The organism is Shouchella phoenicis (assembly GCF_047238345.1).
Taxonomy (GTDB): domain Bacteria; phylum Bacillota; class Bacilli; order Bacillales; family Bacillaceae_D; genus Shouchella.
Window position 1 is genome coordinate 1,601,140 of record NZ_JBDFMQ010000001.1, and the last position, 57,671, is coordinate 1,658,810.

A 57,671-nucleotide genomic window follows, 5' to 3' on the forward strand; every position below is an offset into this window, starting at 1 on the left:
TCGTTTGGCAATGTTTCCTTCAATGCCACAATTCTCTTTCCAAGCAATCTCTTTTAAATAGTTCATGCAGATAGTACCAAACCCTCTACAAGGTTCGCCTTTTATATCGTCAATAAAAAGAGTATGATTCTCTTGATATTCTGCTTCTAGTACGAAATCCCACGTTCCTTGATAGGGGTGGCTACACTGGTTAATCATAACTTGAAAGGTATCATTTGATTGTGCTTTTGATACAATGACCCATTCTTCATCATCGATTTGTTCAATGCCAATTACTTCTTTTTTTTCTTCTTTTGCTATCTCTCGAACCTGCTGTTGCATTCGAAGCATCTGTAGATCACGTCTATCTGCCTTTGGTAGAGTTGAGGTTGTCATATGATCACTCCTTCTCATCCTTAGGAAATCCGCCACTTATTATAGAAGAAGTGTGCTCAATTTGCAATGGAAATGAATGTAAGGAACGTGCGACCTAATGTTCCATACAAAAAAAGACAAGCAAGTCGATAAAACATGCTTGTCTGAACAAGGTTACGCGGTATTCGTTGAGGAACGTTCAAACGTTGACACATCAGGTAAACCGTCAATTGTACATTCTATTTCCGAAAGGGTTTTGGAGAGGTACGTTAATTCTTTTCCTGCTAATAATTTCTTTTTCACCCGATTAAAGCGCGGGTCTAGCTGATCAAGTTGGTCGTACAACGAATCAATGGATGTATACATCTGAATTAAAGGTAAAGCGGTTTTCTCCCCTACACCTGGACAACCGGGAATATTGTCGCTTGTGTCCCCAAGTAGTGCTTTTACATCAACCCATTGATCGGGTCTAATTTGATAAGCTTCTGTAAATTGTGTAGCGCCCATGACGATTTCTTTTTTCTTAACAGAAAGAATCTGCGACGTTTGCGCACTTAACAATTGAAACAAATCTTTGTCATTGGAATAAATATATGCAGGTGCCTCTGGAAAAACCTTTTCCCAATTCTTGCTGATCGCACCCATTAGATCATCAGCTTCATAAGGGGGGTGCGCGATTTGGGCTACGTTCGTATGAGATAAATGGCGTTTAAGCAGTTCGTACTGCTCAATTAAAAGTTCTGGTAGCTCATTTCTGGTTTGCTTGTAGGGCTCATAAAGATGTCGTCTGAACGTGTCTTCTCGCGGAATGTCCCAAGTAACCACACAATGTGTTACGTTGTATTGCCGTTTTAGTTGTTCGAGCTTTCTTAGAAAGCCATTCATTCCGTTTACAGCCACACCGTCTTCGTTCTTTTCAAGGGATTCAACTGGACGATTGTAACTCGTTGCAAAATATGAACGGCTCAATAAATTGAATCCGTCAATAATTAATAAAGTGTTTTCCATTAGTTCGTTGTGCTCGCTTTTAATGGATACGTCCAGAAATGTTCATTGGTTAAACGAGTAACTGCTTCTGCATTTCCTTCATGATAGGCTTTCTCTAAACTTGGTAGCGTCCAAGCAAGTTGAGACGCGTGCGCTCGTAAGGTATCAAGTTTAATCTGAGCATAAGGTGAAACGTCATTAACAACATCAGCAACGCCAATTTCTGCTTCATGTCCGTTAGAAAAAGCAATTGCATGAAAGACCGGTTGGTTTTCAACTGGTAACGATTCTAATGCTGTCACAACAGCTTCTCCTGTTGCATCATGGTCTGGATGAACCGCATAGCCAGGATAAAATGAGATTACAAGAGAAGGTTGAAGTTCATCAATGAGCGCAAGAATCTCGTTTTTAAGTTTACCAGGCGCTTCAAATTCGATAGTTTTATCACGATAGCCAAGCATTCGCAAGTCGTTTATTCCCATTTCAATTGCCGCTTGTTGTAATTCTTGTTTCCGAATATCAGGTAGAGCTTCTCTAGTAGTAAAAGGCGGGTTCCCGAGATTACGACCCATTTCTCCAAGCGTAAGACAAGCATACGTTACAGGAACATCATTCTGAACGTAATGGGCGATTGTGCCAGAGACTCCAAATGCTTCATCATCTGGATGTGGAAAGATCACTAACACATGTTTTTGTTTTTTCATCGTGTTCACTCCTTACTAATTTTACCGAAATGGGGTTTTGGAAATTTCCATTGCAATGGCAAGTTTTCCATCCTGTCCATGACCAGCTAATAAGAGCCGACCGTCTTCATCTATTTCAAAGTGTGTCAACCCTTCTCCATAGACCCAGCCGATCTCAAGCTTTAAGCCGACTCGAAAGGGGCCATCGCCAGCGATTTTTCCATTTTCATACGTAATGTTTGCGTTTCTTATATAAGCACTAGCTGAAAAGAAAGATTCATCAAAATGAGAAGCATAAGCTCCGTTTGTCGTCTCTAAGTGTAGATAGACTTCTGTATTCGCAAATTCATCGATATGCTGTTGAACAATGTCTTTCGTAATTGGTTCCATACGTTGCCTCCAGATTATAATTACAGCGTTTTGCTAGCTTCTATTATAATGGGAAGCACGCCTTGTATCAATGAAGGTGACTTGAGGGTGGGAGTCGAATACGTGAACAGAGAATTAATCTAAATGAAATGATATAATAAGTAAATGAATGTTTTGTAGGAGGCAAGGAGCAATATGTTAAAAGAGGTCGCAAAACAAGCAGAACTACTTATGAAAGTTCTTGATTATACACGTGTGGGTGTGTTAATTACAGATCCTGATATAGAAGATAATCCGATTGTTTATGTTAGCGAAGGGTTTACGAAAATGACGGGCTACACAAAAAAAGAAGTACTTGGTACAAATTGCCGCTTTTTACAAGGGGAAGAAACAGAACGGGGAAAAATTGACTTATTGCGAGAGGCGATCAAAAAAGTAGAGCCTGTATCGATTGAAGTGGCGAACTATACAAAAGATGGGACGCTTTTCTGGAACGAACTAACCGTTGACCCAGTTTATTTAGAAGACCAAAAAAAGCTTTATTTTGTAGGTGTTCAAAAAGACATCACTGAACAAGTTAGAGCAAAAAAAGAATATGAGCGTTCTGTTCAACGGATTCAATCAATTTCGACACCGATCGTTCCCTTAATTGACGGGCTAGCCGTCCTCCCATTAATTGGAGAGATGAATAAGGAACGTTTTGATAAAATGTTTGAAAAAGTTACGGAAGAAACGGTGCGATTAGCAACTAAAAAACTATTGATTGATTTGTCAGGTTTAACGGATTACGATGCCTTTGTCGTTTCAGGGATTTTCCAATTACGTGATGTTCTAAAGCTTATCGGAACAGAGCTTGTTGTATGTGGAATGGCACCTGATTTAGCCATTCAATCTGTATTAGCAGGAGGAAATGAGATGGATTCAATTCAAACCGCTAGTTCGGTTAAGCAAATTTTAAAAGAAACGTTTGAAAAGCGTGAGTAAAGAGTTTGATGACTATGATGAGGAACCGCCATTAAGTGATTTTGAAGAGGAGGAACCAAAAAAAGAGAAGAAATGGCGTAAAAGACTCATACGTATTGTTTCAATCATCGTTGCATGTGCACTTGTGTTTCAAACAAGCTCGTTTTTATTTGAACATTTTAACTTAAACGCACTGCAATTTATGCGGGACAGTGAAGAGCTATTTGAAGAAGAGGAAATAGAAGCTTGGCGAGAAAGTGTTGTCGCTGTGCAAACGATATCAGGGCATGGAACAGGTTTTTTTGTGCATGAAGATGGAGCAATTCTTACGAATGAACACGTGGTGAGTGGACAGACAAATGTTAGAATTATTACATCTGCTGGAGATGTATTTATGGCTGATGTGGAAAAGCATGATGTTGATAAAGATTTAGCATTATTAAATGTAAGTGACCATGATGAAACCTTTTCTTCATTACCCTTATCTGAATCATCAGCAACTCTGCATGAATCAGTCATTGTCATTGGTCATCCACATACGCACTCGTTTATCGCAAACGAGGGTGAGGTGTCTGACGAACGTAACCCTTATCAAGTCTTAACCATTACGAATGACGTCTATCCTGGTCATAGTGGTTCTCCCGTTCTTTCTCGCTCAGGAGAAGTTATCGGTGTGATTTATGCACGGTCTTTAAATGAGCAAAGCGAAGGACTTGCTGTACCAATCGAACAAGTCCGGAATTTTCTTGACATTTAAGGTTTGGTTACGAAATCAGAGCCTTTGTTGTCCGCAATTTCTTTGGCTCGTTTTTCTGCTTCTTTTTTCGTTTTATAAACATGGCTTGCTTGTTTTGCCCCTTCAGCTTTTACAGCCCAACCATCGTCTCGTTTAACAACGAGTTGTGTTGCGTCATTTAAGCGAGGGGAGGATTGTTTCTCACGGTTTTTACTCGGTTTCATATGGCCATCCTGATAAAATTTCTTGATTTCCGCTTCGGACGCTTGATTAAACCATTTTTTTGCTTGTGAAGTGGCAATTGGAAGTGCATCAGATTCTTGATAGCCATCGTCGACCATTGCGTTTGCGATTTCGATTGCTTTTTTTCGCAAAGCTGGTTCAAAATTTTTGAAAGTTGCTGGGTAATCACTCATATTCCAACTCATTTGGTTACACTCCTTTTTATTGTAAATAGCCGAATGACGTCTAGATGAAACATGATTAAGACAAGGAAGGAACGGGAATAGTAAAGTAAGTCGAAAGTAAAAGAGGTGCATAAAGATGAGTGAGAAAGAAAATAAAAAAACAGGTGAAGAGGAAATAAAAGATCTATTTGACAAGTCTCTCGAACAAGGGACTGCTGAAGAAGATAAAGAAAAGAAAGAGGAAAAAAAGGACAAGAATGAAAATAAATAAACAGTAAATGTATGAGGGCGTGAGCATGATTTGGTTATGCTTGCGCCTTCTTATGTTTTCATAAGTGAACGAACGATAGAGGAGTGAACCAACGTGGAGTTATTGCAGGCAGAAACCCCTTTAGAACGAGAACAAATGTTAAAACGTTTAGTGACAAATTTTGATGAAGTTGGCTGGCGTCACGATCGTACGCAAACAGTTCCAATTGAAAACATTGAGGTATTAAGAAAAAGCGGGTATGCTGGATTGGCTGTCGGAGAGGCCTATGGCGGTGCTGGAATTTCTTTACACGAGCTTCTTACCTTACAAGAGTTAATCGCAAGAGAAGATGGTCCAACTGCTTTAAGTATCGGTTGGCATATGGGAACAATGTATCAAGAGCGTACTGAAAAAAACTGGTCAGAAGATAATCGTGAAACCATTCTTCATGATGTTGTAAAAAAAGGCTTTCTTCTTAATACAGCCGCAACGGAGAAAGCTACAGGAAGCCCAACAAGAGGGGGGCAGTTTCAAACAACTGCGCAAATAAAGAATCATCAATGGGTATTGAATGGGGAAAAAACATTTTATACCTTAGTGGAAGAACTTGATTACTATTTAGTTCTTGCAACAATAGAAGAAGATGCTTCAACAGGTATGTTCCTCGTTGAAAAGGGGGCTGCTGGAGTTGAGATTGATCGTACATGGGACATGGTTTCAATGGGTTCGACAGGCAGTCACGATCTAATCTTAAGAAACGTAACGGTACCAGAACAAGCGTTGCTTAAAATTCAAGAAAAAGGAAGCCCGCAAGCTTGGCTTTTACATATCCCGGCATGTTATCTTGGAATTGGCTATGCTGCGATTCAAGAAGCTTCACGTTATGCAAAAGAATACGCACCGAATAGTTTAGGGAAACCAATCGCTACCATTCCAGCTGTTCGGCAAAAGCTGGGTGAAGCATACTTACTTTATCAACAAAGTCATACAGTACTATATGGCATTGCCAAGCAGTGGGATGGAAGTTCAAACGAAGAACGCGCTTTAATGCGGTTGCCACTAATGATGGCAAAACATGCAGTCGTTCAGAAAGCCATGCAAATGGTTGATTTAGCAATGAAAGTCGTTGGAGCGCAAAGTTTATCTCATCAATCTCCTTTATCAAGGTATTATCGCAATGTCCGTGCCGGTTTGCATAATCCACCGATGGATGATCAGACTGTTGAGGTGGCTGCTGCAGCGCTATTAAATGAGTAAAGGAGTGTCCGCTATGTATGTAGTCCATTCTACATTTAAAGCGCCAGATGAAAAAGCAGATGAAGTCATTCAAATCTATCAAAACCGATCAAAAAAGGTAGACCAAGCACAGGGGTTTGTCTCATTTAGACTCTTACAACACCATAAACGAGCAGGTGAATTAACAGTCGAGCTTCAATTTGAAACGAAAGAAGCCTATTTGAATTGGGTAAGGAGCCAAGAGTTTAAAGAGATCCATGATTTGGAGAAAAAATACCCAGACCAAGAACTGGCGGGAATTATTCCGACTGTTCGGCAATTCGAGGTGATTATTAGTGAATGAACCATTACCAGATTATTACGCGCCAATTGTAAAAGCGATCGCGCAATCGATCTATGAAGATTTTCCAAATTTAAACGAGCGATATGGGGAGAAAGGCTGGAAGCATACATTAGAAGACAATGAACATCATTTTCGTCATCTTGAAGCTGCGTATGCAATTAAAGATCAACAAGTTTTTATCGATTATGCCATTTGGCTTAACGGGATCTTGACAAAACACGGGATGACAACGTATTTAATCATTGATAACTTTGAACGAATTCCACCGGTTATTTATGGGCAATTGGAAAAAGACAAAGAAGCGAGCTTTAATCAATATGTTGAAGCGGCAATTGATGCGCTTAAGCAAACTGAAGAATATTCCAAAAGTGAACGGATTCCATTTCGTCCATAAAAAAAGCGGTTCTACTTAGACCGCTTTTTTATTTGATTTAATAGGTCAATTGTTTTTGTTCAAGTGCCCGTGCGAGGGTTGCGTGGATAGGAATATCGGAAAAAGAAATACCTAGCTGTACAGCTGTTTGTGCAATTTCTGGTCGTAAACCTGATAAAGAAGTTTGAACACCAATCAGACGAAGACCTTTTATTAGTTGAAAGATTTGTTGGGCAACCATTGTGTCAATGACTGGAACCCCCGATAAATCGATAAATAATGTGTCGATGAATTGCTCTGAACAATGTTGGAGCGTATGATCAAACATCATTTTTGCGCGGTGCGTATCAATTTCTCCAACTACTGGTAATAAGGCTGTGTGAGGAGCTAATTGAATAATCGGAGAGCTAAGTTCATTGATCATTTGCTTTTGTGCATTTAATGTGTAGTCCGCTTGTTTTTTATTCTGTTTTGAATAAGCTAAAATGACTTCATTTACACCTTGTACAATCATTTTGTTCCATTTTGTTAAATCAGTAATCGTAATTGTATCGTCGTCAACAGATTCTACATAAGTCGAAATTTCATCTAAATATTGTTGTTGAGTTCGAAAAAATTCATTTATGATGTTGCTAAAAGGTGTGCTTATATGAGCGTGGTCATTTGCAATTGATTCAATCCATTCAGCAAAAACTTCGTCTTGTAGTCCGTTTTTTACCGGATTAAATAATTCACAAAATAAAACGTGAAATGAATGATTTTGTTGTTTTAATTTTTCAATTTGGTCAGGGTTTGTACTACTGTAGACCCCTTCTTGGGACTTGTCTAAGGACTTGTACCATTCTTCCGTAAGTTCCATTGTTTTTGATTTCAGAAACGTATAAAGTCCAATGTTTGACAAAGGTAAGCCTCCTAAAGATAAAAGAATGAATTCTAATCTCAATACCCATCTCATAAACGTTCTAAACATAAAAATAAAAAACTTGCCGACCATTCAAGCGATAGAGTCGACAAGCTTCATAATGTTTTTTGAAAAACCGTGCAATTATTTTAGAGCGGCAAAGGTTGTATCATAAGTATGTGAGGTGTGCGTGGTTACACATGCGCAACCCATGTATACATAAAAGGAAGAAAACGGTTAAACTGGGTTATAGGTTTGATACATTTTTCTTAAAACCAGCGTGATCCACTAATCGACTCAACTCCATAAACCACTGCTTGTCCTTAGTGAGCAGCGCTAGTTCTTGAAGTGCGCGAATGTCCGCTTCTTTTAATCTTGCTTTGCTCGTTTGCAAGTCATTTTCATTTGCTAATAAAGGTTGTTTTCCATTTAATACACGTTGTTTCGTATAGAATTGATACATGGTTTTAATCGGCTCATTTGAAGAGTTAGACGCAATGACTTTGGCTTCACTAATCCATCCTAGTATACTTGTTCGACCAGCTTTATAAATCACCCATTCTCCATTTCCGAACATTCGATCAACTCCTTTAAACCATCGTATTCAGCTTACGAAGCGAATATGTATGCGAAAAGAAAAAAGTCGAGCGGTTTTTCCACTCGACTGATACGATTTAAAGCCCACCTGCACCAATTGTGCAAATTTCCGAAAGTCTAAACGAACGTGTGCGCACACCATCAAAAATGATGACTGAACCTGTTGTTGTGTCAAAGCCAAGGTACGTGCCGCTCACTGTTGTTGTTGTCGTTGTTGTTGTAAAACTAATGGTCGTGTTACCTGGTAACCCTAACACTGTATTTGCGAGGGAAACAAGTGATTGACAGCTAGCGTCTCTAGGAATTGGGAAAAAGGGGAAACGACAAATGCGCTGACATTCACAGTCACAATCATTACGTTTTTTATCTTCTTTGTAATAAGACAAACATACCACCACCTTTATTTAGAGTGTACTTTAGAGTATTCAAAACGTAATCATTCAGGTTGGATATTTGAACACGTAGAAACGCCTTTTTTTACAAATAATTTCATTTACCGTATTTTTACAAAGAACAAAAACGAAGCAAAACAGGATAACGATTACAAAAAGCGGTTACAATGAAAAACAAGTGAACCCTATGATTTACAGGCTTTAAATGTAGATTATTAAAAGATAAACTGGTATTATGAAAGACGACTAACCTTCGTACAAGGCTAGAAATTGAGAAGAGTTGTGAACGAGAAAGAGGGTATACTCATGAATGATAGAAAGCAGTCCGAGGCTGTTTTTGTAATATTTGGGTCAACTGGAGATCTTGCAAAACGAAAATTGTTTCCTTCACTTTACAATTTATATTTAAAAGGTTCTTTGACGGAAAAGTTTGCGGTAATTGGATTAGGGAGAAGAGAATGGGACGATGAGAAGCTAAAAACGGTTGTTCGGGAAGCAATAACAGAAGCGGGCCAACAAATGGACCGTGAAGAACAGATCGATTCATTTCTTGCTCATTTCTCGTATCTGTCATTTGATGTTACAAATAAGCATTCTTACGAAGAGTTAAAAGAAGAAATGGAGAGCAAGGAAGAGCGGTTTCATTTATCCGGAAACCGTGTGTTTTACATGGCCATGGCGCCGGAATTTTTCGGACAAATCGCGCAGTCCATACATAGTCACGGTTTGAAAGAAACGAATGGTTGGACGAGGCTGGTTATTGAAAAACCATTCGGTACAGATCTTCAAACAGCAAAAGTGCTAAATAATGAAATTCGAGAAGCTTTTGCAGAGGATGAGATTTATCGAATTGACCATTATTTAGGGAAAGAAATGGTCCAAAATATTCAGGTCATTCGTTTTGCGAATGCGATGTTTGCACCTTTATGGAATAATCGTCATATCTCAAACATCCAAGTAACCTCTAGTGAGAAACTAGGTGTTGAAGGAAGAGGCGGCTACTATGAAAAGTCAGGTGCTCTTCGGGATATGGTACAAAATCATATTTTACAAATGGTTTCGTTACTTGCAATGGATGTGCCGTTACAGCTAACAACCGATGAAATTCGTAGCGAAAAAATTAAAGTTTTACGCGCGCTCCGCTTAATTGATCAACAGAACGTCAACGATACTGTTGTTCGTGCTCAATATGATGAAGGAACGATTAACCGCACGGAGGTTCCTGGCTATATACAAGAAGAGAATGTAGACCCAAATTCGAATACAGAAACTTATGTAGCAGCAAAACTAATGATTGATAATCATGTTTGGGCAGGTGTTCCGTTCTATATTCGCACAGGAAAGCGTATGGCGGTGAAATCAACAAAAGTCGTGGTGGAGTTTAAAGAAATGCCACTAAACCTTTATGCGAAAGAACATAAGGCGACCGGTCCGAACCTTCTTATTATCCATATTCAACCGGACGAGGGCATTACGATTGTGTTGAACGGGAAAAAGATTGGATCGGCAGACACAACCCCTGTACATTTGGAATACCGCCACGACAGTGAAGACCGAATTAATACACCTGAAGCATATGAACGCTTATTATACGATTGTATTATGGGGGATGCGACTAATTTCGCGCATTGGGACGAAGTTAGTCTATCTTGGTCATTGGTTGATGCCATTTCAAACGCATGGAAAGAAACAGACCAAAAACCGTTAACGTACAAAGCGGGAACAATGGGACCAAAAGAAGCAGATAAACTGCTTGCGATCGATGGTCATTCTTGGTGGCCAGTTGAACATATGTAAGGAATTAACTTAGCGAAACGTTGCAAACAGAATAAGAAAAGAGTCGTCCTAGAGGACGACTCTTTTTTCTCTTATACCCAGTTGGTATGAAAAATGCCTTCTTTATCTACACGCTTGTACGTATGTGCGCCGAAATAATCGCGCTGTGCTTGTAAAAGGTTTGCAGGTAACCGCTCGCTACGATAGCTGTCGTAGTATGAGATGGCACTTGAGAAACAAGGAACGGGCACGCCATGTTCCACTGCGAGTGAAACAATCTTACGTAATGATTGTTGATAAGATGAAGCAATGTTTTCGAAATAAGGGTCAAGCAGTAAATTTTTTAGATTTGGGTTTTGTGCAAAAGCATCCGTAATCTTATGAAGGAACGCGGCACGAATAATGCAGCCACCTCGGAAAATACGCGCAACTTCACCGTATTGGATCGACCAGTTCTGTTCGTCGGACATGGCTTTTAGCTGAGCAAATCCTTGTGCATAAGACAACACTTTGCTGAAAAAGAGCGCTTTGCGAATTTCTTCAATGAGCTCTTCTTTATTTTCAGATAAAGAAGCTGGTTTTGGTCCAGTTAACACTTTACTTGCTTCTATTCTTTCATCCTTTATCGCCGATAAAAAGCGGGCGAACACGGACTCTGTAATAATAGAAAGAGGGACACCTAAGTCAAGTGCGCTTTTGCTTGTCCACTTTCCTGTTCCTTTTTGCCCAGCGGAATCAAGAATGACGTCTACTAATGCTTGTCCAGTTTCTTCATCTCGCTTCGTGAAAATATCTGCTGTAATCTCGATTAGATAACTATCAAGTTCACCATCATTCCACTCTTTAAACGTATGATGAAGATCTTCGTTGTCCAAGCCGACAATTTCTTTCAATAGTGCATAGGATTCAGAAATAAGCTGCATATCGCCATATTCAATCCCGTTATGCACCATTTTGACATAGTGACCAGCGCCATCAGGTCCAATATAAGTGGTACAAGGTTCACCATTTACTTTTGCTGATATATCTTCAAATAAAGGACGAACAAGCTCGTACGCTTCTTTTTGTCCCCCTGGCATAATCGATGGACCTTTGAGAGCGCCTTCTTCGCCGCCAGATACACCAGCACCGATAAAGTGAACACCGTGCGCCTCTACATGCGCGGAACGACGAATGGTATCGGTATAGTACGTATTGCCACCGTCAATCAGTATATCTTTCTCGTCAAGAAGAGGAAGGAGTGAATCGATCACAGAATCGGTTACTTCTCCAGCTTGAACCATCAACATAATCTTTCTTGGTGTCTCTAGTGAATCAATCAGTTCCTGTAAAGAGTACGTACCCACTAGGTTTTTATTTTCTTCAAGAGCAATAATTTGTTTCACTCGCTCTGCAGATACATCATATAAAGATACGCTATATCCTTTACTTTCAAAGTTAAGAGCTAAACTTCTCCCCATAACCCCAACACCAATAATTCCGATATTTTGCTTCGTCATTGCGTACGTCCTTTCTCTATTGCTTACAAGCATCAAGCATCTTTGTCTTTATAAAAAAGAACACTCGAACATTCGCTTTGAACATACCATATGAAAGCGATTTCGAGCAAGCCGAGAATTGTAAGTTGCCTATTTTATTGCTTTGATGAGAATATGACCAATTTTATCTTTATAGTGTGCCATCAATGACTGGTGTTGATGCATCTTTTCGTAGTAGGAGGGAGCGATGTTAGAAGAAGGTTGCATATCATTTCCTTTATCTGTTTCGTCAAGTTGCAACGTTGCCGCCGTGAACATCTCCATGACAACGATATGATGAAACCCTGCATTTGCCAGTGCTTCTTGCCATTCCTTTGCATGAAGAAGCTTTGAAAACCCATATTGTGTTTTAAGTGTTTCTTGTTCATTTGTCGATAAGGGTGAAAAACAAACAAATTCGTTTAAATAAATGCTGCCGTTCTGTTTTAAAACGCGATGAATTTCGCTTAAACCTTCTTGAATGGAAGCAAAGCTTAGTACCGATTCGGATAAGGCGTAATTCGTGGTTGAATCATTTAAAGGAATGGCTTCAACCAATGCTTGTCGTAAATCAACAGAAAGATATTGTGATTCAAAACGCTCCTGTGCTTTTTTAAACATAAGGGGATGTGGTTCTAACGCCGTTACCTGACAATCATATAATTGTTTAATATAAGCGGCGGTTTGTCCGGTACCACACCCACAATCTAAAACAACGGAATCTTCATCAAGCTCCATACCCATAATCATCTCAGTAGATTTTTTGAATCCTCCTGGGTGCGCACTTCCAATTCCGAATGTGGCAAGCATATCCGTGTATTTTTCCATAAAAACCACCTCCCATTTTTTTATATCGTATGAACGTGTTGACGTTATGTGCCTACTATTCCTGTCTCAATGTTACGGTTTCATTACAAAAAGATTAAATAGATTGTAATTAGTATTATCCTAGGACAACAACGAGTAGGTATGAAACAGATTACGAGAAGGAGGCGCTCTTGTTTATATGATGTTCGTAAAGAATGGTTGCCACCAAAATAAAAGATTTTGTGGGACTGACGCAAAAAACGTAATTAAGGAGAGGGTAAATATGAAATATATGTTTGGTTTTGTTGCAACGTTGCTTTTAGGCGTTTTGTTTTTTCTACCAACTCATACATATGCGCAAGCAGCTACTAGTATTGAAGTAAATGACGAGAGTGAAAGAGTAGAGTGGCTACAACAACAATTAGTGGATCAAGGCTTTTTAAAAGAAGAGAAACGGACGTCAGTTTTTGATGAAGATACCGTAGATGCAGTGGCTGCTTATCAAAAAGCTCACGGCTTAAGCGTTGATGGAATTCCTGGCAAGCAAACATTAGGTGCGTTAGAAGTGTTAAAAGAGGGAAGTGAGGGCTCTCTCGTAAAAGCGCTACAAGCACGATTGTATGAACTAAAGTATTATCAAGATTCTGTTGACGGGCATTACGGTCAAAGTACGAAGCAAGCAGTAACGGCTTTCCAACAAGCAAATCAACTTCTTGTCGATGGGGTAGCTGGCCCAGAAACCCACGCACATCTATACTACAATCAAAATAAAGTAGCACACGTTGTGACAGAAGTGAAACCACAAGAACAACAGCCAAAAAGTGAGCCGAGCACGGAAAAAGAGGTTGTAGCTCATGCTGAACCAAAAGTAGAGGAACCAAAGGCTACGGAACAGGCGGAAGAAGCTGCAAGTGATACAGAGGAGCAGCAACAACAGACGACTGAAGAAAGTGTTACAGAAGAAACAACAACAGAGGAAGAAGTAGTTTCAACAACAACGGAACCTTCTGGTCAAACAATGAAAATGGAAGCAACGGCGTATACAGCGTATTGTAACGGTTGCTCAGGTGTCACTAGAACCGGAATTGATTTACGAGCAAATCCAAATCAAAAAGTAGTTGCGGTAGATCCAAATGTCATTCCGTTAGGTAGTCGAGTATATGTTGAAGGCTACGGAGAAGCAATTGCAGGCGATACAGGTGGCGCAATTAAAGGGCATAAAATTGATTTATTTGTGCAAACAAAGGATGAAGCGTATACGTTTGGACGTCAACAAGTTCAAGTTACTGTATTAGATTAAAACAAAAAGGCTGGGACAATCGGTCGTTCGATTGTTCCAGCTTTTTTATGCGTCTTGTTTAGCAGGTTCGATGTGAACGGTTGTATGCGGAATATCATGTTCATCATAAAGAGCTTGTTCAATGGAGTCGGCAATGTCATGGCTTTTTTTGACCGTCATCGAAGGCTGGACGGCAATGGTGACATCAGCATAAACGGTAGAACCGACCTGCCTTGCTTTTAATGCAAGAACGTCTTCGATTCCTTCGATTGCTAGAACCGTTGATATGAAAGGACTTAACGCCTCATCATTAAACCCATCAGTTAACGAATGACTCGCATCTTTGAAAATAGACCACGCTGTATAACAAATGATTAGACCGATAATAAATGCAGTTAGGGAATCAATCCATCCTAAGTGAAAATGAGAACCGATGATCCCTATGACTACACCAACACTTACAAGAGCATCATTTTTATTATCTTGTGAAGCAGCCATTAAAGCTTGACTATTGATTTTTTTGGCTAGTTTGCGGTTGTAACGATAGACGAGCAACATCACAATCGCACTAAAGCCAGCAACCCATGCGGTAATTAAACTAGGAGCTTCAACAGTCTCACGATTAAATAAGCTGGTGCCTGCATTAATTAATACTTGAATTCCGATAACTGCCATAATAAACGACGCTAATAATGCTGCGATATGTTCCGCTCTAAAATGTCCGTAAGGGTGATCATCATCAGGTGGTTTTTGAGAAATTCGTAACCCTACGAGTACTGCCACAGAAACGATGATGTCTGCTGCATTGTTATAGCCGTCTGCAATTAATGCTTGCGATAGAAAAATATAGCCGATCACTAACTTTAAACTAGCTAAAAAAAGATACGTTCCAATGCTTAGCCAAGCACCACTTTCACCTTTTCTTAATTCTTCGTATCGTCTCATATCGTTTCCTTTCTCTTATGGAATTTATAAAAGCATTATGCATCAGTCGATTTCACAATGGCTGATCATGATTTTTTTACGAATAATAACAGCAATATCGTTTTTAACATTCGCCATTATTAATGGGGTGCGATTCAAAACTCAGCTATTTCGGGTAATCGCACCGACATCCACACATACGTACTGTTCCTGGGGCAGTCGTCACCAACTTCAAAGATTGTTATCATGAATGTTTTATCTGGTTCCATTCATTGTTGTTCGTGATACGCCCTTTCGAAAAACAATACTGACATCCATACATTCACCTAATTTTTAAACTGTTTGAAAATAAAAATTCATGTTATAGTAATAGAAATAAATTTTTCATTTACATTAGATTCATTAATGCCGAACAATGATGAGTGCGAAAAAATGATTTTCTCGTTCGGACGTAAATGATAAAAGAGTTTTATTTTTTTAGTATGGACAACACGTACACATTTTATTAGGAGTTAGAAAGGAAGCTTTTTTATGACAGAACATACGCTAGAAATTATGAAATGTACTCACGAAAAGCAAAAACCTGATGACGATTCACTTCTATTTGGGACGGTCTTCACCGATCACATGTTTATCATGGATTACTCCGAAGATAAAGGCTGGTACAGTCCACGAATTATTCCTTATCAACCTTTAACATTAGATCCTGCTGCAATGGTTTTTCATTATGGTCAAACGGTTTTTGAAGGGTTAAAAGCATATCGTTCTAAAAAAGATGATGCGATTCATTTGTTCCGACCAGATATGAACATTAAGCGATTAAATCGTTCGAGTGAACGGTTGAATATCCCGGCGATTGATGAGGATCAAGTGTTGAAATATTTAAAAGAACTGTTAACGATTGATAAAAATTGGATTCCAAAAAAAGACGGCACCTCGCTCTATATTCGCCCTTTTATTATTTCTACAGAAACTAATTTAAGTGTTGCGCCATCACAATCTTACAAATTAATGATTATTTTATCGCCTGTTGGTGCCTATTACAAAGAAGGTATGGCGCCTGTTAGTATATTAGTTGAAGAACGTTATACACGTGCAGCGCCAGGTGGAACTGGTACGGCGAAAACAGCTGGTAACTATTGTTCAGCTTATAAAGCATAAGCTAGAGCGACAGCGAAAGAAAAAGCTCAAGTTCTGTGGCTTGATGCAAGTGAAAAGACGTATATTGAAGAAGTAGGCAGTATGAATGTCTTCTTTAAAGTGAATGGTGAAGTTGTAACACCGAAATTGAATGACAGTATTCTGCCAGGGGTTACACGGGATAGCGTAATTCAAGTGCTTAAAGAATGGGGAATTCCGGTTCAAGAAAAGAAGCTGTCGATTGAAGAGATTTATCAAGCATCTCGAGACGGCATCTTGGAAGAAGCGTTTGGAACAGGGACAGCTGCGGTCATTTCACCAGTTGGACAATTGGAATGGAATGATGAAACAATCGTTATTAATGAAAATAATACAGGCCCGTTAGCACAACGACTTTACGATTATTTAACGAAGTTGTATGTGGGAGAAGAAGAAGATCGTCTGGGCTGGATAGTGAAGGTTGATCACGAATAATCGTTAATAGCGGAGGAATGAATGATAAAAGCAGTATTCTTTGATTTAGATGATACGTTACTTTGGGACAAAAAAAGCATTGCGCTTGCATTTCGGCAGACGTGTCTCCATGCATCTATTGAAAAAAACGTAGACCCAAATCAGTTAGAAGTGTTCGTTCGCCAGGCAGCAAGAACGCTGTATGAAGGGTATGACATATACCCATTTACAGTGAATATTGGCATCAATCCTTTTGAAGGGTTATGGGGAGAATTTCGTGACGAAGGAAGAGAATTTGCAGCATTAAGAGAAGTTGCGCCACATTACCAAAGAGAAGCGTGGTACGAAGGTTTACAAAAGCTTGGTGTATATGATGAGGCTTTTGCGTTGGAACTTGCACATCTCTTTCCGATTGAAAGGCGAAAACATCCAGTTGTTTATGATGATACTTTTTCGACTTTAAATGCGTTAAAAGACAACGTACAGCTTGTTTTAATTACAAATGGCTCACCAGATTTACAAAATACAAAATTAGAACTGACGCCAGAGCTTGTTCCATACTTTGATCACATTCTAATTTCCGGTGCTTTCGGGCAAGGGAAACCAAAGGTACGTATGTTTGAAGAAGCCCTCTCTCGTTTGGAGATTGCTCCTAATGAAACGCTAATGGTCGGGGATAATCTACATACGGATATATTGGGTGCAAACGCAAGCGACATACCATCTGTTTGGTTAAACCGAGACCGAGTGCTGAACAATACTGATAGTAAGCCGACTTTTGAAATTCATTCACTACAAGATTTATTAGAATTAGAAAATTTGAAACAGTCGCTTGCGAATCAATAGAGAGTATGATCTAATTAGTTTGTAGAATAAAATTTAATAGCCACTAGGGGTGCAAAAAGCTGAGAGAGGACTTGTCCTTAACCCTTTACCTGATCTAGATAATGCTAGCGAAGGGAAGTGCGATATGTAAGTTGTAGGTTTGTGTTACACACAACCGGTTTATTTACATACGTCGTTCCATCGTTTAGATGGAGCGTTTTTTTGTTTTCTTGGTGGTGGACTGGAGAAAAAATGATGAAAAGAAAAAAGTTAACGTTGGTGGACATTCTAATTACGGTCATGATTGCAACTGTATTTGCTGTTGTGTATCGCTTATGGAGTCCTATTAGTGATTTAGTTGGTGTCTTTGGTTTGCAGCTTGAACAACTTATTTATGGAATGTGGTTTATTGCAGGAACGCTTGCTGCATTGATCATCCGAAAACCGTTTATTGCACTTATTGCGGAAACTGCAGCCGCATCAGGAGAATTCATTGCAGGTTCTCCCTACGGAGGTATTTTACTTATATATGGAATTGCCCAAGGAATTGGAATGGAGTTTGCATTCGCTCTATTCAGATATAAAGTATTTACAATTTGGACGGCAATGTTAGGTGGTGTATTTGCAAGTTTTGCATCTCTCGGTTTAGATTTTTTATATGCAAATATCGGTCAGCTATCTGCTTGGGTCTTATCGTTACGAATTATTTTCCGAACGGTTGGAGCGATTTTAATAACAGGCGTATTGGCGACAAAACTTGTGCAAGCTTTACAAAAAACAGGTGTGCTGAATGGCATTCAACCAAACGAACATAACGGAAAACCATACTCATGAGTCGACCATACAGCATTCAGTTAAGTAATTTAACCGTTCAAAGTAGGAGCACAAGCCGTACAATCTTAGAGCGTGTATCGTTGGCAGTAAAACCAGGGGAAAACGTGTTAATTCTAGGTCCGAGCGGAGCAGGGAAATCTACGCTGTTACAAGTAATTGCAGGTTTGAGTAATTCTTTAAATGAATTAGACATTGATGTGGAGCATCTACATCTTCCAGCATGTAGTTACGTCTTTCAAGATCCTGATTCACAGTTTTGTATGCCTTATATGGATGAGGAGCTTGGATTTATGCTGGAAAATCAGTCTGTGCCGACATCAGAGATGTCTCCTATTATCAAGCGTATGTTGCGCAAAGTTGGTTTGCCAGATCATCAACCACATACAGCCATTCAAACGCTCTCATTGGGCATGAAGCAGCGGTTAGCCCTTGCATCGGCTATGATTCAGAATGAAGAATGCATGATTTTAGACGAACCGTCTGCTTTATTAGATCCTGATGGAGCAGAAAAGCTTTGGGAAGAAATTGCAAATCAAACAAAAGATAAAACGGTCATCGCTGTTGAACATCGACTGACAGAAGCATTGCCTTACATGGATAGGATCTTATTACTAAATCAAAAAGGTCAACTGATAGCAAATACGAAACCATCGTCTTTTTTTCATCACTATCGAAACGAAATTAAGGCAACAGGTATTTGGTATCCGAGTGCCTGGCACGATTATATTCAACAGAATCAATTATTGACGTCCTTACCGAACAAAGAAAAAACGATGCTGACCCTGACAAATTGGACGCTAATTCGTAAAAAGAAAAGCATGGTTGCCATTAAACAAGCGAAGGTTTACCAAAAAGATTGGATTTGTATAACAGGTGTGAATGGTGCAGGGAAATCATCATTTCTCTACGGTTTAATGAATTTACTGACTCACACTGGGCGATATGACTTAAACGGTCATGCTGTTTCAAACAAAGAAGACGTAACGGATCGAATAAATTTTGTTTTTCAAAATCCTGAATATCAATTTGTCACAACATCGGTTGAGCAAGAACTCATTTATTCGGCAACAACCGATGCGCAAGAAGAGGCAGTGGCATCCATACTTGACCAATTTGGTCTCGCAGAACACCACCAAATGCATCCTTATCGCTTGTCGGTTGGGCAAAAAAGACGGCTAAGTGTAGCGACAGCTTTTGTAAATCAAAAAGCGTTTCTTTTGTTAGATGAACCAACGTTTGGACAAGATGCTAGTCAAACGTTTGCGGTCCTTAATGAAATGGAACGCTTTCGCCAATCAGGAGGAACAATTCTTATGGTCACCCATGATGAAGCGTTAGTCGAGCATTTTGCTACGCAGCAGTGGGTCATCGAAAATGGTCAGCTCGTTTGTAGGGAAAGGAGGCAAGAACGTGGTTTACTCGGTTAATGGAACGTTCCTAATGAAAATGAATCCTTCCGTCAAACTTTTATGCTTACTCGCCATCTTCGGACTCGTTGTGTTTATCCATAATCCAAATGTTCTTTTGTTCATGCTTGCAAGTTTTCTTGTCATGACGGTGTTCTTTTCGGGCCACCCTAAACGGTATGTTAGTCTGTACATCGCCTCGTTTTTATTCCTATTTGTCTCAGCGTCCACCACCATGATTTTTTTCGGTCAAGGGCAGACAACGTGGTTCCAGTGGGGACTTGTTCATATTACAGAAGAAAGTTTTTACACAGGTATTCACCTTGGCTTACGGGCAACATTATTTGCGACTCTTGGCTTATTGTTTCTTTTAACGACAAAGCCCGTTCATTTATTTTATTCTTTGATGCAACAACTACACATGCCTCCAACTTATGCCTATGCTTTTTTGGCCGCTGTAAGAATGCTGCCAATGATGGTAGAAGACTATCAAACGTTACGCTATGCATATCGTATTCGAGGGAAGGGACGAAAACAAAAAGGAAGCCGACTTTACCGCGCGTTTTCCTTTTATGTGATTCCCCTTTTAACACAAGCGATTCGGAGAGCACAACGTTTAGCGATTGCAATGGAAGCGAAACAATTTCAAGAGCATGGTCAGAATAGAACGTACTTTTACACAATGCGTTGTCGACGACTTGATGGACAAATTGTGTTTGTATTAGTAGGATTAATAGTTATCACCTATTCATTAGGACAATGGTTTCCGGTCTTTCCGACATCGGATATTCGCTTGAGTTAGGAGGAAAGGGGTGAACTATGGAAAGTAACAGAATGGGCCAATCTTTTTACGAACAATCGACGTTGGCATTAGCAAAAGCACTTATTGGTAAGTTGTTAGTCCATACGGTAAACGGGAATAAGCTTGTTGCCCGTATTACGGAAACCGAAGCGTATTTAGGCGTGTTGGATCGGGCTTGTCATAGCTATGGAAGAAAGCGGACAAAGCGGACTGAAATCTTATACGGCAAGGCGGGTCACGTATATACGTATACGATGCATACCCATTGCTTGCTAAATATTGTTTCGGAAAGAGTCGGTCAACCAGAAGCGGTTTTAATTCGCGGTGTTGAACCTATATTTGGGATAGAAGTGATGGAAGGGTTGCGTGGGAAATCTGCAGGAGATAAACAGTTTTCGAATGGGCCAGGTAAATTAACAAAAGCAATGGGGGTACCCATGACCGCATATGGTCAAAGTCTGATAACTGGTCCTCTTTTTGTTGCAGATGATGGGCAATCCACTTCGACAGTAATAGCAACGAAACGAATTGGTATTGACAATACAGGTCAAGCAAAGCATTTTCCATTTCGATTTGTTAAAGCAACATAATAAGCAGGCACAGGGGAGCACTAAAGTGACACCTGTGCCTGTTTGTGAACGTTTGAGGGTGAGGACAGTTTTTTGTTAAAGGGTTGTCCGAAGCTCCCATAGCTCTGGAAAAAAATAATCATCTAACACAGATTTTAAGTAGTGAACCCCAGCTGAACCACCGGTACCAGCTTTCATCCCAATAATTCGTTCAACGGTTTTAAGGTGGCGGAAACGCCATTGCTGGTGCCAGTCTTCTAAATCAACAAGTTTTTCAGCTAGTTGGTAAAGGTCCCAATAGCGATTTGAATCTTGATAAACCGTCTGCCAGGCTTCTCGTACAGACGTAGTAGAACAATGGCTTTTCGTTACATCTCGATGTAGAACGCTTTCATCTGTGAACAGTCCAGCACGTGCAAGCGCATGAATGGCCTCATCATATAGTGTCGGTTTATGATAATCCGCTTCAATTTCAGCTAACAATGAAGGGTCTTTCTCATAAATTTTTAAAATATGTGCTGATTTTTTTCCTAAAAGAAATTCTAGTTGCCGATGCTGGTACGATTGAAAACCAGACGCCTGACCTAACGAATCACGGAATTCTACATATTCACTAGGTGTTAACGTTGCTAGCACATCCCAAGCTTGTATAATCTGAGCTTGGGTTTTTGATACGCGAGCGAGCTGCTTAAAAGCAGGTTGAAACTGATCATGTTGCAAAGATTCAATCGCACCACGTATCTCGTGAAGCATTAATTTCATCCAAAGCTCACTGACTTGATGAATAATAATAAATAACATTTCATCATGATGGTCAGACAATCGTTTTTGACTAGTTAAAAGGGGCTCCAGCTGTAAGTAGTCGCTATACGTCATTTTATCTTTAAAATCTGTGTAAACCGATTCATCTTGTTTTGACATTATGAGTAAACCTCCAATGGTTTGATGACTGCGCGAACGGGACTGCCGTCTCCACCCTTAATTCGAAGGGGTAAGGCAATAAATTCATATAAACCAGCTTGAACATGATCAAGCAATAAGTTTTCGATGATGAAAATACCAGCTTGATCAAGGCTGTGGTGTCCATTTAAATCCTTGCTCGTCATTGGATCGACGCTCGGGACGTCCACACCTAACAACTTAACACCGACATCATGTAAGTAGCGCGCACCATCTTCTGTTACATAGGGGTAAATTTCCGGAAATGTTGAATGGTTTGTCTTGTTTTTTGTTTTAATTAACAAACGTTCAACCCCAGTAAGATGATAGTTTTCTAGTAAAGCTCGACTAATGGTTTCAGTATCGATTGCTGAAATCACGGTTGCTTGTCCAATAAATGGATCAAGGGGTAACGCATCAATTTTTGCGCCGTCTTCACGATAATGAAACGGAGCATCAGCATGAGTGCCAGTATGAGTACTTGTTGTGATCTCACCGATATTAACGGAGCCTGTCTCAGACATCGGGGCTGATAACTTATAGGAGAAGGGGGTATCTCCAGGCCAGTGCGCGATGCTGTTATGTAAAGGCATTGTGATGTCAATCCAGCTCATTACGCAATCACTCCTCGTTTGTTTTCATATTGAAGATAGGTTTTATTTTTCATACAGTCTGCTAAAACTTGGACGCATTGATGAACGTCAGTAAATGAATTATATAAGGCAACAGGTGCAATACGAATGCCGTTTGGACTTCGAAAATCAGGAATCACACCATGATCTTTAAGCGCCTTGCAAATACGAGCTGCTTCCGGATGTTCTAATAAAAGGTGGCCACCACGCTGTTCATCCTCGTAAGGTGTACAAATTGTAAATGCTTGAGTCTCTGGTAAATGTTCAATAAGGTCACGTAAATAAGTTGTTAACTGTAATGATTTTTTTCGTACAGCATCCATACCGACATCTGCGAATAAGTCTAACGATCCAATTAACGGAGCCATTGACAACAGGTGAGGCGTCCCTAATTGATAAGCGCCAGCATGTGAACTTTTTGAAAACGTGGAACTCATGTCGAATTGCTTTTGTTTATCTGAGCCAAACCAACCTCTTAAACCAGGTAATCGCTTGTGATGCTTACTATGAACAAATAACCCGCCGACGCTTCCAGGGCCACCATTTAAATGTTTATAGGTGCACCAGAAAGCAAAGTCCACATTCCAATCATGAAGTTGATGGGGGACAGATCCGATCGAGTGACATAGGTCAAAGCCAACGAGGATGCCTTTTTCATGAGCAGCTTTTGTTATTTCTTTGATATTTAGTAGCTGTCCACTTCGGTAAAGAACACTAGATAAAATCACGACAGCAACGTCATCTGTTAACGCAGCTAAAATATCCTCTTCATCTAAGCGATGGCCATTTTTACTTTCAATAAGGCGCAAGCCATCTTCATGGGAAATAGCATGAAGGTCTAAGTGAGACTGAATGGCATACAGGTCCGTTGGGAAGCTTAATTCTTCACTAAGTATCGCAAAACGTTTTGATGAAGGTTGATAGAAAGTAGCAAGCAATTGGTGCAAATTTGTCGTTGTTGAACCTGTAACAATGACTTCATCAGCTGAAGCACCAACTAATGGCGCCATCTTCTCACTTAATGTCTCTGATAATGTAAACCATGGATATGTGCCGTCTGTCCAGCCGTCAATGCCATGTGTCTTCCAATCTTCTACCATTTGCAAAACAGCTTGTTCAGCTGGTTTACTTAACAAGCCAAGTGAATTTCCATCTAAATAGATAACATCCTTCTGTAAATAAAAAGCGGATCGAAGGGATGCTAACGGATCATTCTCGTCTAGTTGAGACGCATAGCTTACAGATGTGTTCAACAAATCACTTCCTAACTAAAAAATTTGTCATTCTACTTAAAAGTATCAAAATCCTTCTGAATTGAACAGGGGGTAGAGAAGAAAAGATCAGTAATCAAAACGCAATAGAGCAAATAAAAACGCGCCAACGGAGGAGATCCGTGTGACGCGTTTTTCATTGTGAAAAGATGATTGTTTAACCGAGTACAGGTTGTACGTGAAGCTGACCATCTTCCATTGTCACATCAATATGAGCAATCGCATCGTGGTCGATTAATAGTTCTGTAATATCATCTTCAATCGTGTCTTGTATGACACGGCGAAGCGGGCGAGCGCCAAAGGTAGGGTGATACCCTTTTTTTGCTAATTCACGTTTTGCTTCATCACTGACATGAATAGTCATGTCTAAATCAGTAAGGCGTCCGCGTAGATCATCAAGCATCACATCAACAATCTCAATTAAGTTGTCTTCTGTCAGCTGATTAAATTCAATTAACGCATCGAATCGGTTTAAAAACTCAGGCTTAAAGTAGTCATTTAAGCTTTCAAGTATGCCGATCGTTTTGCTTTGTTCTGCGCTGAATCCGAGAGAACGAGAGGTTGTGCCAACGCCAGCGTTTGAAGTCATAATAACCATCGTATCTTTGAATGAAACGACGCGTCCTTGACTATCGGTTAAGCGACCATCTTCCATAATTTGGAGGAACATATGCTGCACGTCTGGATGAGCTTTCTCAATTTCGTCCATCAGAATGATGCTGTAAGGATTGCGGCGTACTTGCTCTGTTAATTGACCGCCTTCCTCATGTCCAACATACCCTGGAGGAGATCCTATCAATTTCGAAACAGCGTGTTTCTCCATAAATTCACTCATATCTAGGCGTATCATGTTTTCTTTATTGCCATACACTTCTTCAGCGAGTTGCTTCGTTAATTCCGTTTTCCCAACACCGGTAGGACCAACAAAGAGGAAACTAATCGGACGATTTCCTTGTTTCAATCCAGCTCGACTACGTTTAACCGCTTTGGCTGTTTTAGAAACCGCATCTTCTTGTCCAATTACTTTGCTTGCAAGACGACTATTTAAATCGCGCATTTTTTGCTGTTCGTCTTTTTGCAGCTTTTGAACTGGGATGCCAGTTTGTTTTTCAATAAGTGCCTGAATGTCTTCAATCGTGACCTCAATAGGTGAGAAGCTTGATTCCGTTTCCTTTAATTTTTCACGTAATGTGTTTTCTTCATCTCGCAATTTCGCTGCTTCTTCATATTGTTCGTTTTTAGTAGCTGAATGTTTACGAGACTGAATATCTTGTAATCGTTTTTCAATTGATGTTTTGTCTTCATGTTCAATGGTTAACGATAAGCGGGAACCAACTTCATCAAGAAGATCAATCGCTTTGTCAGGAAGGAATCGATCTTGGATATAGCGGTTCGAAAGGGTAACCGTTGCACGTAATACATCGTCTGTATAGTGCACACCATGATAGCCTTCATATACGGCTTTTAAGCCTTTTAAAATTTCATACGCTTGTTCTTCTGTCGGTTCTTTTACCGTGACCGGTTGGAAACGACGTTCGAGGGCAGCGTCTTTTTCAATTTTACGGTATTCACTTAGTGTCGTTGCGCCGATTAGCTGCATGTTGCCTCTAGCTAAAGCTGGTTTAAGGATATTGCTTGCATCCATGTTGCCTTCACCAGATGCACCTGCGCCAACAAGCATATGCAATTCGTCAATAAAGAGAAGAACATCTTCGCGCTGTGACACTTCATCAATTAATTGCTGCATACGTTCTTCAAACTGTCCTCGGTAGCTTGTACCTGCTACAAGTGAAGCGAAATCAAGTGAGAAGATTTGTTTTCCTAGTAGTTTAGATGGTGCGTTTCCTTGAGCAATACGTAAAGCCAAGCCTTCCGCAATTGCCGTTTTCCCAACCCCAGCTTCACCAATTAGAACAGGGTTGTTTTTAGTTCGACGACTAAGCACCTGAATGACCCGTTCTACTTCTTGGTCACGTCCAATAACAGGGTCAATATCGCCATTGTGCGCGTCGCGGGATAGGTTATGACCAAATTGATTTAAAAAGCTATCTTCATCTTGTTCCTGTTCTTTTGTTTGAGTATAATGTGGCTGCTCATCTTGCTGGCCACCCATAAAAGATCCGAATAATGATTGTGATGGGGCAGCTTTACCGTTTGTTTGTCGGAGCTCTTGAAAACAAGTTTCACATAACATCACGTGTTTTTTATGCTGATTGACAACAACGTTTAACGATACTGCTGCATCATTTGTTTGACAGTGTTGACATTTCATAGTAAGTACCCCCAATAAATTTATTTTGACTTTGACTATATTTGACCATTAAAGGATTAGGAAACAGCTAAACATCATTTGTATAGCTGTTGTATCTAATTACAGTATAGCTGATCAAGTTTGCTTTTTCAACAAATCGTGACTTTTAAGGTCAAAGTTGATCAGTAACTATACTGTACCATTCGACAAAATGATTGTCAACAATTGATCAGAAATAGTCAGAGAACCATGGTTGATTATCTGGAATCAACTGCTCTAAATAACGAATCGTGTCTTCGTTTGCGTCAATTCGCCCAATTTCTTTTAAGTCTTTTGCGCGCTTGTAATTTAATAAAAGTGTAACGAGTGTTTGGATGTCCATCGTTGCATCAACATGTGTGTTGTTCTTATTCCGTTCCACTTTTTGACCATTTTCAAACGTAATCGTAAAAGTATCTTGATTCCACTCTAGCATCGGATCGTGAATACGTAGTGTAAGTGGATGCGTCGATTGGCTATTAAAAGGAAATGCACGGAGAAACTCTTCTACGTCGACAATTCGTGCCATATAGTAAGGCGAGATCTTTTCTTCAATTTCACCATCTTCGAGAAAGAAAGAGAGTGGTTCGTTTTCGAAAATCTTTCCTTTTACATAATAAACCATTGAAAAGTGTGCGCCGATGAAGTTCCATAATCCTCTACGGGCTTCCTCATTGTTGAAAATCATTTCTTTTACATAAAACGTCTCATTCTCCACTTTATAATACATATAGCCAGTTGGCTCTTCTTGTTCGTTGTAATAAACGCAGGCGATGAGATCGTCCCGTTCCCATTTAAAGTGCTCATCCCAAGCAAGTTCATTTCGAATCATGGCGCCGTTTTCTTTTTTGGAAAAGTGATCGTATGCACTGCGAATGTCTTTATCATCAAAAGCGACCCGTTCAATTCGCCCAGGTACATCATATGGTTTAGGGATTTGTGTATCACGAACGGTATAGGTGATGACATCTGAAATAATTTCCCAGCCTTTTTTTCGATAGTAGGGAATGGAGTAAGGGAAAAGATAGGAAATCGTCTGGCCTCTTTCCTTCATGACCGTTAAACTTTGTTTCATAAGATCATTCATCAGTCCAAGACCGGCGTATTCTGGATAGGTTCCCACTCCTGTTACGCCACCCATCTTATAGGCGCGCCCATGTATATTAACGGAGAAGGGATACACGACCATTTGCGAAATTAATTTGTTTTTAGAAAACCATCCAAGGATGGAGCTCTGTTCAAAAATTGGTTTTTTCCATCGTGCCATTTGCGATTCGCCGATTTGAGAAACATCTTGGTTTGTTACTTGGAAAACATAATTAAGTAAATCCAAAGAATCTTGCGAGTGCTCCTTTGTAACAAATCTTAGTTCTAAGTCATCTTTTCGCTTCTGACTCATTTGTTTTCAACCTCTTTCATTAAAAATGACTGATTATCATTCATTTTAGTAAATCATTTAGTCACAGTCAAATCGTTTGATTTGAAACGATCTTATTTAGTGGATAAACTATATGTAGCACGAAAGGTGGAATCTACATGACACAACAAGTGAACGTATCAGCATTGAATTTAGCACCTGTACGAGAAGGAAAAACCGTAAGAGAGGCGCTTCAGCATACAATTCGAAGTGCACAAGCAGCTGAATACTATGGTTATCACCGCTTCTGGGTTGCAGAGCACCACAATATGCACGGTGTTGCGAGCTCAGCCACAGCGGTTCTTATTGGCCAAATCGCACAAGCAACAAAGACAATCCGAGTTGGTTCAGGAGGGATTATGCTTCCAAATCATGCTCCGTTAATTATAGCCGAACAGTTTGGTACGCTGGCTGCCTTGCACCCAAATCGAATTGATTTAGGGTTAGGAAGAGCGCCTGGAACCGATCAATTAACTGCGCAAGCGTTAAGACGAAATGGACAATCTGCTCACGATTTCCCAAGTTTGGTGGAAGAGTTGCGTCATTACTTTACCCCATTATCGGCAAATCCACACGTACGTGCCATTCCTGGTGAAGGAGAAGACGTACCAGTCTGGTTGTTAGGCTCGAGTGGCTATAGTGCGCAAATGGCAGGGGAATTAGGTTTACCATTTGCTTTCGCAGGACATTTCTCACCAAAACAAATTGTTCCAGCGTTAAATCTTTATTATGATACCTTTAAACCGTCCTCGGTTTTAAGCGAACCGTACAGTATGATTGCGGTGAACGGAATTGCTGCTGAAAGTGAAGGGGAAGCACATCAACTGGCAACATCTCTCTACCAACAATTTCTATCCATGATTCGAAATCGACCTGGAAAACTGCAGCCAGCTGTTGAAAATATGGATGAAATCTGGTCTCCTCATGAGGAGCAGCTAGTAATGGAACAATTAAGTGGATCGTTTATTGGTGATGGAAAAACCGTAGCGCAACAGTTAAAAGAGTTTGCTTCTACTTTACGTGTCAATGAAGTAATGATACAAACGACAGTTTACGATGAAGACAAGCAAATTGATTCTTACAAACAGATCATGGATGCATGGCAATAAAGCGTAGACCCTTTAAAACACTAGCCTTTTGTGCTAGTGTTTTTTAATTTCCCAATAAAAACCATCTCTTTTTTTCGCTTATGCGACATATTCATACAGGAAAAGGAAAAGGGGGCTGTTCGCATGCTGTTACTTTACCAAATTCTTGTGTGGCTTAGCGTAAGTGGACTAGCATTTTATGTATTTGCTTCTTGGAAATGGGAAGATGCGACGAAGAGAAAACTTCCTTTTATCAGAAAAATTTGGTACGCGTTATTTACAGCAGGTGCTGCACTTTCATGGACACTTTATCCAACTAGTCTCTTTGAAAATTGGCACTACTATTTAATCGTTGCGTGTTTGTTTGTTATTATTGATGCATTTGTTTTTTTAAGTGCTTACGTACAACGATTTGGCTCAAACCTTTTTACAATCGATACTGGACAGCTTATTGAGACCAATCAGGAAGTACTGCAGCTTCAGGAAAAACGTCTTAAAGCTTTTTTCCGACTTTTAAAAAGTGACACAATTAACGTCTATTATGGTGGCCATGATGCATATATTACAGGTGTGAGAGAAATTCTTTTGAAATTTGCAGAGAAAACCGATATTGAAGCGAACTTGTTCCCCTTCATGACAAAGGCGGAAAAAGACCATCTTCTTTTTCATTTTTCGAACAAGACAGTCGTAAGTGCAACACTTGAAAGACAGGACGTTTATTATGGTGAGAAGGATCGCTTAATTTTTATTCCAGTTATTTTACAAGGCGAGCATCATGTTATAAAGCTTTCATCTGAAGAACGAATTATTGAGTATGACGCGCTGTTATTTGCTTCTCTAGTGGCCATTTATGATTTGCTTTCTTTTAATGAAGAGGATGAGAACAAGGCTCACCAACTCATGTAAAGAAGAATATTCTACACTATATAAACTGTTTAAGTGGGTGATACCGTGAAAAAAACAGCAAAAAAGTCAACAGAGAGCATTTTACCAGCGTTTTTCTCGTCTCCTTTTACAATGAACCTGCAAAAAAAGAACAAAGAAGCGATTCAATTATTCAATAAGTGGAAAAAAGAAGGAAAAGAAGACCGGCGTTCTGTATGATTCGGTGGCTGTGAGGGGATATTAGTTGCTAAATTCGACTAATTTCGATAGGGTATATACTAAGATCTGTTAGAAAGAAGGTCCAGTTGGATGAAACTTAGTATCCTCGATCAAGTACCGCGATCGTCTGAGTCAACAAATGAGATTGCGCTAAAAGAAACAGCTGACTTAGCAGTGGCTGCTGAAAATCTGGGCTATCACCGCTATTGGGTTGCGGAACATCATGATTTAGATGCGCTTTTATCGCCTTCGCCAGAAATTTTGCTTGCTTATATAGGAGCAAAAACACATTCAATTCGTTTAGGGGCAGGGGCGATTTTGCTTCCTCATTATAAACCGTATAAAGTGGCTGAAACGTTTAATATGCTGGCAAATTTATTCCCAGGAAGAATGGATTTAGGATTAGGTCGATCCCCAGGTGCTTCAGCAGAAGCTTCAGAAGCGTTGTCAACGAATTTCATTGAGCAAATTAATCAAATGGATGCAAAAACAGAAGAACTGATGCATTTTATACGTCGTGATTTTCCAGAATCACATCGTTTTTCTTCTCTTAAAGCAGCACCAATTCCATTTGAAAAACCTCAAGTCTTTATGCTAGGAACATCAGAAAAAAGTGCTGCTCTCGCTAGCAAGCACGGACTTAACTATGTCTACGGGCACTTTATGAAAGAAGAAGATAGTGAGACCGTGTTACGTGCGTATCGAAGCCAGTCTAGTAATGGACAAGCCTTTGCTTGTGTCTCAGTACTATGTGCGGACACGCAAGAAGAAGCGGAACGTCTCCATCGTTCTGTTCGAGTGTGGCAAGTCCTTCAATCCATGAATCAACCAATGGGTTGGATTCCAACTAAGAGCGAAGCAGAGTATGTATTAAATCAAATGGATGCAGACACCCGTCAAAAAATTGAAGAAGAAGAAACGAGCACAATTGTTGGCGATAAACAATACGTGAAGAAGCGTCTTGATCATCTAGCTAAAACGTTAGAAGTAGATGAATTTATGGTATTAACACATGCGCCTGAATTACGTGACCGTCTTCATTCCTATCGTTTGCTGTCAGAAATTTATCCACAACTCGTTTCGTTGTAAACATTTGTCTAGTCGGCAAATGTTTTTTTTATGTTCTTTAATAATTTCATTTACCATACTTCTTTTTAAAACTAGGCACATCCCCTAAAAAAATACATACGATACAGTATTAAGAATGAATGAGGTGAGAAGATGGATGTCCATGTTCATGTTCACGAACTCATTGGTAAGACACCGATCGTGGAAATTCGTTCCTTTCCAGTTCCTGAAGGTGTACGGTTATTTGCAAAACTTGAAAGTTATAACCCAGGTGGCAGTATCAAAGATCGTTTAGGTCAACAACTGCTAAAAGAAGCGTTAAAAAACAAGCGCATCACTTCTTCAGGAACCATAATTGAGCCAACGGCAGGGAATACAGGAATTGCCCTCGCGCTTGCCGCAATCGGCACGAACATTAAAGTCATTGCTGTTGTACCAGAAAGCTTTAGTGTAGAGAAACAGCAGCTCATTCGTGGGTTAGGCGCAACGGTAGTAAATACTGCTACCGATAAAGGCATGAAAGGTGCGATTGAAAAGGCAAAGGAATTAGCTGCTTCATTGAAAGATGCTTATTGTCCGTTGCAATTTCAAAACCCAGAAAATCCTTTAACTTATTATAAAACCCTTGGACCAGAGATGTATAAACAAATGGATGGTCAAATTGATGTTTTCATAGCAGGAACAGGATCTTGTGGTACGTTTCAAGGCACAGCAGCTTTTTTAAAAGAACAGAATCAAGCGATTCAAACGGTTGTTGTTCAGCCTGAAGGGTCCATTCTTGATGGTGGGACGATTGGCCCGCATCGGACAGAAGGGATTGGAATGGAGTTTATTCCATCATACGTCATTCCTTCTTTATTTGATCGCATTCATACGATAACGGATTTAGAAGCCTTTTCTTACGTACGTGCGTTAGCGAAGCAAGAAGGCATCTTAGTAGGAAGCTCATCTGGTGCAGTTTTTAAAGCTGGATTAAACGAAGCACAACGGTCAAATCGACCAACAAATATTGTGATGATTTTTGCAGACGGATCTGATCGCTACTTAAGTAAGGGGATTTATGAGGAGGATGAGAATTGAGACAAAAAACGAAGCTGATTCATGGTGGAAAAGGAATTGATCATGCAACAGGTGCGGTAAATCAACCCATTCAACTCTCTAGCACATTTAAGCAAGACCAAATCGGGTTATTTAAATATGAATATGGTCGTACAGGAAACCCTACCCGAGAGGCGGTAGAAAAATTACTAGCTGATATAGAGGAAGGCGAGTACGGCTTTGCGTTTGCGTCAGGTATGGCCGCAATCACTGCTGTTATGAAGCTGCTTTCTCCTGGAGATCACATCATTATTACGGATGATGTGTATGGAGGAACGTATCGTTTTTTTACTAGATTTTTAGAAAAAGAGAAGATTTCCATTTCGTTTGTTGATACAAGTGACATTTTAGCAGTCGAAGAAGCAATCTTACCAGAAACAAAAGCTCTTTTCGTTGAAACGCCAACAAATCCTTTGCTTAAAGTGACAGACCTTAGTAGAATAGGTCAAGTAGCAAATGAACATCAGCTACTGTTTATCATTGATAATACATTCGCCACTCCTTATTTTCAAAATCCGTTGCGGTATGGCGCAGACATTGTGATCCATAGTGCGACGAAATATTTAGGTGGCCATAGTGATGTTATTGCAGGAGCGGTCATTTTAAAAGATGATCAGTTGGCTGCTCAACTTGCGTATATTCAAAACGCAACAGGTGCAATTTTAGGCCCGCATGATTCCTATTTATTAATGAGAGGAATTAAAACACTGGCTGTACGAATGGAAGAGATCGAAACAAACACGAGACAGCTCGTGAAATTCCTGCAAAGTCACCCGAATGTGAAGGATGTGTATTATCCTGGTTTACTCCACCACCCAGGCCATGCGACACATGCCCTTCAATCAAGAGGGTTTGGCGGTATCGTATCTTTTACGACGATCAGTGATGAACTTGCGCTACAGACAGTAGAGCGCACCCATTACTTTACGCTGGCAGAAAGTTTAGGTGCGGTGGAGAGTTTAATTTCCATTCCGGCAAAAATGACCCATGCTTCCATTCCTAAAGAAAGACGTGAAGCACTTGGAATTAAAGATTCACTTATACGTTTGTCTATTGGGTTGGAAGATGTAGAAGATTTAGCAGAAGACTTGGAAATTGCGTTATCGACTTAACCGACTGCTTGTAAGCAGTCTTTTTTACATAGAATGGAGAGTAGTAGAAATGAAGTTTATATCGTGGAATGTGAATGGTATACGTGCTTGTGTAAAAAAGGGCTTTCTTGATTTTTTTCAAGAAGTAGACGCTGATTTCTTTTGTCTACAAGAAATAAAAATGCAGGAAGGACAATTAGAACTAGACTTACCTGGATATGAGCAATATTGGAATTATGCAGAAAGAAAAGGGTATTCTGGAACAGCTATATTCACAAAACATTCCCCGCTTCACGTCCATTATGGTTTAGGTGAGGACTTTCCAGATTTGGAAGGTCGGGTTATCACCCTTGAATACGAGGAATTTTATTTAATGACGATGTATACACCAAATGCAAAACGAGATTTAAGTCGACTTGGGTATCGAATGGAGTGGGAGCAGGAAGTGCGCACTTACATTCAATCGTTACAAGAATCAAAACCTGTTATCTTATGTGGAGATTTAAACGTCGCTCGAGAAGGGATTGATGTTAAAAATGACCGCGCTAATATTGGAAATGCTGGATTTACGGATCAAGAACGTGGCAAGTTCGAGCGTCTGATGACATCAGGTTTTATTGATTCATTTCGCTATTTCTATCCAACTGACGATGAATCTTTTACATGGTGGTCCTATATGGCGAAGGTTCGTGAACGGAATATCGGCTGGCGGATCGACTATTTTCTAGTGGACCAAAATCTTCAATCGAGGTTAGAAGACGCTACCATTTACGCTCACATCTATGGAAGTGATCATTGTCCAGTAGGAATGGAATTAACAACAGGAAGCAAATGCTAGCTTCCTGAAGGTCTGTGCTGTTGGACAATAAAAGCCAAATCTTCGTTTCCAAATAAACCAAGCAGGCTAATGACCGTTTCTGTGGCGATTGGGCTCGACTCCGCTTTCGGAACAGTTAAGGTGAGGGCTTGAGCTAACTCACTATTATTTCCTTGTTGTGGATAGGCCTCTTGATATAATTGAACAGGATCTAAGTCGTTGTTTATACACCATTGTGAAAAGACAAGAATCATCATTTGCTCGTCTTGTTGGTAGCTCTTAATAATAAGGTTGGTTGGATCATTTTGCTCATTCATCGTCGTGAGCCTCCGATCATACATAAGTTGTTTAAAGCTATATTATAGATGTTTAATAGAGATTAAGAAAGCGGTCTACGCAGTTTTTCCTTTTTACGTTATAATAATTAGTGAAAACTAAGCAGAAAGAGAGTGACAGGTTATGGGGCGTAAATGGAACAATATTAAAGAAAAAAAAGCGTCAAAAGATGCGAATACAAGTAAAATTTATGCGAAGTTTGGTCGCGAAATTTATGTGGTTGCGAAGCAAGGAGAACCAGATCCTGAAGCGAACCAAGCATTGAAAGTTGTCCTGGAACGAGCGAAAACATACAATGTTCCAAAAGCAATTATTGAAAGAGCATTAGAAAAAGCAAAAGGTGGGGCGGACGAAAACTACGATCACTTGCGCTATGAAGGTTTTGGGCCGAATGGTTCAATGCTTATTGTTGACGCATTAACGAATAATGTAAATCGAACGGCATCGGATGTGAGAGCGGCTTTTGGGAAAAACGGTGGAAACATGGGTGTGAGTGGATCAGTGTCCTATATGTTTGATCATACAGCTGTGATTGCATTTGAAGGAAAATCTGCGGATGACACGTTGGAATTGTTAATGGAAGCCGATCTCGATGCAAGAGATATCCTTGAAGAAGATGAATTGGTTGTCATTTACGCTGATCCGGATCAACTTCAACCTGTTCAAGAAGCCTTAAAGCAAGCAGGAATTCAATCGTTTAATTTAGTCGAGACCTCGATGTTGCCTCAAACAGAAGTCCATTTAGATGAAGAAAGCGAAACACAACTTGAGAAACTTATTGATGCTCTTGATGATTTAGAAGATGTGCAGCAAGTGTATCATAATGTTGCGTTTACTGAATAAGCTTGATTAGCTGGTCGACACCGTCGATCAGCTTTTCTTTTGAAACGCTCCGCTTCGATCGACGTAGAATAGGAAGAGAGGAGGGAATAATGCTTATTATCTATGGAGTCATCATCGGATTTATAAGTGTATGTATGATTGTTGCAAGTCTGTTGATGTTAAAGTATGACTATTATGATTTTGTTTCAAATTTTGGTATGCGAAAACAAGATGAACAAAGACAGCTACTTGAAAATGGCTGGCCACAAAAACATGCGAAATTAATGGTTGGACTAGGAAGTGTGCTTCTCGTTTTTCTCATCCCTGTTTTACTAGCGATTCAATATGCGATGATCCTTCAATGGCTTGTGTTTATCATTGTTTTATTTGGAGGAACGACTTATCTCTCGCGTTACGAAGTCAAAGAAAAAAGAAAACGTTCCTATTTTTTGAATGGAGGAATTGGATTCGTTTTAATGGTTATTTTTGTAAGTTTCACAGTGAGGGGCATGCAAGCTCACGACCTTCACGTTAAAGAAGATACTTTTGAAATTACCGGTGCCTACGGATCAGAATGGCCAATAGAGGAAGTTGTAGATGTACAAATCATTAAGGAACGACCTTCCATGGTACGGATAAACGGTATTGGAACACCGACGGTTTCAAAAGGCTATCACAGACGAACTAGTGATAATGAGACTGTTCTTTTATTTACGAAAGGCGATGAATCAGACTATTTATATGTTCAGGTTGAAGATCAAGATGTTTACCTAAATGCACCTAGTAATCATGTGTTAGAAAGATGGTATGAAGACTTAACTAGCCGGCGTTAACGCCGACTAGCGGTTAGCGTTTTTAATTCTTGTAAAATGGGCATGTCTTCTAGCTCCTCAGGAGAGACTTGATCCCAAAATATGCCGCTCGGTTTTAAATGAGTACTGTTCGTTTGAATCAGTTCTTTTTCAGTGGCAATATAGTCCATTGTGACGTCATAAGGGTTCATGGGCAGCTCTTCTTCGCGGAGTTGGCAGGAATGTATCGTAGTAAGAACAGGAATATCTTCTTGACCAAGCTCTTTTAAAATGGCGTACTCACGATCGGCATAACCGGCACCTTTGCCTAAGCGACGTCCATCACGATCTACGGTTACAGAGCCCATAACCATTAAATCGATTTGCGGAAGGTCTTTTAAAGAAATAATTTTCCCATACGATTTTATGTGGGTTAAGCTGGCTGCTTTCCGGTACTCATTTGAGGGAACCCACTCTGGTTTAACCTGGATAAAGCCATCTTTTAATCGAGGAGTTGGCACAAATAGTGTTTTCCCATCTGCTAAAATTGCTGCTCGCAGTGGTAATTGAGGAGAATCAGGGTTCACTTTTATTATTTTGGCTTGTTGATAAAGATCGGTTTTTCTTACAATCGCCGCAGCCGCCTCGGCACCTTTAAAGTTGGGTATGCGCCCTTTTATCGGAAACGGGAAACGAGCCACCTTTTCTTCTGTCATTGTCGCCCACGTAAGTTCTCGAATTTCTTGTTTATCCATTGAATTACAACACCTTCTTATTGTCACTCTTTTGAGAAATTGCTATCATAAATGTATACAATAACTACCTTAATAGCAAGGGGACAATCATCTATGAAAATTTACGTCATCCATGAAAATGAAGAATGGAGTGCGCCACTTTTCGAACGCTTGACTCAATTGCAATTGCCTTATGAAAATTGGAACTTATCGACTGGTGCCATCCATTTAAATGAAGCGCCGCCAGAGGGTATATTTTACAATCGTATGAGCGCATCTTCTCATACTCGTGGTCATCGATTTGCACCAGAATTAACGAGTGCCGTGCTTGCATGGCTTGAACGATATGGACGTACGGTTATCAACGATTCCCGAGCATTACGATTGGAACTAAGTAAAGTTGTTCAATACGCTGAACTAGAAAAAGAAGGTGTGAAAACCCCAAAAACCATCGCTGCTGTGGGGAAAGAGCAGCTTTATAAAGCGAGTGAGGCATTTGAAGGTGAAGCGTTTATTACGAAGCACAATCGCGCTGGGAAAGGACTAGGCGTCCAGTTGTTTCAATCTCGGGAGGCGTTACGCGCATACTTAGATAGCAATGCTTTTGAAGAACCTGTTGATGGCATAACGTTACTACAACAATATATTGAATCAGAAGAACCCTTTATTACGCGCTGTGAATTTGTCGGTGGCCGATTTATCTATGCGGTTCGCGTCAATACTTCGGATGGATTTGAACTTTGTCCAGCAGACGCTTGCTCAATTGAAAATTTGTATTGTCCAGTAGGTGAAGAGCCCACATCAAAATTTACGATTGACCCTACATTTTCTGAGCCAGTAATTGAACACTATCAACGTGTTCTTCAAAACAATGGAATTGGCATTGCTGGAATAGAATGTATTAAAGACAAAAACGGGGTTTTATATACGTATGATATTAATACAAATACGAACTACAATTCAGAAGCAGAAGCCAAAGCCAATCAATATGGGATGTTAGAAATTGCCACATTTTTAGGCGAACAACTAGAAAAATTAATGACTGTGAAGGCCGAGTGAGAAGATATGCTCCTTTCAAAGTTGACACTTAAAAAGTGAAGACTTTAGAGGGAGCTTTTTTTTAAAAAAGCGCTTCAGACGGTGATTTCTGCAACAACTAGTGAAGATCTTTGTGCAAAAAACCGTCTGATGCGCTTTATCATTCAAATGTTTAAATGATAAAAGGGTTTGGACTAGTCGGTTACGCCAAGTGCAATTTTGGCATAACGAGACATTTTATCTTTTGACCACGCAGGACTCCAAACAATGTTAACATCTACTTCGCCAATTTCTCCTAACTCTTGAAGGTCAGTAAGAGAGTTCTTAACGTCTGAAACGATTGTTCCTGCAAGCGGACAACCCATGGCTGTTAATGTCATTTCAACTTCTGCATTTAAGTCGTCGTCTAAATGAATGTCATAGATTAGACCTAAATTAACGATATCAATTCCTAGTTCTGGGTCCATCACGTTTTCAAGTTCTCCCATTACGCGTTCTTTCGTATCTTTTATTTCTTGTTCTGTTGGCATAAGGACACCTCCGAAACTCATTTACATTAAGTATACCAACGTTTTTTATTCATTTAAATAAAACTGCTCAAACTTTAATGAAGGGAGCGAATCTTTACGAATCATTCGTTCCAAATGTTTTTTGAATAAGAACATGACCCAAATATGCATGTTTGCTTGAGTGAAGGTGTAAAGAATCCAAGGCAAAGATGGTTGGTACTCATGAATGGCAATGATGCACTCATCTTTATGAGGGATCTTTCTAAACTCGATGCGTCCTCTTCCTGGTTCCGGATTAACCTTCGCGAATGCCCCACCTGTAATATAATAAAGAGCGCGTTGTTCATGGCTGCGTTCTTTTGCATAAGAAAACTCTAGCATCTTTTTATTGAAAAGGTAAATTGACGATCGATGGTCATTTTCTTTTGCGTGTAGAAACGGCTTTCCGATGCTTTCTAGCCATTGTAGATAATAGCGACCTAGCCAATCAGCGCTGTGTTCTTTTGGTAGTGGCACGCGTTGTATCGAACGAACGTCGGCAACTTTCTGCGGTTTTGCAGGAAGTGATTTCTTTTGATTGTTGCCTTTTGCTGCTTCTTCTTCAAGAGCTGCTTGAGCGGCTTCTCGGAACGATGTTTGTCCATAGCTGAGGTCAGGGTGCATCCGGGATGCTTCAGCTACCATTGGGTGAATTAAGCTTTCAATTAATGGATAAACCATTTCTTTCGGCGTTCCGGTCGTAACTGATACCCATAATCGGGACAGTTTTACAGACATAAATGGCACACTAATCATTTTTCGCTTTTTTCCCATAACATCTGCTGTTTCAAGCATAATATCACGATAGGTCATCACTTCAGGACCAGCAACATCAATTGATTTATCGGTGACGTCTTTATTTCCAATTGAGCCATCAAGAGCATGTAGCACGTCAGGTAAAGCAACAGGTTGGGTTTTTTGTCGTGTCCATTTTGGTAATATCATCATCGGCAATCGTTTCACGAGTTTCTTCACAATTGGGAAGGAGGAACCACTTGGTCCTACGATGAGCCCTGCACGAACGGTTGTAACCGGTACAGTGTAAGAATTTAGCACCATCTCAACTTCTCGACGACTTTCTAAATGACGCGACAATTCTTTTTCGTTATCAGGGAGAATGCCACTTAAATAGATAATTTGTTTCACTTGATTCTTTTGAGCTGCTTGAGCAAAGTTATCAGCTAAAATAAAGTCCATATCTTCAAATTTTGCTTGCGTTAATTTTGCAGAAGGCAACATGGAGTGCACAAGGTAAACTGCATAATCAACATCTTTTAATGCGTTTTCTGAATCACTTAATGAAAATAAATCGGCTTGTCGCCAAGTTACATTGTCTGTATTTTCTTTGTTTTCAATGGAACGTGATAATGCGATAATATGGGCCTTGTCCTGCAATTGATTCATCAAGTTCTTACCAATATAGCCACTCGCACCACTAATCGCAATAATAGGTTTTTTTGCCATAGTTGACCCTCCAGACATTTGCTATGTATTGACATACCCTCAGAACTCTATTTTTAATCGGTAAATAACGACGAAATGGTCAGGAAATAGAAGGGATTTACGTTCTTTTGCGGAAATGTGTGAAATAAGAATGAATAAATTAAAAAATATTATTGACGAATTAGGAGAGGTTCGTTACGATTAAGCCTTAATAACTTTATTGCATAAAAGCATAAAAGCGTGAAAGTGATAAAGTGTTTGGGGCAAAAGAGAAGGGAAGAATAGATGATGGAAGAAAAAAAGATTTCATTAGGGTCGGCAATGCTTTTACTTATTGTGATGATGGCGCTAATCGTTACTAGCATGACTCTCTTACAAGCTGAGCCACATATTCCGTTATTATTTTGTATTGTGTTAGTTAGTATAATCGGGATCTTCTTAAATATCAAATGGCATGAACTCGAAAAAGCAATGGTAAAAGGCCTTACAGATGGAACAAAAGCAATTTTGATCTTATCATTAGTCGGCATTGTTATTGCAGTATGGATGATGAGTGGGACTGTCCCAACCATTTTGTTTTATGGTTTGACGATCATCTCTCCTGAGTGGTTTGCGATTAGTGCCTTGCTTATCTGCATGATTGTATCTAGCTTTACAGGGAGTTCTTTTACCACTATTGGCTCTGTTGGTGTAGCGATGATGGGAATTGGGTTAGCTCTAGGGGTTAATCCGGCTATGGCTGCTGGTGCGATCATTTGTGGTGCGTGCTTTGGCGATAAAATGTCGCCTTTATCCGATACAACGAACCTTGCTTCTGGTGCAATCGGCGTAGATTTGTTTACACATATTAAGCATTTAATGTGGACGACCATTCCTAGCTTTCTCATTACGGCGGTTTTATTTTTATTTATTGGTCGGACATATTCGTCAAGCGAGCCGGAAGGAGTTCAGGCAATGCTGGCAACATTAGATGCGTCATTCTCCATTAGCGCATTAACTCTGCTATCACCACTTGTGGTCGTAGTGCTTGCTTTTATGCGTTTTCCAACGATTCCAGCTCTTGCTATTGGAATCGGTACAGGACTTCTAACAGCTGGATTGATTCAAGGTACCTGGACAATTAGCGAATGGTTTACTGTAATTCAAAATGGCTTCTCAACAGAAACTGGAAATGAATCAATCGATGCAATTGTTAATGCTGGTGGCCTACAGTCGATGATGTGGTCGATTTCACTCGTTATTATTGCATTATTGCTCGGAAGTTTAATTCAGCGGGTAGGTTTAATTGATCGACTACTAACGTTTTTCCGCTCATTTCTCAATAACAGAGGAAACGTCATTGGCGCAACGGCTGCATCTTCCATCAGCGTCAACGCACTAACGGGCGAACAATACCTGTCTATTTTATTACCTGGTAAAGCATTTGAGAAGCATTATGAAAGGCTAAACATAGAGAAAAAGAATCTCTCCAGAACACTTGAAGACGCAGGAACACTTGTTAATCCTCTTATACCTTGGGGAGTAAGTGGCGCTTTTTTCGCTTCTACACTGGGTGTAGCGGTTATTGAATACATTCCGTATGCATTTTTCTTATTTTTATCACCAATTTTAACAATTCTTTTTGGCTATTTAGGTATTGGAGTTGGGAAGAAAGCAGCACACTCGTAATAAAAAATCCAAAGCGAATGACCTTTAAATAGTAGGGTCATCGCTTTTTTTATTTATACGATTTGGCGAACGTAAAAAAATACGCTATGCTCGTTGTAGATAGAAGGGGTGACATCATGATTCGTCAATTGTTTGAAGAAGATCAAGTATTTTTTACCTTGATGGAGACAGGGATAAACGATGATTATATCGAAAGAATCTTTCCATCCTTAACGAAAGGAAACCACGTGCTATATGGATTGTTCATTGAGGATCAACTTGTAAGTATGGCTGGTTATACGGTCTTCTCTAATTACTATGCCATGTTAGGTCGTTTACGCAGCGATCGCCGATTTCAAGGAAATGGCTATTCAACAACCTTACTAGCTTTCGTAATTGAAAGAGCGAAAGATGATTCAAATGTTCAATGGATTGGCGCAAACACGGAGCGCGACAACCTTCCTGCTCAAAAAATATTAGCACGATTAAATATGAGGAAAGTAACAACATTATTTAATGCAACAAGAGTCACGGCTCCAAATACTAGCTTCAATGAGTCGATCACATGGAAAGAGATCATTGACATTCAAACAAAACAGGATTTACTTAGTAAAGAATTTGTAGACAAGCATCGAGTGTTTCCATATGAATGCTACTATTCTTTTCCAGCAACACATTCTCTCTTTTTGGAAGCGAATGTAAATGATTGGTGTTTGTTTAAACATCCTACTGAAGATCGCTTCGTCATTTTTAAGTACGATCAAAAGGGGACAGATTATTTACATATGGTGTATCTCTGGGATGATCTTTGGACAGAAGAAGGGTTGTGGGAAGTCGTAGGAAAACAATTTCAGTTGTTTAATAAGATGTTTCCAGAGGGAAAGCTTTGGATCGATTTGTCAGAAACGCAAAAAAGTCTAAAGCCAGATGATGTTACGTTTGACATTCCATCTCCATGGATTTTATTCGAAGTGAAACGTGATTAAGGGATAAATAAAGCAAAAAGACGGTTCATCCTATTTAGGATGAACCGTCTTTTATGGTATTCATATCTTTCTGTTTCTGCTATGAAGAATGGTTTTATTTTGTTAGTGCCAATTCTTTTAGTTTCACATCAAAACGATCGTTGTTCATTACTTTCGTCCATGCTGAGATAAAGTCGTTCACAAATTTTCCTTTATTGTCGTCTTGAGCGTAAACTTCTGAAATCGCTCGAAGAATGGAATTAGAACCGAAGACAAGATCGACACGTGTTGCTGATCGAACAACTTCGCCAGTGCTACGATCACGGCCTTCATACACATCGCCATCAACAACTTTCCACTCGATACCAATATCAAGCAAGTTCGTGAAGAAATCATTTGTTAACGTACCAACTTGATTCGTAAAGACACCGTGGTTGCTACCATCGTGATTTGTACCTAGGACGCGCATACCTCCAACGAGAACGGTCATTTCCGGCGCAGTTAAGTTAAGAAGGTGTGCTTTATCAACGAGCAATTCTTCTTCTGACACAGTGAACTTTTGTTTTTGGAAGTTACGGAATCCATCAGATGATGGTTCTAAAACGTCAAAGTTCTCAATGTCGGTTTGATCTTGTGTCGCATCCCCGCGTCCTGGAGTAAAAGGAACAGATACATCAAAGCCTGCATCTTTTGCGGCTTTTTCAATAGCCGCATTCCCACCAAGAACGATTAAATCGGCAAGACTCACGTTAATCTCTGTCGTTTCATGTAATTTTTCAAGGGTTGTAAGGGTGTTTGTAATTGACTCATTTTGGAAAATTGCCCAGTCTTTTTGCGGGGCAAGACGAATGCGTGCACCATTTGCTCCGCCACGGTTATCTGAACCTCGGAACGTGCTTGCAGATGCCCACGCTGTCGTTACAAGATCCGATACACGAAGGTTCGTATTTAGAATTTCCTCTTTTAATGTAGCGATTTCTTGTTCAGAAAGATCGTAATTACCTGCTGGAATGGGATCTTGCCATACTAATACTTCACTTGGAACTTCTGGTCCTAAATAACGATCACGTGGACCCATGTCACGGTGTAACAATTTAAACCAAGCTCGTGCAAAAGCATCTGCAAATTCTTCAGGGTTTTCATGGAAATGACGCGAAATTTTTTCGTAAGCCGGATCCATGCGAAGTGCCATGTCAGCCGTTGTCATAATCGTTTTTACACGAATAGAGTCATCCTCTGCGTCAGGTGCTAAATCTTTTTCTTCAACATTGACTGGTGTCCACTGGTGAGCACCGGCAGGGCTTTTTGTTAATTCCCATTCATAGCCAAAAAGAAGATCAAAGAAACCGTTATCCCATTGAGTAGGGTTTTGTGTCCAAGCACCTTCAATACCGCTCGTAATGGTGTCGCGGCCTTTTCCGCTACCATGTGTACTTAACCAACCGAGACCTTGTGCTTCAATCGGAGCTGCTTCAGGTTCTGCGCCTACATGCTTGTCTGCTTCGCCTGCGCCATGAGCTTTACCGAATGTGTGGCCACCAGCAACGAGTGCAACCGTTTCTTCATCATTCATTCCCATCCGTCCAAATGTTTCACGAATATCGCGGCCACTTTGAACAGGGTCAGGGTTTCCGTTAGGTCCTTCAGGGTTAACGTAAATCAGGCCCATTTGCACGGCAGCAAGAGGGTTCTCAAGCTCACGATCGCCTGAGTAGCGGTTATCGCCAAGCATTTCTGTCTCGTTCCCCCAATAAATATCTTCTTCAGGGTGCCACACGTCAGGACGACCACCACCGAATCCAAATGTTTTCCCACCCATCGATTCAATAGCGACGTTTCCTGTTAGTAAGAATAAATCTGCCCAAGAAATTTTATTTCCGTACTTTTGTTTAATTGGCCAAAGCAAGCGACGAGCTTTATCGATGTTTGCATTGTCAGCCCAGCTATTTAATGGAGCAAAACGTTGGGCACCAGCTGCGCCACCACCACGACCATCACCAGTACGATATGTACCAGCAGAATGCCAAGCCATACGAATAAACATTGGACCGTAGTGACCATAATCAGCCGGCCACCATTCTTGGCTGTCTGTCATAAGTGCATGTAGATCTTTTTTCAATCCATTATAATCTAAGTTCTTGAATGCCTCAGTATAATCAAAGTCTTCATTCATAGGATTTGATTTTTTGTCATGTTGACGAAGAATGGATAAGTTTAGTTGGTTTGGCCACCATTCACGTTCTGGCGTTCCAGAAACAGTTGTGTTAGTTGAACTACCGTGAAAAAACGGACATTTTCCTCCTGAATGATTCGCTTCAGAAATGATGTTATTGTCAGTCATAATCATTCTCCTTTTTTAAAAGATTAATAGAATAATTGTAATCACCTGAAACCGAATATCAGATGATAATAATTATTATGTAATCATTATAATAAATTTTGCACAACTTGAAAAGGTTTATCTTGTTAGAATGAGAAAGTTTTTGTCGGAGAATTGGAGGGGGTTGAAGAAAATGGTTGTCTGTAAAGGTGTGAACACTATGTAAAACAGGGAGAGAACCCTAAATGGTAATTGATAAAACGTTCTATGTAAGTGAGACTAGCGAAACTCTAAGAAATCCAAGTGTAAACCGATAAGTATAGGGAATAATGAGTAACTGTTTAAACTAGTATAGCAAATTTCTGTAAATGTTAAAACCAAAACGATTTATGTAAGCGATTGATATTAGAAAATAAAAATTTTATTGACAATTAAAAAGAGATCATCTACAATTACGTCATCTTCCTATTGGACAAACGACCTTGTCTTCCTACATACAATTAATACGTCCACTGGAAAAATTAATTAAGGGGGTCATACTTTTGAAAAAATATCTTAAGTATGCAGCAATTTTTGGCGGATTAAGCATGATGCTTGCAGCTTGTAATGGAGGAAGCGAAGAAGGGAGTTCTTCTGGAGGAGATGATGAAGTAACACTTGATTTTTGGTTTTTTACCGGTGAAGATGATCCGGATTCTGAAAATACTATAAACCCAGTTATTGATTCTTTTATTGAAGAAAACCCGAATATTAACGTAAATTTACGCCAGTTGACGTGGGATAATGGGCTTGAACAAATTACAACAGCCTTTGCAGGAAACTCAGTACCTGACGTCATTGAATTAGGGGATACATGGTTTGCTAACTTTGTTGAAGAGGGCGTTCTTGCGAATGTTTCTGAACAAGTTCAACCAATTTACGATAATCATGTGAATTGGGATACGGTTACGTATGAAGATGACGTATACGGCATGCCATGGTTAATGTCTTCTAGAGCGATGTATATTAATACAGATATTTTTGAAGAAGCAGGGCTTGATCCAAACAGTCCGCCGCAAAATTGGGAAGAGATGCTGGAGTATGCAAAACAGATTGAAGAAAATACAGATGCATCTGGCTTTGGTATCCATGCAGGTGAGCCGGAAGCAACATGGCATTATTTTATGGCGACAGCATGGAGTAATGGAGCGGACGTATTAAATGAAGATAACTCGGCAAGTACCATTAACTCACCAGAAATGATTGAAGCGCTAGAATTTTACAAGGAAATGAGTGAATACTCACTTGTCTCACAAAGTGAAGTCATTGATAGTGAATTTCGTGCAGGAAATATCGGCATGTCCTTCTCAGGAGCATGGGGCGTCTTTTCTATACCACGTGACGCGCCAGATTTAAACTTTGATGTTGCGCCAATCCCAGATGGGGCACAAGCGACAGCATCAAGCTTTGCTGGCGGTGAAATTTTAGTTATTCCAGAAGGATCAGAAAATAAAGAGGAAGCCTTTATGTTAATGGAGCATGTGGCGTCCGAAGAACAAGCGATCGATCATATGCAGCGTGTCGGTTCGATGTTTGCGGCTGTCCCTGGCGTAGAAGAGCACGAATTTTTTGATGAAAATCCGCAGCTATCTGTTTTTGCTGGTCAGCTCGAGAGCGCTAAATCGTCTCCTGCCATTACCGAGTGGCAAAGCATAAGTCGCCATGTAGTTGAAGCAGTTGAGCGTACGTTATTAAATGGGGTCGATCCAACAGAATCTTTAAATGACGCTCACGAAAAAATTGAAAACGAGCTTTAATAAGATTAAGTAGAAATCAGCATTCTTATGAACGTTTGCGACAAGTGAAAATCCCTCGTGAAAGCGGGGGATATCCTTTTTAATGTGGAGGTGTGACGGTGTCGACTTGGACAGCGATGAAGCAAAGTAAGATGGCTTATATCTTTTTGCTCCCGTGGTTTTTATTGTTTGCTGTATTTAGCGTATATCCGTTGATTCAATCGTTTATCTATAGCTTTCATGATGTACAAATTTTACGTGGAGAGATGGAGTTTGTCGGGCTAGAAAACTATACGAGTTTGTTTCAGGACCCAGTATTTGGACGAGCGCTACTCAATACATTCATCTATGTTGTGGGCACGATCCCATTTACAGTGTCAATTGCTTTAATTTTAGCGTTAGCTGTTAATCAAAGGATCCCGTTTAAAAATTTCTTTCGAGTTGGGTTTTTCTTGCCGACCGTAACGTCTATTATTGTTGTATCAATGATGTTTAATTTTATGTATTCGCCATCAGGTTTTTTAAATATGATCTTAAACCTCTTTAATTTGCCGACAATGAACTGGCTAATGGATACGAGAACGGCTCTTGCTTCATTAATGGGCCTATCGGTTTGGATGTCGTGTGGGTTTTATATGTTGATTTTTCTAGCTGGATTACAATCAATTCCGAAAGATTTATATGAAGCTGCTACGGTCGATGGGGCGTCGCGGTTTAAACAATTTTGGCATGTGACGATGCCTCATATTCGCCAAATTGCCATTGTTGTCATTGTTATTAACACGATTAATACGTTTCAAGTTTTCCCAGAAGTATATACGCTAACAAGTGGGGGACCGTTAAATGCGACCACAACCATCGTATTCTATTTGTACGAAGAAGCATTTAAACAATTTCAGTTTGGTCCTGCATCTGCAACTGCATATGTTCTGTTTGTGATTATCATGGGCATCTCGCTGCTGATGTTAAAAGTCATGGGCATTAATAAGGGGGTTGGAGACTGATGAATCAACCATCTCACCAGCCAAAAGCGCCGCTCTTAATGAACGATAGCGCGACGCCGTTAGGCCCAAATAAGAAGCCGAAACGAAAATGGTTCGATTATAAGCCTCGGGAAATTGGTTTATTCTTTCTTTTACTCATACCGTTAAGTGTCATGCTCATACCATTCTTATATATGGTGAGTATTTCAATCAAAACCGATGGGGTCGTCTTGCGGACGTTAACAGACATCATTCCAAGAAATCCATCATTTGATAATTACATTACGGTTCTGTCGAACGGAAATTTTGCTCGGTATTTAGGGAATAGTTTATTTGTATCAACATCTATTGTGATTGGAAATGTTTTTTTCTGTACGATGGTCGGCTATACGTTTGCAAAAATGACCTTCCCAGGAAAAAATATGATCTTTATTCTTGTCTTGACGAGTTTTATGATTCCTTTCCAAGTAACAATGATTCCCGTGTTTCAACTTATGCAAAATATCGGTTGGATTGATACGTATCAGGCATTAATTGTTCCTACTCTTGTTACACCATTTGGTATTTTCTTAATGCGGCAATATATTTCGGGCTTGCCGGATGAATTAATTTACGCAGCAAAAGTCGATGGAGCATCAGAGTTTCGAATCGTCTGGCAAATTATTTTTCCGTTAGCTAGACCAATCGTTGCGGTTCTTGTCATTATGACCTTTTTAAATTCGTGGAACGATTTTTTATCGCCGCTTATTTTAACCACTTCACCTGAAATGAGGACAATTCCATTAGGGTTGGCAGAGTTTAGCTTTCTAAATAATACCAACTGGGGTCATTTAATGGCAGCGTCTGTTGTGTCGTTGCTACCTGTGTTTATCATCTTTATTTTCTTCCAGAAACAAATTATATCTGGTTTAGTTTCAGGTGCAATTAAAACGTAAGGTCACAAAGAAAAGAGGGATAGAACGATGGGAATGAGAGTAGAAAAACAGCTGACGATTCATGAAAAAGTAGGGATGCTTTTTTCAATGGGGGCACCTAGCAATGTTGTGGATAATCAGTTTCATCAGCGCTTTGCCGCGTTACCGTTTGGCGGTATGAGCATTTATCCTTACAATATTGAAAGCAAAGAACAGCTCCTTTCATTGTTTAAAGATGTACAAGATTTTAACGAAAAGAAAGGTTACGAAAGCCCTTTTCTAATGGCTTTAGATGAAGAGGGTGGGACATTATCAACGCTTGATCGCTTTTTTCCTTCCGTTCCAGGTAATCGAGCGCTCGGATTAAAACATAATCCACAATTAGCGTATGACAATGGAAAATTGCTTGGTAGTATGATGGCAACATACGGGGTAGCGGTCGATTGGGCTCCTATATTAGATGTAAACACCAATCGAAAAAATTCGGTCATCGGCGTTAGAAGTTATGGTGAAGACCCTACGCTAGTTAGTGATTACGGAGCCAAGTACATACATGGATTGCATGATGCCGGTGTGGCGGCGACAGCGAAACATTTTCCGGGACATGGAGAAACAGAAGCAGACTCACATTTAGGCTCTGTCACATGTAGTTTAAGTGAAAGCGAGATCTTTGAAAAACTTATTCCTCCCTTCGAACGTGCAATTCGAGAAGGGGTTGATGCGATCATGGTGAATCACGTGATTTATGACCAAGTTGAACAATCTAACGGACTCCCAGCAACGATGTCGCATTACTGGATGACCGAAATTCTCCGTGAAAAATTAGGATTCAAAGGGGTAATTTGCACCGATGATATGGAAATGCGTGCCATTAAAGATCATTTTCCAGCGAAAGAAATCGGCGTACTTGCAGTGGAGGCAGGGGTTGACCAATTATTAATCTGCCATTCTCCTGAGCTGCAGCAAGAAGTTTTTGACGGACTTGTTACAGCAGTTGAAACAGGAAGAATAGCTGAAAGCCGAATTGATGAATCAATTAAACGATTGACCCAATTAAAAAAAGCCGTAACGCAATACCGAACAAATGCTACGGTTATACCAGAGAGACAGTGGGCGCAAAACGCTTTACACCTTGCCAAGCAATGCTTGCATTTGGAGCGTGATCCCAAACAATTGCTTCCCCTCGATAAAACAAAGTCGTATGCGCTTATTTTGCCAAAGCTTGAAGCTTTAACACCAGCGGATTCGACAGATGGAAAGGAAGTCCCACTTGCATCTAAACTTGTCAATTTACAAGTAGACACCTTTTCGATATCATTAAAACCAACGGAAAAAGAAATAGCGGAATTAAGGCAACAAGTCGACGATAAAGATGTTGTGATCATCGGTACCATTAACGCCCATTTGTTCACAGAGCAACAAGCGTTAGTACGTCGGTTAAATGATAAAGACTGTATCGTGCTCGTACTACGTGATCCATATGATTGTGATGTGATTCCTGCTGAACAGACGGTTTTACTTATCTGTTCCACTGGTGAATCGAGTATGGAGGCTTTTGCGCTCGAATACAGTTAAGCAGGTAGGGATTGGAGTGGATTCCAGATGCAAGCAAGACAGGGCAATCAAAAATTGTTAAAGCAGTTTAATAAATCCAAGCTATTGAATCTTATTAATCATTATGCGCCGATATCTAGAACGGATTTGGTTCAAAAAACAGGCCTGAGTCCAACGACTGTCTCTTCTTTAATTGAAGAGAGTTTACACGATGGTGTGGTAATCGAAACAGGATCGGTCGGTGAAGGAGTAGGAAGAAAAGCAACACTTTTAGAAATTAATGCACGTGGTGGGTTTGTCATTGGCGTCGACCTTAGTTTTGCAACAGAATTAACGTTGCTTAATCTTCGTGGGGAGTTACTCGTTACCGAAAAAATGGACGAATTAACAGACGTGAATTTATCAGAGTTACCGAATTTATTGAAAAGCTTTTTGAATAAGCAAAAAATTCTTCATGAAGAAGTAAAAGGAATTGGGATCTCGTTACCCGGGATTCTTGATGAAGATCGAAAGAAGATTGTTTTTTCCTATAATTTAAATGTCCGAAACTATCCATTACATGCGCTTGTAGAAGAAGCTTTTCAAGTGCCCATTCACCTCGTTAATGACGTAAATGCTGCTGCTTTTGCAGAGCAGTGCAGTGGCAATGCAGTGGGCAGCCATAGCTTAGTATATACGTTGCTTAGTCGAGGTGTTGGTACAGGGGTAATCTTAAGAAATGAAATTTATGATACCGGTCATACAGGGAATTCGATTACAGCAAGAACGTTCGATCAGGAGCAAACGGTTTTTCATCCATTAAATGTGTATTCGATTTACAACCTTGCAAAAGGGATAAAAGATCGACATCCAGAAACCTTTCATGAAGTAACGGATCATTATGCGATTATTAATCGTTTTTTTCATCTAGCGTTTCAACAAAAGGAAGACCCTTTTTTTACTGAAGCAAAGCGAATGGCTGAAGACATTGTGATTCTCTTAAGTAATTATGCTTTATTGCTTAAACCAGAAAAAGTGTTGGTAAATGGTTGGGTCGCTGAACAACAGTCATTTTTTGCATATATGTTACACGTGCTAGACGAGTTAGAAAAAACAACAACGATTTCGATCTGTTTAGAGAAATCATATTGGAAAGAAAAAGGACCTTCTCTTGGTGCAGCTAGACTCGCGCTACATCATATTTTTAAAGAAATGCAATTTTCATAGACGGACGTGAGGCTAGCGATTTTATGTGAATCGCTAGTCTATTTATATTTGTTTGATAGATTTTCTCATTTTTTAAAGACAAGCATACGAAAAAATGCTATATTCTTTTCATTCTTATATTTTAAGGAATATTAAGAGACATGTCCGAAAATGGTGGTGGAAAGAATGAATGATTTAAGACAAAACAAGAAAATGGGTACACGGATCCTCGATACTGTGGAACGTGTCGGAAACAAATTACCGCATCCGTTTATGTTATTCTTATATTTAGCGATTGCTGTAATTGTATTCTCAGCCATTATTGCAAGTTTAGGCGTTTCGTTTACACATCCAGGCACTGGCGAAGAGACAGCCGTTCGAAGCTTGGTTTCAGCTGAAGGGTTTATGTACATACTTGATTCAATGATTTCCAATTTTATCGGCTTTACGCCACTTGGGCTTGTCTTAACGATGATGCTTGGGATTGGTTTAGCTCAGCAAGTTGGACTAGTTGAAACCTTTATTAAAAGTACGATTTTGAGAGCGCCAACAAAGCTAGTGACGATTGCAATTGTTACGACTGGTATCGTCGGAAATATTGCGTCAGATGCAGCGTACGTTCTGATTCCGCCACTTGGAGCTATGATTTTCTATGCGCTTGGCCGTCATCCACTTGCTGGAATGGCTGCTGGATTTGCAGGTGTAGGGGCAGGTTTCACAGCGAATTTCATTCCTGCGGGGACGGATGTTCTCCTTTCAGGTATTTCGACAGAAGTGGTACAAACGATGGAACCTGGTATGGTTGTCCATATGACCGACAACTATTACTTCATGGTTGCCTCTTCTATTATGCTTATTATCATATGTACAGTTATTACGGAACGAGTCATTGAGCCACGCTTAGGCAAATTTAACCCTAAATATGGTGCGAAAGAGTATGTGGAGCAAGAACTGGATACGGTTGGACCTAAAGAAAGCAAAGCATTACTTATTTCTTTAGCTGCTGGATTCGTGTATTTCGTCATCATTTCGTTTTTTATTGTTCCTGAGAGTGGAATTTTACGAGGTGAAGGTGGGAGTATTGTTCCTTCTCCATTTATTAGTAATATTGTACCAATTATATTATTTTTATTTTTAACTGTATCGATTGCGTACGGTGTTGCTGCTGGTGTCATTAAATCAACCCGCGATGTTCCGGAAATGATGGCCGAAGCGATTAAAAGTATGGCGGGTTATATAGTTTTAATCTTTGCGGCTGCGCAATTTATTGCATACTTTGACTGGAGTAATATCGGTGTATGGATTGCAGTAAGCGGTGCAGAGTTTTTAGAAAGTGTGAACATGACAGGAATGGGTGTTATTGTCGCTTTTATCTTTTTAACGACACTATTAAACTTGTTTATCTTTAGTGGGTCTGCCCAGTGGGCATTAATGGCTCCAGTATTTATACCGTTGTTTATGTTGCTTGACTATCATCCTGCGCTCGTGCAGTTAGCGTACCGGATTGGTGACTCATCAACAAGTGTAATTACACCAATGAATCCATATGTTCCGATGGTTTTAGCGTTTATGAAAAAATACGATTCACGAGCTGGATTTGGCACCTTGTTCTCTATAATGCTCCCCTATACGCTCGTTATTCTAGCATTATGGATTGTTTTATTTTTAATCTGGACAGGATTTGAGTTGCCAATTGGACCTGGCGTAACAGACTACAAAGGCTAATGGAACAAAAAGGGAGAGGGTAACATGTTTTTTAAAGAAGCAACAAGCAATCATGATCACGTCATTAAGTGGAGACGACATCTTCATCAAAACCCTGAATTAAGTCATGAAGAACGACAAACTCAGCAATTTGTATGCGAAACGTTAGATGAAGCAGGCATTGCGTATGAAAAGATGCAGAAAAGCTATGGCGTCATTGGCATGATTAAGGGGGAGCAGCCAGGTAAAATAGTTGCTCTACGCGCAGATATGGATGCGTTGCCGATCGAGGAAAAAAATGACGTGCCTTATCGTTCAACGAAAGAACGAATCATGCATGCATGTGGTCATGATGCACATACAGCGATGCTGCTCGGAGCTGGTGTTGCGCTTCAGAAAAGAAGAAATGAGATTGCTGGGACCGTTCTGCTTTTATTTCAGCCTGCTGAAGAAGATGCACCAATTGGTGGTGCACAGGCAATGATGGAAGATCCAACTTTCTTAGAAAACGAGCCTGATGTGGTCTTTGGTCAACATGTGTGGCCAGACTTACCAGTCGGACAAATAGGCGTTCGAGCAGGGGCAATGATGGGGAATTCCGATCGTTTCTCCATCGTTGTTAATGGAAGAGCAGGCCATGCTAGTATGCCTCACCAAGCAGTTGATGCGATTGTAGTAGCAAATCAACTGATGTCGAGTTTACAAACCATTGTGAGCCGTAACGTTGATCCGCTTGACTCGGCAGTCATTACAGTTGGAAAAATTTCAGGAGGAGACCGCTACAATGTTGTCGCAAGTGAAGTCACCCTTGAAGGAACAGTACGAACGTTTTCGTTAGACGTACGGGAGCAGGTTGAAAAACGCTTAATCCAACTGGCGAATCAAGTAGCAGGAGCAATGGGTGCAAGTGCCACGGTTCATTATCAAAAAGGATATGTTGCAACGCTGAACACTGAAAAATGGGCAGAGCATGTAAAACAGCAAGCGCGCACATTATTTGGAGAGCGCGGGGCTCCTGTCGTGAACCCAAGTTTAGCTGGTGAAGATTTTGGCCGATTTCTACAACACTATCCTGGTGCTTACTTTTGGTTAGGAACCGCCATAAAAGAACGACCTGTTCAAAGTCCACTACATGACTCAACATTTGGCATTGATGAAGAGGCCCTTGTTTACGGCGTCAACATAATGGCAACAACTGCTGTGACGGCATTACAGCAAGTAAATAAAGAGGGGAATTAAAACATGGAGACTCAAATTGATGACTGGATATCAGAACAAGAAGAGACAATTCAAGCGTGGCGTCGCGAGCTGCATCAAATTGCTGAGGTGGGATTTTGCGAATATGAAACAACGCATTACATTATCCAACAACTCGAACCTCTTAATTTCACTCTCCACACTGGTCGTTCGGTAATGGATGATGGGGCACGGTTTGGTGTTCCTCATGCAGATGAATTACGAAAACACGAACAACGGGCGCTCGAACATGGCGTTCCGCATACATTAATGGAGGAAATGAAAGGTGGCTTTACTGGAGTTGTAGCTGTTCTCGAGACCGGAAGACCTGGTAGCCACACGGCCATGAGGTTTGATATTGATGCATTGCCAATAGAAGAGGACACAACGGAAGACCATCTACCTGCTAAAGCAGGATTTCGATCCCATCATGATGGCATGATGCACGCGTGTGGTCACGATGGTCACACAGCAATTGGTCTGGCAATGGCACACTTTTTAGCTACATGGAAAGACCAGTTATCAGGTACGTACACGTTAATTTTTCAGCCAGCTGAAGAAGGAAGCCGAGGAGCGAAGTCGATCGTAGAAAAAGGCTGGCTTGACGGTGTTGATTATTTTCTTAGTGGTCACTTAGGGATTCGGTCCCAGCCTGTAGGGACGCTTGTTTCTGGTGCAACGACTATTTTGGCGACAACAAAAATAGATGCAACATTTACGGGAACAACAGCTCATGCTGGAATGGAACCCCATAAAGGAAAAAATGCAATGCTTGCTGCTTCCACAGCTGTATTAAATTTGCACGGCATTTCTCCTCATAGTGACGGCGAGACGCGTATAAATGTTGGGCGTTTTGAAGCGGGTAATGGTCGTAATATTGTTCCAGGAGACGCAATTTTACAATTAGAAACCCGAGGCGAGTCTACAAATGAAAATGCCTACATGAAAACCGAGGCAATTCGACGGCTAGAGGGCGCTGCACATATGCACGATGTGACTTTAGACTATCAAATTGTTGGTGAAGGACTCGCTGCAGAGACAGACCCTTACTTTATTGAAAAAATTCCAGTAGTCACAAGTTCGAGTCGCTATGTTCAAACTGTAAAAGAAACGATGGCGCTAAACGGATCTGAAGACGTAACCTATATGATGCGTCACGTCCAAGACCAAGGTGGTCTAGCTAGCTATATGATTTTTGGTAGCCAGTTAGCAGCAGGGCATCATCATAAACAGTTTGATTTTGAAGAAGGCGCGCTTTATGTTGCCGTAAGCGCACTTGCACATATCGTTGTTCATAACTAGATTATGTTCGAAAAAAGAGCTTCAAGTGTTAGAAAACATAACGCTAGCTCTTTTTTTACTAAAGTCAATTAAACGGCGACGACTTCTGCGGGAACAGTGCGTGTTCGAAGACAATGGAGCGTTCTTTGCTGAATGGCGGAGGCTGTGTTCTAGCAAAGAAGATATCATGAGCGCAAGGAATCGTGCAGCGCAAACGGATGTCGCCTTTTGCCTGTGTGAAAGCGTACGCAAATTGACTCACGTAAAAATGATAGTTATTCACATATGAAAAGAGGGAAATGATGACGATTAACTTAGGCGTCGTTGGACCGGAAGATTCTGTTGGAACACTTACCAAGGTGGTCGAAGAGTATCCTTCATTCAAAGCGATTCCGATTATTTATGAAAATGTTGAACAAGCTCCTTCCAAAATTAAACAAACTACCCAACAGGTTGATCAATGGCTTTTCACCGGTCAAGCTCCGTACTCACTCTGCACGGAAATGGGTATTGTCTCAAAAGATCAATCTTGGTTTGTTCCTCTTGAGGGTTCAAGCCTATTAGGAACATTTTTAGAGGCATTCTACCACACAGACCAAAAAAAATTAGATGTAAGTTTAGATACGATTTCCCCTCAATATACCGACTGGCTTATTAATGAATTTTCCTTAGCCCATTTAACCATACACCTGTTTGATTATCCTGATTACGTTGAAGAAGAAAAACTGATTGCGTTTCACAAACAAGCATTTCAATCAGGAAAAACTGCTTTGGCATTAACTTGTTTAAGAGGCGTTTACCAGGCACTAATAAAACTTGGGATCCCTTGTTACCGTGTGCAACCAGCGGAGCCAGTAACACGCAATATTTTAGCGCGAATACAAGATCGTATGAACTCTCTTTATTATAAAAAAGCTCAAATCGGCGTTGTTGGAGCGCTTATTCCGTTCTCACAAACGGAACAGAAAGAGATGGTCTATTCCTATAAGCGAAAGCACCAAGAACTAGTTATTAGAAAGAGGCTATTAGAATACGCTGAATCGCTACAAGGATCGTTTATAGAAATTGGGAACGGTTATTTTGAAATTTTTACAACAAGGGGAGAAATTGAAGCGCAAAGCTGGCCTTATGAAGTCATTGATGACGTAAAAACGAGTACAAATCTGACTATTTATTTAGGAATTGGTTACGGTAGGACAGCGCTGGCAGCGTCCAAACATGTTCAAAGTGCGCTCGATTTTAGTAAGCAAGCAAGAGAACAAATGATTGTGCTCGTGGATGAGGAGAACAACGTTTCTGAAGCAAAGCGAAATGAAGAACCATTTCAATATCGCCAAGTTTTTTTAGGAGACCATTCTACAAATGTAGCAGTTGGACCAGCCATCATTGCACGTATTTACGCAAAAGTAGCACAACAAAAGCAATCCTATTTTTCTTCACAAGACGTGGCAATTTGGTTGGAAGGAACCGAGCGACATGCGCGGCGAATTTTATTTGAGTTGGAGAAAGGGAACGTCATTCGTCAAGTCGGAGAAGAGCAATCTGGAAGACGAGGAAGGCCGAGAAGAGTTTATTGTTTCAAAGACAGCTTGTGAGTAAGTTTATTATGCATTGGTTTTAATAAAAGACCAAAATACTTCTTATCTGCCAACGACTTAATAAAACAAGAACCTATTCAGTAATGATAGGTTCTTATTTTTATTAAAAATTTTAATATGATTTATTTGTTAGTTGGTGGGATTTTATATAGATCGAAATTGAGTATTATTGTAAGTAAGACGTGGTAGTAATGTAGCGTGCGTCAGACTTGCTAATACAAGTCTCATTTTCCGAATAGATCGTAATCTTTCTTCTAATACCAAAGATTGTTTTTGCACCAGTTACTGCCTATGAAATAAAGATCTTACTGTCATAGTATCATAATAAAAATATTCTTAACATGAGCAAGCATATTAAAATACTTATGGAAAGGATTCAAATCAGTTGAAAATAAGAGGAAAAGGGATCTTTTACTAGAATGAAAGAGCTGAGGAGGTGTAAGGGTGAGTGAGTAATTGTTATACAATTTAAAGTTTAATAGTTGCGGTCGATTTTTATTCAGAAGAAATGCTATGATAATGCAGTGCTAAAAACAATTGTATGAACAGACCCGCATGAATGAATCTTTGTAGAATCTAGAGGTTGATTCGCTCATTTACAAAGAAATCGCAAAAACTTGCCGGATTTAGGTAGTTTCTTTTGGTACAGGAAGGATGTTAATTCATATGTCAACGCAAATTATTGCAGCCATTATTATTTATTTATTAATTATGGTCATGATTGGCTGGTATGGTTATAAAAAAACGGCTAGTCACTCTGACTACACTCTTGGTGGAAGGGGACTTTCACCGACTGTCGCTGCACTAAGTGCTGGAGCATCAGACATGAGTGGATGGCTTATGCTTGCTTTACCTGGTTCTATGTATTTAACAGGACTCGGTGCTGGTTGGTTAGCGCTCGGACTTATTATTGGCGCTTATTTAAATTGGATTTTCTTAGCCCCTCGGTTAAGAACGTATACGGAAACAGCAAATGACTCTATTACGATTCCATCCTTTTTAGAAAATCGCTTTATTGATTCGACTAAACTTTTACGTATTTTATCTGGGATCATTATT

Annotated in this window: 56 protein-coding genes, 1 pseudogene and 1 riboswitch (2 of these 58 only partly in view); of the genes and pseudogenes, 36 read left to right on the forward strand and 21 right to left on the reverse strand. The window is 40.1% G+C overall.

Annotated features, from left to right (window positions below):
• From ABC361_RS08770 to ABC361_RS08785, 4 genes are all read right to left on the reverse strand, one after another.
• Positions 1 to 375, reverse strand: the 5' portion of a protein-coding gene (locus ABC361_RS08770) for a hypothetical protein (RefSeq protein WP_413073623.1). It extends 108 nt beyond the left edge of the window; the window shows 375 of its 483 coding nt (coding positions 1-375); it begins with the start codon at positions 373 to 375; the stop codon falls past the left edge of the window.
• A gap of 153 nt (positions 376 to 528) precedes the next feature.
• Positions 529 to 1,362 (reverse strand): 5'-3' exonuclease, encoded by an 834-nt coding sequence (locus ABC361_RS08775; protein WP_413073624.1) that lies wholly within the window; start codon positions 1,360 to 1,362, stop codon positions 529 to 531.
• The gene (gene bshB2 / locus ABC361_RS08780) at positions 1,362 to 2,045 is read right to left on the reverse strand and encodes a bacillithiol biosynthesis deacetylase BshB2 (RefSeq protein WP_413073625.1); all 684 of its coding nucleotides are present in this window, start codon (positions 2,043 to 2,045) and stop codon (positions 1,362 to 1,364) included. The genes ABC361_RS08775 and bshB2 overlap by 1 nt, the downstream gene beginning before the upstream one ends.
• A gap of 21 nt (positions 2,046 to 2,066) precedes the next feature.
• Positions 2,067 to 2,414 carry a YojF family protein gene (locus ABC361_RS08785; RefSeq protein WP_413073626.1) on the reverse strand — a complete coding sequence of 116 codons (348 nt, stop codon included), beginning with the start codon at positions 2,412 to 2,414 and terminating at the stop codon, positions 2,067 to 2,069.
• Positions 2,415 to 2,588: 174 nt separating this feature from the next.
• Between ABC361_RS08785 and ytvA the strand changes: the two genes are divergently transcribed.
• Together ytvA and ABC361_RS08795 are read left to right on the forward strand one after the other, a co-directional pair.
• Positions 2,589 to 3,377, forward strand: a complete 789-nt coding sequence (gene ytvA, locus ABC361_RS08790) for a YtvA family blue-light photoreceptor (protein ID WP_413073627.1) — start codon at positions 2,589 to 2,591, stop codon at positions 3,375 to 3,377.
• Positions 3,370 to 4,113, forward strand: coding sequence for a S1 family peptidase (locus ABC361_RS08795; RefSeq protein ID WP_413073628.1), 744 nt, complete (start codon positions 3,370 to 3,372; stop codon positions 4,111 to 4,113). The genes ytvA and ABC361_RS08795 overlap by 8 nt, the downstream gene beginning before the upstream one ends.
• Here the strand turns inward: ABC361_RS08795 and ABC361_RS08800 are convergent.
• Positions 4,110 to 4,520 carry a DUF2188 domain-containing protein gene (locus tag ABC361_RS08800; RefSeq protein ID WP_413073629.1) on the reverse strand — a complete coding sequence of 137 codons (411 nt, stop codon included), beginning with the start codon at positions 4,518 to 4,520 and terminating at the stop codon, positions 4,110 to 4,112. The two genes, ABC361_RS08795 and ABC361_RS08800, sit on opposite strands and share 4 nt — an antisense overlap.
• A gap of 115 nt (positions 4,521 to 4,635) precedes the next feature.
• Between ABC361_RS08800 and ABC361_RS08805 the strand changes: the two genes are divergently transcribed.
• From ABC361_RS08805 to ABC361_RS08820, 4 genes are all read left to right on the forward strand, one after another.
• Positions 4,636 to 4,770, forward strand: coding sequence for a hypothetical protein (locus ABC361_RS08805; protein WP_413073630.1), 135 nt, complete (start codon positions 4,636 to 4,638; stop codon positions 4,768 to 4,770).
• Positions 4,771 to 4,863: 93 nt separating this feature from the next.
• Complete coding sequence (locus tag ABC361_RS08810) at positions 4,864 to 6,006, forward strand: acyl-CoA dehydrogenase family protein (protein ID WP_413073631.1); 1,143 nt, start codon at positions 4,864 to 4,866, stop codon at positions 6,004 to 6,006.
• 13 nt (positions 6,007 to 6,019) lie between these two features.
• Complete coding sequence (locus ABC361_RS08815) at positions 6,020 to 6,328, forward strand: antibiotic biosynthesis monooxygenase family protein (RefSeq protein ID WP_413073632.1); 309 nt, start codon at positions 6,020 to 6,022, stop codon at positions 6,326 to 6,328.
• Positions 6,321 to 6,722, forward strand: a complete 402-nt coding sequence (locus tag ABC361_RS08820; RefSeq protein WP_413073633.1) for a hypothetical protein — start codon at positions 6,321 to 6,323, stop codon at positions 6,720 to 6,722. The genes ABC361_RS08815 and ABC361_RS08820 overlap by 8 nt, the downstream gene beginning before the upstream one ends.
• 37 nt (positions 6,723 to 6,759) lie before the next feature.
• Here ABC361_RS08820 and ABC361_RS08825 read toward each other — a convergent pair whose 3' ends face one another.
• The 3 genes from ABC361_RS08825 to ABC361_RS08835 all read right to left on the reverse strand — a co-directional run bounded on the left by ABC361_RS08825 (position 6,760) and on the right by ABC361_RS08835 (position 8,585).
• On the reverse strand, positions 6,760 to 7,602 hold the full coding sequence (locus ABC361_RS08825) for an STAS domain-containing protein (protein WP_413073634.1): 843 nt from the start codon (positions 7,600 to 7,602) through the stop codon (positions 6,760 to 6,762).
• A gap of 247 nt (positions 7,603 to 7,849) precedes the next feature.
• Complete coding sequence (locus ABC361_RS08830; RefSeq protein ID WP_413073635.1) at positions 7,850 to 8,179, reverse strand: hypothetical protein; 330 nt, start codon at positions 8,177 to 8,179, stop codon at positions 7,850 to 7,852.
• A 97-nt stretch (positions 8,180 to 8,276) separates the two neighbouring features.
• A complete protein-coding gene (locus ABC361_RS08835; protein WP_413073636.1) occupies positions 8,277 to 8,585 on the reverse strand; it encodes a hypothetical protein in 309 nt (102 codons plus the stop codon).
• Positions 8,586 to 8,897: 312 nt separating this feature from the next.
• Here ABC361_RS08835 and zwf point away from each other — a divergent pair, with 312 nt between their 5' ends.
• Positions 8,898 to 10,388 (forward strand): glucose-6-phosphate dehydrogenase, encoded by a 1,491-nt coding sequence (gene zwf, locus ABC361_RS08840; protein WP_413073637.1) that lies wholly within the window; start codon positions 8,898 to 8,900, stop codon positions 10,386 to 10,388.
• A 71-nt stretch (positions 10,389 to 10,459) separates the two neighbouring features.
• Here the strand turns inward: zwf and gndA are convergent, their stop codons facing one another.
• Positions 10,460 to 11,866 carry an NADP-dependent phosphogluconate dehydrogenase gene (gndA, locus tag ABC361_RS08845; protein ID WP_413073638.1) on the reverse strand — a complete coding sequence of 469 codons (1,407 nt, stop codon included), beginning with the start codon at positions 11,864 to 11,866 and terminating at the stop codon, positions 10,460 to 10,462.
• A gap of 129 nt (positions 11,867 to 11,995) precedes the next feature.
• On the reverse strand, positions 11,996 to 12,712 hold the full coding sequence (locus tag ABC361_RS08850; RefSeq protein WP_413073639.1) for a class I SAM-dependent methyltransferase: 717 nt from the start codon (positions 12,710 to 12,712) through the stop codon (positions 11,996 to 11,998).
• Between the two features lie 262 nt (positions 12,713 to 12,974).
• Here ABC361_RS08850 and ABC361_RS08855 point away from each other — a divergent pair, with 262 nt between their 5' ends.
• On the forward strand, positions 12,975 to 13,991 hold the full coding sequence (locus tag ABC361_RS08855; protein ID WP_413073640.1) for a peptidoglycan-binding domain-containing protein: 1,017 nt from the start codon (positions 12,975 to 12,977) through the stop codon (positions 13,989 to 13,991).
• A gap of 45 nt (positions 13,992 to 14,036) precedes the next feature.
• Here the strand turns inward: ABC361_RS08855 and ABC361_RS08860 are convergent, their stop codons facing one another.
• Entirely contained in the window at positions 14,037 to 14,915 is an 879-nt protein-coding gene (locus ABC361_RS08860) for a cation diffusion facilitator family transporter (protein WP_413073641.1), read from the reverse strand.
• A 510-nt stretch (positions 14,916 to 15,425) separates the two neighbouring features.
• Between ABC361_RS08860 and ABC361_RS08865 the strand changes: the two are divergent.
• The 6 genes and pseudogenes from ABC361_RS08865 (at position 15,426) to ABC361_RS08890 (ending at position 20,944) form a co-directional block, all read left to right on the forward strand.
• A pseudogene (locus ABC361_RS08865) lies at positions 15,426 to 16,508 on the forward strand (branched-chain amino acid aminotransferase).
• A 21-nt stretch (positions 16,509 to 16,529) separates the two neighbouring features.
• Positions 16,530 to 17,333 (forward strand): HAD family hydrolase, encoded by an 804-nt coding sequence (locus tag ABC361_RS08870; protein WP_413073642.1) that lies wholly within the window; start codon positions 16,530 to 16,532, stop codon positions 17,331 to 17,333.
• 35 nt (positions 17,334 to 17,368) lie between these two features.
• A riboswitch (TPP riboswitch) is annotated at positions 17,369 to 17,466 on the forward strand.
• 101 nt (positions 17,467 to 17,567) lie between these two features.
• The gene (locus ABC361_RS08875; RefSeq protein ID WP_413073643.1) at positions 17,568 to 18,146 is read left to right on the forward strand and encodes an ECF transporter S component; all 579 of its coding nucleotides are present in this window, start codon (positions 17,568 to 17,570) and stop codon (positions 18,144 to 18,146) included.
• Positions 18,143 to 19,573, forward strand: a complete 1,431-nt coding sequence (locus tag ABC361_RS08880) for an ABC transporter ATP-binding protein (RefSeq protein WP_413073644.1) — start codon at positions 18,143 to 18,145, stop codon at positions 19,571 to 19,573. The genes ABC361_RS08875 and ABC361_RS08880 overlap by 4 nt, the downstream gene beginning before the upstream one ends.
• Positions 19,557 to 20,354: an energy-coupling factor transporter transmembrane component T family protein gene (locus ABC361_RS08885; protein WP_413073645.1), complete on the forward strand. Its 798-nt coding sequence runs from the start codon at positions 19,557 to 19,559 to the stop codon at positions 20,352 to 20,354. The genes ABC361_RS08880 and ABC361_RS08885 overlap by 17 nt, the downstream gene beginning before the upstream one ends.
• A 17-nt stretch (positions 20,355 to 20,371) precedes the next feature.
• Positions 20,372 to 20,944: a DNA-3-methyladenine glycosylase gene (locus ABC361_RS08890; protein ID WP_413073646.1), complete on the forward strand. Its 573-nt coding sequence runs from the start codon at positions 20,372 to 20,374 to the stop codon at positions 20,942 to 20,944.
• A gap of 75 nt (positions 20,945 to 21,019) precedes the next feature.
• Here the strand turns inward: ABC361_RS08890 and kynA are convergent, their stop codons facing one another.
• The 5 genes from kynA to ABC361_RS08915 form a co-directional block, all read right to left on the reverse strand.
• Positions 21,020 to 21,844, reverse strand: a complete 825-nt coding sequence (kynA, locus tag ABC361_RS08895; protein ID WP_413073647.1) for a tryptophan 2,3-dioxygenase — start codon at positions 21,842 to 21,844, stop codon at positions 21,020 to 21,022.
• Complete coding sequence (gene kynB, locus ABC361_RS08900; protein ID WP_413073648.1) at positions 21,844 to 22,476, reverse strand: arylformamidase; 633 nt, start codon at positions 22,474 to 22,476, stop codon at positions 21,844 to 21,846. Before kynB ends, kynA begins: the two co-directional genes overlap by 1 nt.
• On the reverse strand, positions 22,476 to 23,747 hold the full coding sequence (gene kynU, locus ABC361_RS08905) for a kynureninase (protein ID WP_413073649.1): 1,272 nt from the start codon (positions 23,745 to 23,747) through the stop codon (positions 22,476 to 22,478). Before kynU ends, kynB begins: the two co-directional genes overlap by 1 nt.
• Positions 23,748 to 23,922: 175 nt before the next feature.
• Positions 23,923 to 26,037 (reverse strand): ATP-dependent Clp protease ATP-binding subunit, encoded by a 2,115-nt coding sequence (locus ABC361_RS08910; RefSeq protein ID WP_413073650.1) that lies wholly within the window; start codon positions 26,035 to 26,037, stop codon positions 23,923 to 23,925.
• 208 nt (positions 26,038 to 26,245) lie between these two features.
• Positions 26,246 to 27,454: a GNAT family N-acetyltransferase gene (locus ABC361_RS08915; RefSeq protein ID WP_413073651.1), complete on the reverse strand. Its 1,209-nt coding sequence runs from the start codon at positions 27,452 to 27,454 to the stop codon at positions 26,246 to 26,248.
• Positions 27,455 to 27,591: 137 nt separating this feature from the next.
• Here ABC361_RS08915 and ABC361_RS08920 point away from each other — a divergent pair, with 137 nt between their 5' ends.
• The 7 genes from ABC361_RS08920 to ABC361_RS08950 all read left to right on the forward strand — a co-directional run bounded on the left by ABC361_RS08920 (position 27,592) and on the right by ABC361_RS08950 (position 33,759).
• Positions 27,592 to 28,581 (forward strand): LLM class flavin-dependent oxidoreductase, encoded by a 990-nt coding sequence (locus tag ABC361_RS08920; RefSeq protein WP_413073652.1) that lies wholly within the window; start codon positions 27,592 to 27,594, stop codon positions 28,579 to 28,581.
• A 123-nt stretch (positions 28,582 to 28,704) separates the two neighbouring features.
• Positions 28,705 to 29,466, forward strand: coding sequence for a type II toxin-antitoxin system SpoIISA family toxin (locus ABC361_RS08925; protein WP_099300581.1), 762 nt, complete (start codon positions 28,705 to 28,707; stop codon positions 29,464 to 29,466).
• Between the two features lie 45 nt (positions 29,467 to 29,511).
• Positions 29,512 to 29,664, forward strand: coding sequence for a hypothetical protein (locus ABC361_RS08930; RefSeq protein WP_176554209.1), 153 nt, complete (start codon positions 29,512 to 29,514; stop codon positions 29,662 to 29,664).
• 90 nt (positions 29,665 to 29,754) lie between these two features.
• Positions 29,755 to 30,753: an LLM class flavin-dependent oxidoreductase gene (locus ABC361_RS08935; protein WP_413073653.1), complete on the forward strand. Its 999-nt coding sequence runs from the start codon at positions 29,755 to 29,757 to the stop codon at positions 30,751 to 30,753.
• A 132-nt stretch (positions 30,754 to 30,885) separates the two neighbouring features.
• Complete coding sequence (locus ABC361_RS08940) at positions 30,886 to 31,812, forward strand: PLP-dependent cysteine synthase family protein (protein ID WP_413073654.1); 927 nt, start codon at positions 30,886 to 30,888, stop codon at positions 31,810 to 31,812.
• Positions 31,809 to 32,942: a bifunctional cystathionine gamma-lyase/homocysteine desulfhydrase gene (locus ABC361_RS08945; RefSeq protein ID WP_413073655.1), complete on the forward strand. Its 1,134-nt coding sequence runs from the start codon at positions 31,809 to 31,811 to the stop codon at positions 32,940 to 32,942. The genes ABC361_RS08940 and ABC361_RS08945 overlap by 4 nt, the downstream gene beginning before the upstream one ends.
• Positions 32,943 to 32,991: 49 nt before the next feature.
• On the forward strand, positions 32,992 to 33,759 hold the full coding sequence (locus ABC361_RS08950; RefSeq protein ID WP_413073656.1) for an exodeoxyribonuclease III: 768 nt from the start codon (positions 32,992 to 32,994) through the stop codon (positions 33,757 to 33,759).
• Here the strand turns inward: ABC361_RS08950 and ABC361_RS08955 are convergent.
• Entirely contained in the window at positions 33,756 to 34,055 is a 300-nt protein-coding gene (locus ABC361_RS08955; RefSeq protein ID WP_413073657.1) for a hypothetical protein, read from the reverse strand. The genes ABC361_RS08950 and ABC361_RS08955 overlap by 4 nt on opposite strands.
• A 142-nt stretch (positions 34,056 to 34,197) precedes the next feature.
• Between ABC361_RS08955 and ABC361_RS08960 the strand changes: the two genes are divergently transcribed.
• Positions 34,198 to 34,917, forward strand: coding sequence for a YebC/PmpR family DNA-binding transcriptional regulator (locus tag ABC361_RS08960; protein ID WP_255225157.1), 720 nt, complete (start codon positions 34,198 to 34,200; stop codon positions 34,915 to 34,917).
• An 89-nt stretch (positions 34,918 to 35,006) separates the two neighbouring features.
• Positions 35,007 to 35,729, forward strand: coding sequence for a DUF3784 domain-containing protein (locus tag ABC361_RS08965; protein ID WP_255225158.1), 723 nt, complete (start codon positions 35,007 to 35,009; stop codon positions 35,727 to 35,729).
• Here ABC361_RS08965 and ABC361_RS08970 read toward each other — a convergent pair.
• Positions 35,726 to 36,442 (reverse strand): 5-formyltetrahydrofolate cyclo-ligase, encoded by a 717-nt coding sequence (locus ABC361_RS08970; protein ID WP_255225159.1) that lies wholly within the window; start codon positions 36,440 to 36,442, stop codon positions 35,726 to 35,728. The two genes, ABC361_RS08965 and ABC361_RS08970, sit on opposite strands and share 4 nt — an antisense overlap.
• A gap of 93 nt (positions 36,443 to 36,535) precedes the next feature.
• On the opposite strand from ABC361_RS08970, the gene ABC361_RS08975 reads away from it, so the two are divergent.
• Positions 36,536 to 37,480: an ATP-grasp domain-containing protein gene (locus ABC361_RS08975; RefSeq protein ID WP_413073658.1), complete on the forward strand. Its 945-nt coding sequence runs from the start codon at positions 36,536 to 36,538 to the stop codon at positions 37,478 to 37,480.
• Between the two features lie 173 nt (positions 37,481 to 37,653).
• On the opposite strand, the gene ABC361_RS08980 is transcribed toward ABC361_RS08975, so the two are convergent.
• Together ABC361_RS08980 and ABC361_RS08985 are read right to left on the reverse strand one after the other, a co-directional pair.
• Positions 37,654 to 37,989 carry a metal-sulfur cluster assembly factor gene (locus ABC361_RS08980; protein ID WP_413073659.1) on the reverse strand — a complete coding sequence of 112 codons (336 nt, stop codon included), beginning with the start codon at positions 37,987 to 37,989 and terminating at the stop codon, positions 37,654 to 37,656.
• 45 nt (positions 37,990 to 38,034) lie between these two features.
• Positions 38,035 to 39,471 (reverse strand): NAD(P)H-binding protein, encoded by a 1,437-nt coding sequence (locus ABC361_RS08985; RefSeq protein ID WP_413073660.1) that lies wholly within the window; start codon positions 39,469 to 39,471, stop codon positions 38,035 to 38,037.
• 264 nt (positions 39,472 to 39,735) lie between these two features.
• Here ABC361_RS08985 and nhaC point away from each other — a divergent pair, with 264 nt between their 5' ends.
• Both nhaC and ABC361_RS08995 read left to right on the forward strand, forming a co-directional pair.
• Positions 39,736 to 41,118, forward strand: coding sequence for a Na+/H+ antiporter NhaC (gene nhaC, locus ABC361_RS08990; RefSeq protein WP_413073661.1), 1,383 nt, complete (start codon positions 39,736 to 39,738; stop codon positions 41,116 to 41,118).
• Between the two features lie 116 nt (positions 41,119 to 41,234).
• A complete protein-coding gene (locus ABC361_RS08995; protein WP_413073662.1) occupies positions 41,235 to 42,083 on the forward strand; it encodes a GNAT family N-acetyltransferase in 849 nt (282 codons plus the stop codon).
• A gap of 94 nt (positions 42,084 to 42,177) precedes the next feature.
• Here the strand turns inward: ABC361_RS08995 and katG are convergent, their stop codons facing one another.
• The gene (katG, locus tag ABC361_RS09000) at positions 42,178 to 44,403 is read right to left on the reverse strand and encodes a catalase/peroxidase HPI (RefSeq protein WP_413073663.1); all 2,226 of its coding nucleotides are present in this window, start codon (positions 44,401 to 44,403) and stop codon (positions 42,178 to 42,180) included.
• Positions 44,404 to 44,924: 521 nt separating this feature from the next.
• Between katG and ABC361_RS09005 the strand changes: the two genes are divergently transcribed.
• From ABC361_RS09005 to putP, 10 genes are all read left to right on the forward strand, one after another.
• The gene (locus ABC361_RS09005; RefSeq protein WP_413073664.1) at positions 44,925 to 46,178 is read left to right on the forward strand and encodes an extracellular solute-binding protein; all 1,254 of its coding nucleotides are present in this window, start codon (positions 44,925 to 44,927) and stop codon (positions 46,176 to 46,178) included.
• Positions 46,179 to 46,276: 98 nt separating this feature from the next.
• Entirely contained in the window at positions 46,277 to 47,161 is an 885-nt protein-coding gene (locus ABC361_RS09010) for a carbohydrate ABC transporter permease (RefSeq protein WP_099300597.1), read from the forward strand.
• Positions 47,161 to 48,075 carry a carbohydrate ABC transporter permease gene (locus ABC361_RS09015; RefSeq protein WP_413073665.1) on the forward strand — a complete coding sequence of 305 codons (915 nt, stop codon included), beginning with the start codon at positions 47,161 to 47,163 and terminating at the stop codon, positions 48,073 to 48,075. The genes ABC361_RS09010 and ABC361_RS09015 overlap by 1 nt, the downstream gene beginning before the upstream one ends.
• A gap of 27 nt (positions 48,076 to 48,102) precedes the next feature.
• On the forward strand, positions 48,103 to 49,629 hold the full coding sequence (gene nagZ, locus ABC361_RS09020; RefSeq protein WP_413073666.1) for a beta-N-acetylhexosaminidase: 1,527 nt from the start codon (positions 48,103 to 48,105) through the stop codon (positions 49,627 to 49,629).
• Between the two features lie 27 nt (positions 49,630 to 49,656).
• A complete protein-coding gene (locus ABC361_RS09025; RefSeq protein ID WP_413073667.1) occupies positions 49,657 to 50,814 on the forward strand; it encodes an ROK family protein in 1,158 nt (385 codons plus the stop codon).
• Between the two features lie 165 nt (positions 50,815 to 50,979).
• Positions 50,980 to 52,518: an AbgT family transporter gene (locus ABC361_RS09030; RefSeq protein ID WP_413073668.1), complete on the forward strand. Its 1,539-nt coding sequence runs from the start codon at positions 50,980 to 50,982 to the stop codon at positions 52,516 to 52,518.
• Between the two features lie 24 nt (positions 52,519 to 52,542).
• The gene (locus tag ABC361_RS09035) at positions 52,543 to 53,736 is read left to right on the forward strand and encodes a M20 metallopeptidase family protein (protein WP_413073669.1); all 1,194 of its coding nucleotides are present in this window, start codon (positions 52,543 to 52,545) and stop codon (positions 53,734 to 53,736) included.
• 3 nt (positions 53,737 to 53,739) lie between these two features.
• Entirely contained in the window at positions 53,740 to 55,035 is a 1,296-nt protein-coding gene (locus tag ABC361_RS09040; RefSeq protein WP_413073670.1) for an amidohydrolase, read from the forward strand.
• Positions 55,036 to 55,316: 281 nt separating this feature from the next.
• The gene (locus tag ABC361_RS09045) at positions 55,317 to 56,609 is read left to right on the forward strand and encodes a hypothetical protein (RefSeq protein ID WP_413073671.1); all 1,293 of its coding nucleotides are present in this window, start codon (positions 55,317 to 55,319) and stop codon (positions 56,607 to 56,609) included.
• A 669-nt stretch (positions 56,610 to 57,278) separates the two neighbouring features.
• Positions 57,279 to 57,671, forward strand: the 5' end (the start) of a protein-coding gene (putP, locus tag ABC361_RS09050) for a sodium/proline symporter PutP (protein WP_413073672.1). 1,113 nt of this gene lie beyond the right edge of the window; 393 of the gene's 1,506 nt are visible here — the first part of the coding sequence; its start codon is at positions 57,279 to 57,281; its stop codon lies beyond the right edge, outside the window.

What these genes read in the sequence shown, in the direction of transcription:
- ABC361_RS08960 (WP_255225157.1), top strand. Translation starts at nt 34,198, where the DNA reads ATGGGGCGTAAATGGAACAATATTAAAGAAAAAAAAGCGTCAAAAGAT.
- ABC361_RS08830 (WP_413073635.1), bottom strand. Translation starts at nt 8,179, where the DNA reads ATGTTCGGAAATGGAGAATGGGTGATTTATAAAGCTGGTCGAACAAGT.
- katG (WP_413073663.1), bottom strand. Translation starts at nt 44,403, where the DNA reads ATGACTGACAATAACATCATTTCTGAAGCGAATCATTCAGGAGGAAAA.
- ABC361_RS09025 (WP_413073667.1), top strand. Translation starts at nt 49,657, where the DNA reads ATGCAAGCAAGACAGGGCAATCAAAAATTGTTAAAGCAGTTTAATAAA.
- ABC361_RS08920 (WP_413073652.1), top strand. Translation starts at nt 27,592, where the DNA reads ATGACACAACAAGTGAACGTATCAGCATTGAATTTAGCACCTGTACGA.
- kynA (WP_413073647.1), bottom strand. Translation starts at nt 21,844, where the DNA reads ATGTCAAAACAAGATGAATCGGTTTACACAGATTTTAAAGATAAAATG.
- ABC361_RS09040 (WP_413073670.1), top strand. Translation starts at nt 53,740, where the DNA reads ATGGAGACTCAAATTGATGACTGGATATCAGAACAAGAAGAGACAATT.
- nagZ (WP_413073666.1), top strand. Translation starts at nt 48,103, where the DNA reads ATGGGAATGAGAGTAGAAAAACAGCTGACGATTCATGAAAAAGTAGGG.
- ABC361_RS09015 (WP_413073665.1), top strand. Translation starts at nt 47,161, where the DNA reads ATGAATCAACCATCTCACCAGCCAAAAGCGCCGCTCTTAATGAACGAT.
- ABC361_RS08805 (WP_413073630.1), top strand. Translation starts at nt 4,636, where the DNA reads ATGAGTGAGAAAGAAAATAAAAAAACAGGTGAAGAGGAAATAAAAGAT.
- ABC361_RS08950 (WP_413073656.1), top strand. Translation starts at nt 32,992, where the DNA reads ATGAAGTTTATATCGTGGAATGTGAATGGTATACGTGCTTGTGTAAAA.
- ABC361_RS09030 (WP_413073668.1), top strand. Translation starts at nt 50,980, where the DNA reads ATGAATGATTTAAGACAAAACAAGAAAATGGGTACACGGATCCTCGAT.
- ABC361_RS08815 (WP_413073632.1), top strand. Translation starts at nt 6,020, where the DNA reads ATGTATGTAGTCCATTCTACATTTAAAGCGCCAGATGAAAAAGCAGAT.
- ABC361_RS08910 (WP_413073650.1), bottom strand. Translation starts at nt 26,037, where the DNA reads ATGAAATGTCAACACTGTCAAACAAATGATGCAGCAGTATCGTTAAAC.
- ABC361_RS08850 (WP_413073639.1), bottom strand. Translation starts at nt 12,712, where the DNA reads ATGGAAAAATACACGGATATGCTTGCCACATTCGGAATTGGAAGTGCG.
- ABC361_RS08915 (WP_413073651.1), bottom strand. Translation starts at nt 27,454, where the DNA reads ATGAGTCAGAAGCGAAAAGATGACTTAGAACTAAGATTTGTTACAAAG.
- ABC361_RS08980 (WP_413073659.1), bottom strand. Translation starts at nt 37,989, where the DNA reads ATGCCAACAGAACAAGAAATAAAAGATACGAAAGAACGCGTAATGGGA.
- ABC361_RS08965 (WP_255225158.1), top strand. Translation starts at nt 35,007, where the DNA reads ATGCTTATTATCTATGGAGTCATCATCGGATTTATAAGTGTATGTATG.
- ABC361_RS08935 (WP_413073653.1), top strand. Translation starts at nt 29,755, where the DNA reads ATGAAACTTAGTATCCTCGATCAAGTACCGCGATCGTCTGAGTCAACA.
- nhaC (WP_413073661.1), top strand. Translation starts at nt 39,736, where the DNA reads ATGATGGAAGAAAAAAAGATTTCATTAGGGTCGGCAATGCTTTTACTT.
- ytvA (WP_413073627.1), top strand. Translation starts at nt 2,589, where the DNA reads ATGTTAAAAGAGGTCGCAAAACAAGCAGAACTACTTATGAAAGTTCTT.
- ABC361_RS08860 (WP_413073641.1), bottom strand. Translation starts at nt 14,915, where the DNA reads ATGAGACGATACGAAGAATTAAGAAAAGGTGAAAGTGGTGCTTGGCTA.
- ABC361_RS08970 (WP_255225159.1), bottom strand. Translation starts at nt 36,442, where the DNA reads ATGGATAAACAAGAAATTCGAGAACTTACGTGGGCGACAATGACAGAA.
- ABC361_RS08800 (WP_413073629.1), bottom strand. Translation starts at nt 4,520, where the DNA reads ATGAGTTGGAATATGAGTGATTACCCAGCAACTTTCAAAAATTTTGAA.
- ABC361_RS08955 (WP_413073657.1), bottom strand. Translation starts at nt 34,055, where the DNA reads ATGAATGAGCAAAATGATCCAACCAACCTTATTATTAAGAGCTACCAA.
- ABC361_RS09045 (WP_413073671.1), top strand. Translation starts at nt 55,317, where the DNA reads ATGACGATTAACTTAGGCGTCGTTGGACCGGAAGATTCTGTTGGAACA.
- ABC361_RS08855 (WP_413073640.1), top strand. Translation starts at nt 12,975, where the DNA reads ATGAAATATATGTTTGGTTTTGTTGCAACGTTGCTTTTAGGCGTTTTG.
- zwf (WP_413073637.1), top strand. Translation starts at nt 8,898, where the DNA reads ATGAATGATAGAAAGCAGTCCGAGGCTGTTTTTGTAATATTTGGGTCA.
- ABC361_RS08775 (WP_413073624.1), bottom strand. Translation starts at nt 1,362, where the DNA reads ATGGAAAACACTTTATTAATTATTGACGGATTCAATTTATTGAGCCGT.
- gndA (WP_413073638.1), bottom strand. Translation starts at nt 11,866, where the DNA reads ATGACGAAGCAAAATATCGGAATTATTGGTGTTGGGGTTATGGGGAGA.
- ABC361_RS08975 (WP_413073658.1), top strand. Translation starts at nt 36,536, where the DNA reads ATGAAAATTTACGTCATCCATGAAAATGAAGAATGGAGTGCGCCACTT.
- ABC361_RS08995 (WP_413073662.1), top strand. Translation starts at nt 41,235, where the DNA reads ATGATTCGTCAATTGTTTGAAGAAGATCAAGTATTTTTTACCTTGATG.
- ABC361_RS08985 (WP_413073660.1), bottom strand. Translation starts at nt 39,471, where the DNA reads ATGGCAAAAAAACCTATTATTGCGATTAGTGGTGCGAGTGGCTATATT.
- ABC361_RS08870 (WP_413073642.1), top strand. Translation starts at nt 16,530, where the DNA reads ATGATAAAAGCAGTATTCTTTGATTTAGATGATACGTTACTTTGGGAC.
- ABC361_RS08890 (WP_413073646.1), top strand. Translation starts at nt 20,372, where the DNA reads ATGGAAAGTAACAGAATGGGCCAATCTTTTTACGAACAATCGACGTTG.
- bshB2 (WP_413073625.1), bottom strand. Translation starts at nt 2,045, where the DNA reads ATGAAAAAACAAAAACATGTGTTAGTGATCTTTCCACATCCAGATGAT.
- ABC361_RS09035 (WP_413073669.1), top strand. Translation starts at nt 52,543, where the DNA reads ATGTTTTTTAAAGAAGCAACAAGCAATCATGATCACGTCATTAAGTGG.
- ABC361_RS08875 (WP_413073643.1), top strand. Translation starts at nt 17,568, where the DNA reads ATGAAAAGAAAAAAGTTAACGTTGGTGGACATTCTAATTACGGTCATG.
- kynB (WP_413073648.1), bottom strand. Translation starts at nt 22,476, where the DNA reads ATGAGCTGGATTGACATCACAATGCCTTTACATAACAGCATCGCGCAC.
- ABC361_RS08785 (WP_413073626.1), bottom strand. Translation starts at nt 2,414, where the DNA reads ATGGAACCAATTACGAAAGACATTGTTCAACAGCATATCGATGAATTT.
- ABC361_RS08880 (WP_413073644.1), top strand. Translation starts at nt 18,143, where the DNA reads ATGAGTCGACCATACAGCATTCAGTTAAGTAATTTAACCGTTCAAAGT.
- ABC361_RS08925 (WP_099300581.1), top strand. Translation starts at nt 28,705, where the DNA reads ATGCTGTTACTTTACCAAATTCTTGTGTGGCTTAGCGTAAGTGGACTA.
- ABC361_RS08940 (WP_413073654.1), top strand. Translation starts at nt 30,886, where the DNA reads ATGGATGTCCATGTTCATGTTCACGAACTCATTGGTAAGACACCGATC.